Here is a 57,671-nt window from a genome sequence, read left to right as displayed (position 1 = left end):
TGAATTTTAGCATAAGTAACATAACAGTTGGTTAGACGCTCTGCGATAAAACCCCATATTCTATATTGATATGGATTATAAGATGAAATATCAATTTTCTTTTCTGCTTCAGATAAAACACCAAAAAGAAAGTCACAATATTCATGAAAATATTCTTGTTTCATAATTGCAATATTTCCAAAGAAACATTGTTTAGACGTAAGAGTATCTAATAATGCAAAATAAAACTGAGGATATTTTTCTTTAATAATCTCAATAACAACATCAAAATCTTTACTATAATGCTCTTTTGCATAGAAATCATACGCATTCATCACATGATGATTGGCTCCAACAGGATGAATATTCCAAATAGGTGCTGTAATAATATCATATTTAGAGCAAAGTTTTTTTACGTTTTCAGCGTTCCATCCACCATCATTGATCTCAGTTTTTGAGATTTTATTGATAATGTAAAAATTATTATCATCCTCTTTAAAATGTAAAAAACGTCGATAATGCATTAACCCATAATAATCAGCATCTAAGTTTTTCCATGCCCAGTATAAAGCAGTTAACTCACACCAAGATTTGTTTTTTGTAGAAATATTATCCCCTGTATCATCTCCAATACAGTAATCAAGAGTAATTTTGCTGACTGCTTTACCAACATGAATAGGAACAAAACATTCATTTTTGATATAAGGTGTTTGTTTATGATGACAAAGTAAGATTTTAACTGATGGTAAATTACGCATAAAGAAGAATACCTTATATTAATTTTATGAAGGATCGCAATTCAGGTATATGATAGTTCAACAAAGACTGCAATCTTTCGCTATACTGTTTTATTAAAAAACAACAATCATATTCTTTAACCGTGTTGAGCTATATAGAAAATAAAAACAAGTAGTTATAGTAATTTAAAAAATAACTCTCTAAATCATACATTAACTGAACTTTCTAAAAGATGATTAATCCTAAACAGACAATCAAAGAGATTATACATTTCCCTCGAATTATGCTGGCCTTATTATTTCTGGGATAGGCAATGAAATAACAATAATTAATGGCTTTTCCAGATTACACTCAAAAAAATACATTTACATAAATACAAAAAAAAATTAAAATTTGTATTTATTTGAATTGTTTTTTTAGTGAAATATAATTATAGTTGTTAAAGTGCAATTATTTCAAATTGCACTGATAATTTATTAAAGGATATATTATGAGACAATTATATAATAATGAATTTGAAATAGTATCTGGTGGCGGCGGTTATGATAACGGTGGAAATAATACGCAAAGTACAAAATTAGTTTGGGATCCATGTTCACCTAATTTTGCAGCGTCTGTAAATGCGGCTGTACATGAAGCATATCCAGGAATATCTTCATTACACTGGGACACTTCATCACCAACTTGGCAATCTGATCTATATACAGGAATAAGCACAGCATTTCCAAAAATTGAAATTGTTAATAATAATCAAGGTTATTAATAATCAATAAGTTGTTTTATTAAAATTACGATATAGTGTTCCTCCTATTCTCTAAAATGAGGGGAGGAACACATATATTTAACATGTTCTTCATTTCGGAGGTTAACTGAGTAAATCCTACTATTAAGTTATTTGTAGCACCGATTAGATCTGCATTTTCATAGAGCCGTCTTATCGCAAATTTAGATTATGAAGGATAATCTTCTATAAATAGAATATTTTAAGGCCATTTTAATAGATTAATGGTTATTCAAGCTGTGAACTGGTATTTAGACTATTGTCTTAGCTATCGAGATACCGAAAAATTGTTCTTAAAGCATGAAATAAATGTGAATCATAGCACGTTAAATCGTTGGATATTACGCCACCTCCCCCATTAGAGAAACACTTAAGAAGATATAAAAGACCTCATTGTGATGAGGTTAAGGTTGATGAAACCTACATCAATCAATAAAAGTATCTATACAGAGCCATTAATAAAAAAGGCACTGCGATAGATTTTACTGACCTCTAAGAGAAATATCAAAGCAGCTCAACGTTTTTTTAGAAAAGCCTTTAAAGAAAATAGTCTGCTCGCACCAACCCATATCGGAACAGATAAAGCACTACCTTTTCTAAAAATCATTCAAACCATGAAGAATGAGCATGTTTTTCCCAATAACTGCTTTCATGAAACAAAAAAAATTCATACTACAAAGTATAGAAAGCAATCTGATATTGAAGACAAGACCAAAGTTAGTCCTGACAGAAAAAATATTCAAGAAGGCTTAGATAGAGATGAATTACAATCAAATAATGTCTCTATTATAAATAAGGTAATAGAAATGCAACATATTGCTTTATTAAGCAATTAAGCAGAACAATATCAGATAATTATTGATGCTTTATCATATTATAAAACTCATAATTCAAGATTGTTCATATATATATATTTAATATATGATGAACGTTATTATCAAGTTAGGATAATCTATCATTCGATAATGATACAGAAAAGATAAAAAAACTTCAGTTTATTGAGGGACTTTACAATATTATTGAGAAAATAAATTCATTAAAAAATATTATTACTGAACTTGGTAAAGCTGGAATATTGATCCTTAAACAATTCAAGCATATGAAGACAAAAATCTAAATAAACCTTTACTTTCACTTCATGAAATAGAGTAAGCTTAACATTTTGATAAAGAAAAACGAATAAAGTGGTTTTGATAGATCACTTTATTCGTTTCTTTCTTCACAAACGAGTAAAAACTATATTTTTGCTTCTTCGAGAATATGCTTCACATCACCTTGCCAAACGGTTGCATAGCGTTGTAACCAATATTCAGCTTGAGTAGGGCCACCGTTAACAATTTCATAGAGAGGCTCAAGATAGACTTGTTCATCTTGTCCTGTAGCATTTTGAAGGTTACGTTTTTTTAAGCCTTCTGCTGCCAAAGCAAGAATACGTTTTGCAAAATGACGAAGATTTTCTTTACCTAGCAAAAGGGACAAACCACTTTTAATGACTTGAGGACGTAACTCAATATATTCTTGCCAAGAATATTCTTTAACCAGTTTTTCAGCAGCAATTAAAGTTGCTGAATCATAAAGTAAACCTGTCCAAAATGCAGACATAGCAAGCATCATTTCAGGAGAACCTGCATCAGCTCCACGCATTTCGATATATTGTTTTAAGCGAACATCTGGAAATGCTGTTGTAATGTGGTTTTTAAAATCACCCATAGTGATTTGTTCATTTTCAAATCCTTTAGGGGCTTTACCATTTAACCAAGCACGGAAAGACTCCCCAGCAACATCAACCATTTTTCCATCACGAATGACGAAATACATTGGCACATCAAGTAACCAGTCTACATATTGTTCAAAACCAAAATTTTGATCAAAGAAAGAAGGGGGTATACCGGCACGATTATTATCAGTATCCGTCCAAATATGTGCACGAGTAGATTGATATCCGCTAGGCTTCCCTTCGTAGAAAGGAGAATTGGCAAAAAGTGCAGTTGCCAAAGGTTGTAATGCCAAAGAGACACGCATTTTACGTGCCATATCTTCTTCAGAAGAGAAATCAAGATTGACTTGAACTGTACAAGTTCTGGTCATCATGTCTAATCCCAATGTACCTACTTTTGGCATATAGGCTTTCATGATTTTATAACGTTCTTTAGGCATCCAAGGCATTTGGTCACGCGTAGCAAATGGGTGAAAGCCAAGAGGTGCAAAGCCAATATTTAAAGGATCTGCTGCTTGATGCACATCATGGAAATGAGCTTCCATTTCTTGCTTTGCTGCGTGTAAATCGCTAACAGGTGCTCCAGATAATTCGAATTGTCCTGCTGGTTCCAAAGAAACCGCACCACGATCGGTATCAAATCCAATGATATTATCATGATCGTAAATACCTTCCCATTCAGGATGACGCTCTTGCATAGAGGTTAGAATAGCGTTGATCCCACTAGGTTCATAGGCAGGAGGTAGTAAATGACGAGGATCTTCTTTGTTAAGAATAAAACCGAATTTTTCATGTTCAGTACCAATCCGCCATTTTTGAGTGGGCTTACAGCCCTCAGCTAAATGTTCGGCTAACTGAGTGGTTGAGGTAATTGGTGTTTGATCTTGATCTAAAATACTGGACATTCACATCTATCTATTCTGGTCAAAAGGAGGAGGAAAGGAAACATGTTTTTATTAAGCGCGAACATGTTGTGAAAAAAGGCTGAGCCCTGCAACAATAGCTGTTTCTGCTTTTAAAATTAAGTTCCCCAATGATAAAGGTCGCACAAAATCATAAAGAAGTAAATTTTTTATTTCGCTAGAATCAAATCCGCCTTCTGGGCCGATTAAGATTCCGTCATCTCCACGACATTTTTCTGTGCTATTGGGTTCAATATGATATTCAGCACAACGCTCCACCGCGATCCATAAGGTTTTATCTTTTGGCCAAGAGGAACAAAAATCAAATAAAGAAACAATGGGTTTAATTTCAGGGATCGTTAATCGGTTACTTTGCTCGGCAGCTTCAATAGTAATGCTTCTAAAGCGTTCTTCTTTAATTTTTACGGTATTGGTGCGTAAAGTCTTTACAGGCTGAATGGTTTTTACACCCAACTCTGTTGCCATGCGAATGGCTAAATCAGTTGCATCTCGTTTTAATGGTGCAAAAACTAATGTTGGACCCAAAGGCGTTATAGATAAGCGAAGTTGCTTAGTCGTTTGTATGGTGCCTTTATTTTTTGCAATATGGCTAATTTCGCATTCCCACTCACCGTCTCGCTCATTAAAGAAAACAACTTTCTCTGAGGCCTTTAATCGTAGAACCGTTCCTAAATAATGTGCCGTTGAAGCAGGGATGGCATAATCTTTATTACTTGCCAATGCTTCAAACTCATGAGGGTCAAGGTAAATACGAGGAATAAAGGACATATAAACTCAATTGATTGGTGGGCTATAAAAAAGAATGAAAACAATTCTATATTACTATAAGAATATAAACTTGTATTCTTGTTTCTCTTATTCTTTTTATTTTATCAGGATATGTTGTGAATCAGCCTTCTTCACGTTCAGATATGAATTTGTCTTGGATCCGCTTTCTTCCTCAACCTTTGCAACCTTATGCGCTCTTATCGCGTATTGATCGTCCAATTGGGAGTTGGTTACTGTTTTTCCCAGGAATGTGGGGAATTTTATTACCTCATGATATTCCTGCAATGACACGAATTAAGCTCATTATTTTATTTGCGATTGGCAGTGTTGTTATGCGTAGTGCTGGCTGTGTTGTAAATGATATTTGGGATAGAGACTTTGATCGACAAGTTGCCCGTACTCAACAGCGTCCAATTGCGAATGGTACAATTTCGGTCAAGCAAGCGCTTTTCTTTCTATTTATTTTATTAATGATTGGGCTGGGTATTTTATTACAACTGAATCCTTTGTCTTGGGTTTTAGGAGCTTCCTCTTTGATTCTGGTGGCGTTGTATCCTGGGGCTAAAAGAGTGACATGGTGGCCTCAGTTGGTTCTGGGATTTACCTTTGGGTTTGGTGCGCCTTTGGGATATGCAGCAGCAACAGGGCATCTGTCTTGGACGCAAGCAGCTTTATATGCAGCAACAATTTTCTGGCAAATTGGATTTGATACAATTTATGGCTATCAAGATATCGAAGATGATCAACGTGTTGGCGTAAAATCAACGGCAAGATGGGCTGGTGAAGCAGGAAAACAGTTTGTAGCAATTAACTATGCGCTATGTATTTTCTTTTTAATCATTACTAGCTTTTTAAATCAGAATTCATTAATTGCGCTGCTGGCTTTATTATTTCCGATTGCACATTTTACCTGGCAAATAATGAAATTTGATTTACATGATCCTAAAATCTGCTTAACTTTATTTAAATCCAACAGAGACGCAGGGCTACTTATTGCCTTGGCTCTTCTTATAGGCAACCTCATTTAATGACTAATTTTTCTCAATTTGAAAATTTAATTACACATCATACAGCACTGGAAAAAACAGATTTTGTGCCTGAAATTATCCTGTATCAAGCCAGTGAGATCACACCGATTTGGCAAGTAACAGAGTCATGGTTGAACCATCAGAATATAGAGCCTCCGTTTTGGGCATTTGCTTGGCCGGGTGGAAAAGCAATAGCACGGTATATTTTGGATAACCCGAAACTAGTCAAAGATAAGAAAGTTTTAGATTTTGCAGCAGGATGTGGTATTGCAGCGATTGCCGCAGCAAAAAGCGGAGCTGCATATATTGAAGTTGCAGATATTGATCCATTGGCACAAAAATCTTGTGCGTTGAATGCGAAAGTAAATCACGTTTTACTTGATAAAAACTCTAATGATGTTGTTGGACAAGCTTGTGCTTGGGATATTATTTTTTGTGGGGATGTCTGTTATGAGGCCCCAATGACGCAGCATATTTGGCCATGGTTAAAAGAGTGTGCCAAGCAAGGAGCGACCGTATTTATTGCTGATCCAGGGCGGAGTTATCTGCCGAAGAAAGAACTGACCCCAGTTTGCACGTATGACATTCCCACGACATTGGAGTTGGAAGATTGCCAGTTACGTAAAACAGTTTTATATCAATTGGTTATTGCGTAGAAAACTATCCGACACATTAAATCAAATGATTAGTACCATTTGATTTAATGGTTAAAACTCTTGCATATAGCTGAGATAATAATAGTTAGAATCATATTTTTATATCATGATTGCAGAGATGCTATTTTTGATATGAACAATATTATGGAAACTATTGTGAACAACTCATTCCTGTTAAGAAAAAATGACTATCTTGGAGTGCAGCAGATTTATTTTTCTACTGATAAAAGACAATGTGTAGGCACCGAGCTATTAAAAAAGAAATATAATTTTCATATTATTTCTTTGGATAGTCCTCATCCAGTAGAGCATCCAAAAATTAGTTACAACGCAGGCTTGGCTTGAGGAATTTTTGCCGTAGGAACAACGTTAGATAGTCAAAATTGTGCTACTGGTATTATTGTGAGTGTATTGTGAATCTCGACTCAAGTATAATGGTTAAAAGCCCCAAGAGAAGTATTATGATAAAGCTGTTTAAGAATATAAAATTTGTATTGTATTTATTAGAAACAAAATACTCTAAAATAGCTCTATTAATTAATTAATTAATTTATATAGATAAAAAAGCCTCTGGATCATCATAAATCCAGAGGCTTTTTTTGTTTGTAATGCTTAATCTAAAATACTAGATCGAAATTGACCAATTTGCCCACGATGTCTTAACCAATGATCGGCGAGGACACAAGCCATCATTGCTTCCCCCACAGGCACAGCACGAATACCAACGCAAGGGTCATGTCTTCCTTTGGTAATAACGTCTGTGGCATGCCCTTCGGAATCAATGGAAGGTTGAGGGATTAAAATAGAGCTGGTTGGTTTCACAGCAAAGCGCACCGTAATAGGCTGCCCTGTTGAAATTCCACCTAGAATTCCGCCTGCATGATTGGATGAAAAAGAAAGCTCACCATCATTCAGATAAATAGGGTCTGCATTTTCTTCGCCTCGTAAAGTCGCGGCATTAAAGCCTTCACCAATCTCAACGCCTTTAACAGCATTAATACTCATCATGGCTTGGGCAATGTCAGAATCTAATTTGCCATAAATAGGGGCTCCTAATCCTGCGGGAACACCTTCAACAACGATTTCAATTACAGCACCAATCGAAGAACCATCTTTACGAATAGCCCCTAAATACTCTTGCCATTGAGGAACCATTTCAGCATCAGGGCAAAAGAACTCGTTATTTTTAACTTCATCCCAAGACCAACGATCACGATTGACTTTCAGGTCTCCAATTTGAACCAAAGCCCCACGGATTTTAATTTGATCCCCGAGAATTAATCGAGCAACCGCTCCAGCTGCAACACGCATCGCTGTTTCACGAGCTGAAGAGCGTCCACCACCACGATAATCACGGATGCCATATTTCAGGTCATAAGCAATATCTGCATGGCCAGGACGATAGGACTGCGCAATATTAGAATAGTCTTTAGAGCGTTGATTTGTATTTTCAATCAGTAAAGAAATTGGAGTTCCCGTTGTTTTTCCTTCGAAAACACCAGATAAAATGTTTACTTGATCGGGTTCGTTGCGAGTGGTTGTGAATTTAGACTGCCCCGGTCTGCGCAAATCCAACCAAGGTTGAATCATTTCCTCGGTCAAAGGAATTAGCGGGGGGCATCCGTCCACAACACACCCTATCGCGGGACCGTGGCTTTCCCCCCATGTCGTTACACGAAATAATGTGCCAAAACTATTACACGACATGGTTTAATGCTCTCTTTACTAGGGTTAATATCGAATTAGTCTTCTGATGCCAAAGCAATATCAGGCGCAGCAGGGTTTTTCATACCCACCATATGATATCCACAATCAACGTGATGAATTTCTCCTGTAACGCCACGAGAAAGATCAGAAAGGAAGTAAACACCAGCCCCGCCGACTTCATCAATGGTCACATTGCGTTGTAATGGAGAATTTAATTGATTCCATTTTAAGATATAACGGAAATCACCAATACCACTAGCAGCCAATGTTTTGATTGGACCAGCAGAAATTGCGTTCACACGAATATTATTAGGACCAAGGTCAGTCGCCATATATTTAACAGAAGTTTCCAAAGCGGCTTTGGCAATACCCATCACATTATAATGAGGCATAACGCGTTCTGCGCCTAAATAGGTCAAAGTTAATAAAGACCCACCATCATTCATGATTTTAGATGCTTCTCTAGCAACGGCTGTAAAAGAGAAACAAGAAATATCTAGTGCTGTTAAGAATGCTTCTCTTGGTGTATCAACATAACGTCCACGTAAATATTGTTTGTCTGCCCAACCAATAGCGTGCACAACGAAGTCTATTTTACCCCATTTGTCAGCAAGATTTTGAAAGGTTTTTTCAATATCTTTATCATCTCCGACATCACATTGAATCAGATAATCAGAACCTAAACTTTGAGCAAGAGGTCGAACTCTTTTTTCAAGAGCCTCTCCTTGATAAGCAAATGCGAGTTCAGCGCCTTGTAATGCACAAGCACGCGCAATTCCCCAAGCAATAGAGTGATTATTGGCCATTCCCATAATCAACCCACGTTTCCCTTGCATTAGCTTCCCTTCTAATGGAAGCACAGCATTTTCTTTTGACATGACAAATCCCTAGTTTTGGCTGTTAGATAAATACATTTATACTAATTATATTAAAAAAGAGAAAAAACCCCAATTATATTTTTCATACCTGATTTATAATAGAAAGAAAAGAGGGGGATTTCTGCTTAATTTTTGTTGTTTTTATGGAATTCACAAAAACGTTAAATAGTTATCTGTTTTGGAATATAAATACTCTTTGCTTGATTTTTTGATTTCTGTCATAATTTTAGTCATATACTATTGATAGTTTTTTAGAACGAAGCAATTTACAGTCACTCTTCTTTTTGTATTTTTTGTCTTCATCTTTTGCGCTTTTATAAGGAATATTTAATATGCTTAACGTAAAGAAAATTCTTGTTCCTGTTCAAGGAACAGCCTTAGTAGATACAACGTTAACAACAGCTTATCTGTTATCTCAAAGCTATGATGCGCATTTAGCTGTATTACATATTCGTCCAGACAAAAAAGATATTATTCCTTTGACAGGTGAAGGTTTGTCAGGAACGATGATCGAAGAGGTGATGAATATTGCAGAGCATGAAGGCTCAAAACGTTTAAAATTTGCTCGTAATATTTTTGATGAGTTTGTTGACCGTAATCATATCAAAATGATTAATCCTGAGGCAGGAAAAGCTGGAGAAGATGGAAAAACAGCCAGTTTTACTGTCGAAACAGGCAGAGAAAATGAAGTTGCGACTTATTGGTCACGCTTGTCAGATATTACAGTTGTTGCACATCCAGACTCAGGTGAGAATATTTCATCTTCTGAAATGCTCCATGCATTATTATTTGAAAGCGGACGTCCAGTTGTTATTGCACCAAAAGAAAAACCAGAAAGTGTTGGTAAGCGCATTTGTATTGCATGGAATGGTAGTGCAGAATCTGCAGCAGCATTACATAGTTCATTAAGATGGATGAATGGTGCTGAGAAAATAGCGATTTTATATAGTGATGATTATGAAAAACGCGGTTTAGATATTAAAGATGTTGCGGATTATATTCAATTTTATGGTGTTGATGTCGAGTTTTGTCAAATTAAAGGTGACAGAAGTACTGGAGAAAGCATGATTGGTGCATGTACTGATTTTAATGCTGATTTATTATGTATGGGGGCTTATTCTCATCCTCGTTGGAAACAAATTATTTTGGGTGGTGTTACCAGCTATATGTTAGACAATGCTAATTTAGCAGTATTAATGAACCGTTAATTTTAGATATTTAAATTTAAAATCATCTTATTTCTTATAGTGAAATGTCAATCGACCTTTCACTATATTTTTTTGTAGTATATGAATACTCATTAATTTATTTGTATATTACAAAGAGTGAGAGTATATAATATAATTATATTAACTTCTCAGAATCTATTAAGGACATCATATTGTGGCTTCTACGGATCAAAATGCACAGCAGGAAACTCTGTTTGTACTAACAGCAAATCGTTTTGCTGATGGACGCGTCGTATGGTTTACTGCTCAACGATATTGGAGTGTTTTATTAGAGGAAGCACAAAAGTTTTCTTCTAAAGAAGCGTTAGAAAATGCTCAAGAACAAGCACAGCAAGATGTGGCAGCACAATATATTATTGATCTACATTCCGTAGAGCTAGATTCAAATTTAATCCCAAATACAACACGTGAAAAAATAAGGGCTTTTGGTCCCAGCACGCATCCTGAATTTAATCCTAGATCTGTACAAGAAACAATGCCCAATGAATAATCATCTTAAAAATCCTAATCACTCTTTAGCCGTTGGTCGTTATAATTATGATGATATTGACCATCAGTTTTTAAAAGAACGTATTAATCAATTTCGCTCTCAAATTACACGTAGAATAAGTGGTGAATTATCTGAAGATGAATTTAAACCTTTACGTTTGATGAACGGGGTTTATTTACAATTACATTCATATATGCTGCGTGTAGCTATTCCTTACGGCATTTTGTCTTCGACGATGTTACGTGGATTGGCTTATATTTCTCAGTATTATGATCGTGGTTATGGACATTTTACAACACGTCAAAATATTCAGTTCCATTGGATTAAGTTAGAAGAAGTTCCTGATATTTTAACGCATCTTGCATCTGTTGAAATGCATGCGTTACAAACCAGTGGAAATTGTATTCGAAATATTACCAGTGATGAATTCGCTGGATTGGCACAAGATGAAATTATTGATCCTCGTGTTTATGCTGAACTGATGCGTCAATGGTCAACGGTTCATCCAGAGTTAACCTTCCTTCCTCGTAAATTTAAAATTGCAATTAGTGGTTCTTCGAATGATCGTGTTGCAGCTTGTTTTTATGATATCGGAATTTTGACACGCCTTAATAGCGATAACAAACCTGTTTTTGAAGTTTGGGTAGGTGGTGGCTTAGGACGTATCCCAGTCAAAGGTAAAATTATCCGTGAAGATTTACCACCAGAACATTTATTAGCCTATGTCGAAGCGATGATCCGTGTTTATAATTTACATGGTAACCGCAATAACCTTTATAAATCTCGTATTAAGATTTTGGTTGAGGGTTTAGGGATTGATGCGTATCGTGAGCAAGTTGAAAAAGAATTTGCCACAATGGATTTGGATCAATATCGTTTATCAGATAATTTGGTTGCACAAATTGAACAACGTTTTGGTCGTCCAAATTTAGAAAATCATCCAGGAGCTTCTGATATTTTAGAAACTCACCGTGCCAAAGATAAAGAATTCGATCGTTGGGTTCGACATAATACGCATCCTCACTTTCATTCCGACTATATTGCTGCGGTTGTTTCATTAAAAGAAGTTGGACAAACTCCAGGGGATGCTTCAACAGAGCAAATGAATGCACTTGCCGATTTTGCGGATGAGTTTGCTTTTGGTGAAATTCGAGTGACTCATTTACAAAATGTTGTATTGGGGCATGTGCAAAAAGATAAGCTTTATGAGTTATGGCAAGGGTTAACAAAACATCGATTGGCCACTGCTAATTTAGGGTTAGTTACAGATATCGTATGTTGTCCTGGTATGGATTATTGCGCATTAGCTAATGCTCGTTCTATCCCTGTTGCTAAACAAATTGCAGCATTGTTCGAGGATATTGAATTACAAGAAAAAATTGGCCCCGTTAATATTGGGATTGATGGTTGTATTAACTCTTGTGCACATCATCATATTATGAATATTGGTGTATTGGGTGTGGACAAAAAAGGTGAAGAATTTTACCAAATTAAATTGGGTGGCTCTTCTTATAAAGAGGGTGCTTCTATTGGATCAATCCTTGGTGCAGCGGTAAAGGCTGAGGAAGCTGTTAAAGCTATTCAAACACTAATTCACTTTTATTTAGAGCAACGCCAAGAAAACGAACATTTTATTGATACTTATCGTCGTCTTGGCACTGCACCGTTTAAGGAGATTGTCTATGCCGTTGCTTAAAAATGGAGAAATCATGCCAGATTCTTGGACGGTCATTGAAGGGGATGTGCCATCTCCTTTGCCTCCAGAGTCAGTGATCGTGCCTTTTGCGCATTTGTCTGAAATTGATATTAATACGATCTCTCATCCTTTGGGAGTGTTATTTCCTTGTGATCAGGATGTTGATGCACTGAAGCCTTATGTCGATCGGTTGGAATTAATTGTTCTTCAGTTTCCTGCGTTTAAAGATGGTAGAGCATTTTCTCAAGCACGGAAAATCCGCGAACAGTTAAAGTTTATGGGAGAGTTAAGAGCAACAGGGCATTTATTGTCTGATCAATATCAGTTCTTGATCCGTGTAGGTTTTACGACGGTTTCTGTGCCAGATACAGCAAATATACAAAACTGGCAAAAAGCAATGAATGATTTTACAGAAGCTTATCAACCTTCTGTTTTGGGTGAAAAACGACTTTCTGGGCTACGTTGGAAAGTTTAATCTGATTTAAAAGCGATATAGTTTTTTCTATATCGCTTTTTTTATGTTAAATAAAAGGTAGTCAATACCATTTTATTAGCAGTAATTTAAATCAATGAGTTCTGGTTTCTTTAAAGCAAATTTTATTCAAAACACCTTGGTTGGGATTTTGCGTGCTTATTTAAAATTGGCATTAAAAACGACACGGTGGCAGTTTGAAATTGATGCAGAGGCTTATCCTTTATTAACTTGTAAAGATGGCGAGCCAGCATTAGTGGTCTTATGGCATGAATATTTAACGCTGGGGCCTCGTTTATGGTGGTGGGGTTTATCCGAAAATCCTGATTTAAAATTTTATGTGTTAATTAGCCGTAATCGTGAAGGACGTTTAATTTCTAAGTTGATTAATCCGTGGCGAATTTGGACGGTGCAGGGTTCATCTAATAAGAACAGACAAGATAAAGGCGGAGCAGCAGCATTTCGTGAATTGTTGAATCATACTAAGGCTGGACATGTTATTGCGATTACGCCAGACGGGCCAAGAGGGCCACGACATCAATGTCATGAAGGTGTTTTAAAACTTGCGTTATTATCAAAAAGAAAGATTGTTCCTATGGGGGCATATTGTCGTTCGGTTCGATTAAATACATGGGATAAACTCCTTATTCCACTTCCGTTTGGTAAAGGTAAGATTCTATGTGGTAAACCTATCATGGTAACTCGGGAGAATTATGATACGGTTGCTACAGAAATGACGTCTATTTTAAATGATATTACTAGCAAAGCGCAAAAATAATGTCCTCTCATTATCATTCGCCTACTCCATTATTATTTGCTTGGAAAGTAATTGGCACGGCTTTACCTCCTTTGTTAAAACCTTATTTACGTTGTCGCTGTAAAAAGGGTAAAGAGATTCAAACACGACTACCTGAACGGATGGGGATTGCATCATTGCCTCGTCAATCAGGAAGTCTTGTTCATTTTCATGCTGCGAGTGTAGGAGAAGTGATTTCAATCTTTCCGATTATCACTGAATTATATAAAATAGACCCAGAGCAAAATTTTTTAATTACTACTGGAACGGTGGCTTCTTTTCATATTGTTCAACAGCATTTTGCTAACCATCCAGAAATATCAGATCATATTCAACATCAATTTGTTCCTTTAGATGTTCCCCATTGGGTTGATCGTTTTGTTTCTTATTGGCAGCCATCTTTAAGTGTTATTGTAGAGAGTGAGCTTTGGCCTAATCTTATCGATACATTTTATAAACATCACGTACCTATTGCATTAATGAATGGACGTTTATCAGATCGTTCTTTTACCACATGGTATCGTTTTCAAAAAACTGCACAGGCTTTGTTATCAAAGTTCGATTGGATTGCTGCAAGATCTCGTCATGATCAACATAATTTTGAAAGGCTAGGGGTAAACGCAACATATTGGGGAGATATTAAACAAATTGCTCCAGAGCTTTCCTATGATTCAAAAGCGCTACAACAGCTACAAGAATTATTTAAAGATAAACCAATTTGGTTAGCTGCTTCGACCCATCCAACCGAAGAAGTGACGATTGTAAAAGCGCATAATATTTTACGGGAAAAATGGCCAGAGTTAATCACAATTATTGTACCACGGCATCCAGAACGTCATATAGAAATTATAGAACAAGTTGGAACCATACCTCAACGGAGTTTAAATCAGTTTCCTGATGAAAGAGGATTGTGGTTATGCGATACATTGGGAGAGCTCGGTTTATTTTATCGACTATGTGATATTGTTTTTATCGGGAATAGTTTTGATAGTACGCCTAAAGGCGGTGGGCATAATCCTTTTGAACCCGCTAAGTTACAATGTGCAATGGCTACAGGAGATCAAATCCATAACTTCAAACAAGCTTATACATTGCTAAAGGAAGCAGTAACGGTTACGCCTGATGTAGAGTCTTTGACAGTTTGGGTTGATGAGATGTTGAGTGATCCTCAAAAACGAGAAGAATATGCACAAAAAGCATTACAAATTATGGATCAACAAAGTCAGCTCGCTCAGGATATTGCTTCTCATCTATATCATTTAAAAAGTTAACTCTTTATGAAAGCACCTTCTTTTTGGCAAACCTATCCGCCAACACTAATGGCAAAGGCATTGTCTCCTTTTTCTGTGATCACTCAATTGATTACCAAACATCGTTTATCAAAATCGAAGTGGAAAACATCTGTTCCTGTGATTTGTTGTGGGAATTTAACCGTTGGTGGAACAGGAAAAACAACAGTTGCTTTGGAGTTAGGAAAATATTTTCAGCAAGATTATAAAGTTGCTTTTTTAACCCGAGGATATAAACGTAAGAATCAGTCTCCAGAGCCGATATGTGTTGATCTATCTCGTCATACTGTGCATGACGTTGGGGATGAAGCATTATTATTAGCACAACTTGCCCCGACATGGGTGGCTTCTAATCGTGCAGCGTCTGCTAAAATGGCCATAAAAAACGGTGCAGAATTATTGATTATGGATGATGGTTTTCAAAATCCTACCTTATATCAAGACATGCCGATCTTAATTATTGATGGGATCACGGGGTTTGGCAATCATCAGGCACTTCCCGCGGGGCCATTGCGTGAATCTCTCCAACATGGATTGCAGCGTGCTAAAGCATGTATTTTGATTGGTGAGGATAAGGCGAATACGCAGCAATATCTTCCTAAAAATTTACCTATTTTTCATGCAAATTTGAAAATGGATGATCAAATCCAAGCATTTAAGGGGAAGTCAGTGATTGCCTTTGCTGGCCTTGGAAGGCCGAGTAAATTTTTTCAATCATTAGAAGATAATGATCTTCATTTAGTGCAAAAGATTGCTTTTCCAGACCATCATTTTTATCAGGAAAAAGAATTAAAAGAACTGTTATCTCTGCATCAATACTATCAAGTGCCTTTGGTGACCACCCCTAAAGATTATGTCAGACTTCCTCTATCTTTTAAGCAATATGTTATTCCTTTGGGGGTGCATCTTCAATGGCAAGATCAGATGGCTTTGTCAAAGGTTTATGCTCTTTTGGACTCCATTCTTGTCCAGGGCGTAAAGGGATAAAATTGTCCGCGGCAAGCAAGTGATCTCTTAAAACACCATATAAAGTATGGACAGGTTCATATGCTTCTTCACTGCTGAGCTGAAAAGTTCCCCAATGAATTCCAAGTGCCTGTTTGGCACCAGAATCAACAAAAATATCGACAGCTTCTTCGGGATCATTATGATGACTTTTTAAAATGGCTCTGGGGGCATAAGCACCAATATTAATAATGGCAACATCTAAAGATGGAAAGCGTTCTTTGATTTGTTTAAAAATCACACCATCACCATAGCTGGTATCGCCCGTAAAATAGGCGGTGTAATGTTCAGAAGAAATAACAAATCCACCCCATAAAGCATGATTGCGGTCATGAATACCGCGTGCCGACCAATGATAAGCAGGCCATAAGGTAATTTTTAAATTTTGTTTTAAAAATTGTTCTTCAAACCAGTCCATTGTGTGAATGATCATTTTATTTGAAATATGTTTTTTTAAAACAATATCATTGCCTAAAGGAGTAAAGAAAATAGGATTATATTTTTTAAAAATTCGTCGTAATGTCCTGATATCCATGTGGTCATAATGATTATGAGTAATTAATACTGCATCAATGGGGGGGAGATGTGAAAAAGGAACACCAGGGGGATTTACACGTTTTTTACCGATAAAAAAGACAGGGCCTATTCTGGGGGACCATACAGGATCAACAAGGATATTATAACCTTCGATTTGTAATAAGATACTTGCGTGACCAATCATCGTGACTTTGATGCCGTCCTCCCTTTCTTTTGGGTGTGCTTGTACAACATGAGGGGTAAGTCCAGTCCAAGCATTGGTCATCATATGGAAATACCATTTAATGCCATCAAAGCTATTTAAATATTTGACTTGCTCAGCTGTGCTGCGGTTGGAAAAAGTCTTTCCGTCAAAATGATCTGTGGTGGAGCCTTGATAATATTTTTGTTGCACAATATTTCCTTTAAACCCTTGCGCTTTTTTTATAAACATTCATACAATGTGATATGGATCACATTTATAAATTATACTTCATATGCCAATTTTACACTCAAAAAAAATAAAACCTTATCTTCAATCTTTTTTACAATATAACGAGTATATTTTGGCAAAAGGATGTCTTTCTTTATTACGTAGTCTATCGCCAGAACGTGCTTCGAATATTGGGGGATATATTTGCCGTCAAATTGGAACAAAGCTTCCTGTATCTAAAACTGCAAATAAGAATTTACAGTTAGTTATGCCTCATTTAACCACTCAAGAAAGACAAAAGATTATCGGAGGTGTTTGGGAAAACTTGGGCAGAACCGTTGCTGAGTTTCCCCATCTATCTCATTTAAAGCATAATACGCCTCATGGTCCAGGATGGGAAGTGGTTGGGGGTGAATATCTAACCGAGCAATCAAAAAAGACAGGTCCAGTTTTATTTGTTTCTGGTCACATTGGAAATTGGGAAATGTTACCTTTAGGGGTAGGAAAATATGGAACTCCTTTTTCTTCTTTTTTTAGAGCCGCCAGTAATCCGTATGTAAATGATTTAATTTTACAATTGCGGTATGAGGCAATGGGGCAAAAAATTCCAATGTTTGCGAAAGGTTCCAAAGGAGCAAGGCAAGCATTAAAGCATTTATTGCAAGGGCATCGATTAGGGGTGTTAAGCGATCAAAAAATGAACGACGGGATTGAGGTGCAATTTTTTGGTAAGCCTGCGATGACTTCTTCTGCAGTGGCTAGTCTGGCCTTAAAGTTAAAATGTCCGATTATTCCAGGATATGTACAACGCCTCGGCCCTGCACGATTACGAATTGTCGTAGAGCCTCCTATTGATTACTCTGAATTTTCTGAAAATAATTTGGAAAATATCCATCATTTAACGCAAGTCATTAATGATAAATTAGAGGGCTGGATTAAACAGAATCCAGATCAATGGTTGTGGTTACATAAACGTTGGCCAAAAGAATATTATAAGTAGTTTGTTAGTAAGTTAAGGTGTGTATCTGTATTAATTAAAAAATAATTGATAAGTTATTTTTTATATCTTTAATTAGTACTAGAACTTACAACTAATCGCTCGAATAATTTTGATTGATACTAGTTATAAGTTCATGTCTAGATGTTTAGTTTTTTACAAAATATGGACCAGCACTAAGAATAGATATTTTTAGTACATAAGCTTTATTTTGATCAGTGATATTATGTAGCGGTAATTCGGCTTTACCTTGTGTCCAACGACAAGAAATATCGTTTTCCACCGTATTCCAACCTGTTAATTTATGATCCATTAAATGTGTCTCAATCGATTGAACGCCGTCATTATTACATAAAAATATATCTCCGATTAAAACACCAAGATGACGACGATCATCAATGAAATTTCCCATTACGTCGGCCATACGTGCACTACGTGAAGTTAAAAATATACTACTGGTATTAGGTGGAATAAAAAATATAAGTTGATTGTCTATAGTCCGTGTCGCTTCTATTTTTACTCCTGATGATGTTGTTAAGCATAAGTTATGCTCATAAGTTAAAGACATAGTTTGACGTGTATCTGGAATATTTTTATCAATTGCTGTTTGTTCAATTGCTTTGTAAATAGGTTCAACAAAATTACGATCTACACATAAAGGAACAGCAGCATGATTTTCCCAAGATTTAATGGTTTTGTCAGTTAATAAGTTTGATTGATTTTGTGCATAAAAAGATTGATGACTATCCGTATTTAAATAACTTTCTGTTAGCATTCCATCTGCCATAATAATGGAATGTTTTTCTGTTTCTATATGATAGTAATCATATGATTTATATGATTGGTCATAGATAATAGAACGACCATTAACCAACATACGAGCAGGAATAAATTTGTTATCAAAAAATAAACAATGTTCTAACGTGACGCATAAATCTTTATATGGAACATTTGGAGATATGGCATCTTTTAAAATACGTATAGGATAATTACTTTGATCATTAATATAGTTATAATGTCTTATATACTGGCTATTCCCTTTACCAATCCAAATGATTTTTTGTGCTGAAACCATTTGATTGTTATAAACGTTGATGAAATCTCCAACTCTTAGATTTTCAATAGCAATATCACCTTCAGGTGTACGGATCATTGTGCCTGGAAGCATACATACATCGACGGCTCCGTCATAGGTAACACCATAATTATCACCTTCATCTGTATAAGCTGTTTTTACACTGCTAAATTTTGTTATATCATATCCCAAACCAATATTGATGGTAAAAGATGCTCCGTTGCTAGAAACAATTAAGTCACCAGTGCTTTCATTATAAGACCAAGTATCAACCCCAGCACCATTTCCAACGTCAATAATATCCCCTTTTCCAAAACCATTAATTTTAAGATTAACGATATAGTTATCCGCTTGTATTCCTAGATAGTTATTGCCACTAATCATATTAATTGTAACGTTTCTAACACCTTTACTTACTGCTAGGTCTGAGTTGGTCATATTAATAACCTGTCCACCACTGATCGAACCAATTGATGGATATTCATAATTCTCGTCATTACCATTTAAACGTACGTTGATTAAGTTTATTGTGCCTGTACCAGCGATATAACTTTCTTTATCACCGGACATCATGGTAATGTTTGTAAGATTAATTACACCATTATTAACAGTTGTATTTTTAAAGCCAATAAAATTGCTGGTATTATATGCTCCACTGCCAGTGACATTAACGATACCCGTTTGGTTAACTGTTGGTAAAGTATAGTTAGAAGTCGTGCCAACAGTGCCACTGCCAAAGCTAACGGCTGAAACAGCATAATTCATATCAATATTTAAGGTGCCATCAATAAACATAGATCCACTAGCAGTATTTGGATAATCTTCATTTAAAATTGCCCCGGTTGTAGACCCACTGGAAACGGTAATATTTGTGGTTTGACCATAAGCAGTTGTACCATCTACCCATCGGTTTGTTGCATCAATAACCAAGTCTTGAGAAGTTGTTGAAGGTTTATATTTTGTTCCTGCAACATAAGTAGGGGCTGGATCTGTATAGGTAATACCAGTCATTCCATTACCATAAGTAGTATCTACAACCGCAAATTTTGTTGGGTCATATCCTAAACCAATATTGAGAGTAAGAGATGTTCCATTACTACTAATGATTAAATAACCAGTTTCTTCATTATAGGAATATGTATCTTGCCCAGCACCATTGCCTAGATCAATGATATTTCCAGCACCAAATCCAGTGACGACAAGGCCTGAAACAATTGTACCAGCGTTAAGAGCAAGATAATTGCCTTCACCGATCATATTAATGGTAACGCCTTTTAAACTTTTACTAACGGCTAGGCTTGAATTGGTCATATTAACCACTTGCCCACCAGAAATACTACCTACCGCCGTTTTAGTATAATCATCGTTATTACCTACTAAATAGGTATTAACTAAATTTAATGTCCCAGTTCCATTAATAACACTATCTTTGTCATTAGAGTTCAAAGTAATGTTTGTAAGATTTATTACTCCATTATTGGTTGTAACATTTTGAAAATTAATATAATTATATTTGCTATAAGTAGAGTTCCCTGTGATGTTGACAATACCTGTGTTGTTAATGACCGGGGTACTATAACTTCCTGAAACACCATCTTTTCCATATCCAAAATATGCTGTGGCAATTTCTGCCTGCATCTTTATAGTTAATGTTCAACCAATAAACATGACACCGTCTGGAGTCGTTGTGCTTTCTTCGTTAGTAATTGCAGTAGCTGTTACTCCAGATGCGATTGTAATATATGTTGAATCCCCATAAATTGTAGTTCCTTTTACTTGAGAATTACTGTCACTAACGATGATATTATATTTCATATTTATTACTTACTTATATTAATGATATTTCTTCATATTTATTTCTTACTCGAAATAAGTGCGATGTTGAAATTAACATACATAAATAATATTTCGTGTCAAAGAATCATTTGTGGATTATAAATTTTACGTAATATTGTTGTATTAAATCACTGTTTTTATTAGTAAATTACAAATATTATATTGTTAATTTGATAAAATTTAATAAAAAACAATAATAAATGTTGTTTTTATATAGATAAGTATTAAAAAAAATTTATTGAATATAATTTCTATTTTATTTTGGATATAAAAATAGTTTTTATATTAATTTACGATTCGTTAGTAAAAAAGATTCAAATAGCGCTGTTGATTCCTATATAATATAATAGGCCAGACAATAAAATTGCTTATTATTTTAATTTAAATTAATAAAACTTGATGGATGGGTATGTTTAATGATCAAAATAGGTAGAGTATAATGGCAGAAGAGATTCAAAAAGATCCTCATCTTGCAGGAAAATTTATTAAAGACAAGTTAATACAAATTGCTAAAGAATCTGCACAAAAGGGCATTTCTGCAGATGAGTTTGAGGCACTAGTTATAACTTTGACAGACGAGCTTGATTTTACTGATATAATGAATGGTTGAAAGGAAGAGTTGCAATGAGTAAAGATCCTTATAAAATATTAGGTATTGCAAAGACTGCCAGCCAAGATGAAATTCGAAAAGCTTATCGTTCTTTAGCAAAGAAGCATCATCCAGATTTAAATCCTGGTGATAAAAAAGCAGAAGAACAGTTTAAGCTCGTTAGTGTTGCGCATGATTTGCTTTCAGATCCAGAAAAACGCGCTCGCTTTGATCGTGGTGAAATTGATATTCATGGTCAAGAACAGGGATTTGCCGGTGGTAGAAGATATCAACAGCATGGAGATGGTTCTCAAGGATTCCGTTATAGCCAGCAAGGTGGGCCTCAAGGTAATTTTTCTGAAGAAGATTTGCAAGATATCTTTGGTATGTTTGGTGGTGGCAGAGGGCCTTTTCAACAAGCAGGTGGTGGATTTCGTCCACAAAAAGGACAGGATCGTCGATATAATTTAGATGTTGATTTTCTTGATGCTGTGAATGGCACGAAATCTCGGGTTACGCTTCCTGGTGGGGGTGAATTGGATGTCACTATTCCTTCTGGGATAGAAGATGGCCAAGTGCTAAGATTGCGTGGCAAAGGGGATCCTGGATCTCATAATGCGCCTGCTGGAGATGCGTTAATTACTATTCATGTCCGTTCTCATGCACATTTTAAACGTGAAGGTAGAAATATCCGTTTAATCTGGCCAATGGATTTGAAAACGGCTATACTTGGTGGAAAAGTAACCGTTCCAACACCTAAAGGGGAGGTTGCTTTAAACGTTCCTGCACATTCTGATACAGGTAGTGTCTTAAGATTAAAAGGGCGTGGTTTACCAGAGCGTAATGGTAAAGATGCAGGCGATTTATACGTATCTTTACAAGTTAAAATTGGCAATGTTGATCCTGCATTAGAGGATTTCTTGCGCAATTCATCTACCAGTACCAATGAGCAAAAATAAATAAAAGGGAGAAGATCAGATGATGACGTTTGAAATGTTTTGTCTTAATCTTCCAGATGTGACTTCAACCGATATTCAATTCTGGATTGAAAATGAATGGTTAAAACCAGAAGAAAAAGATGGAACCTATTTTTTTCAAGAAATTGATGAAGCCAGAGTTCATTTGATTATAGAGTTACGTGATGATTTAGGAATTGCAGAAGATGCAATACCTGTTGTTCTAAATCTTTTAGATCAGCTTTATACGACACGTAGGCAAATGAAGTATCTATGTGAAGTCATTGCCACGAATCATTATCCTGATACGCGACAAAAACTTCGTCATATGATGAGCGAGGAAATAATCGAAGAATTATAATCCTAATGTGGTAGGACGATTTAGGGTCATTAGTAATTCAGTTCTAGAAGCTGGATCGTCCCTGAATATTCCTAGCATTTTAGAGGTGATCATAGAAACACCTGGATTATGAACGCCTCTGGTGGTCATACATTGATGACTTCCCTCAATAATCACAGCAACCCCTTTTGGTTCTAAGACTTCTTGGATGATATTTGCAATTTCAGAAGTCATGCGTTCTTGGATTTGTAAACGTTTAGCAAAAATTTCCACAATACGTGCTAATTTTGAAATCCCAACAACACGCGAATTTGGAAAATAAGCAACATGAGCAGTGCCAATAATGGGTACCATATGATGCTCACAATGACTTTCAAAGCGAATATCTTTTAATAAAACGATTTCCTTGTATCCCCCGACTTCATCAAAAGTGCGAGAGAGGACTTCTCTAGGATCTTCTTTATATCCAGCAAAAAACTCATCAAAAGAATTAACGACACGTTTAGGTGTATCAAGAAGTCCTTCACGTTCTGGATTGTCACCGGCCCAACGGATTAATGTACGAATAGCTTCCTCTGCGTCTTCGCGGCTAGGGGGTGAATTATCGGTTGGTTTCATGTTGCTTCATCTTTAATTAACAGAGTAAAAATCATATGGGTTGTCTAAAGTAAAAGAAGGAATATCAATATTCAGAATTTGTCCTGTATCATCTGTAATACGAAAATGCCCTTTGACAATATTTGAGGATGTATTCAAGGTTATACAAGAGGTATATTCGCATACTTCATTAGGGTTCACTTTTGCCACATCATCAATTACTAGTTTTGTATCGATCGTCGTTACTTGATTATTTTCTTTAATGATATTCCAGGTTTTATTCAGGATATATATAGGGGTTTTATTATGATTTTCGATACACACATGATAAGTCCAGCTATATATATTACGTCTGGGGTAAGAATATTCTTCTAACCAAGAAGGATAAATCGCAATATGGACATTATGAGACATTGTTTTAAAAACAAAAAAATCTTCATATAAGTCACGATATTGTTCTTTATCTTTTTTGGTAATTGAAGAGAACAGTAAAGGTGGAATTTGATAATCCATTAACGTGGCTATATTATTTTGCAGAGTTTGTTAGCGCCGCAACGGCATCTAAACCAATTTGTAAGTCCTCGATAATATCTTGAGCATCTTCTATACCCACTGAAAAACGAATACATCCATCTGTAATTCCCAAATGTAACCGTTCAGCTTCTCCAATTTTCATATGAGTTGTCGTTGCTGGGTGTGTTACAATACAACGGCTATCCCCAAGGTTATTAGAAATTAAAATGAGTTCCAGTGCATTCATGAAAGTAAATGCAGCTTTTTTCCCACCTTTGAGTTCAAATCCAATCATTGTGCTGGATGCGGACATTTGTTTTTGCCCTAACTCATAATGAGGATGTGATTTTAAACCAGGATATAAGACACGTGAAACGACATTAGATTTTTCAAGAAACTCTGCACAAGCTAAAGCATTTTGAGTCATTTTTTCTACACGTAAAGGCAAGGTTTCTAAACCTTTTAGGAATACCCATGCATTAAACGGAGAAAGTCCAATTCCTGTATTTCTAACGAAAGGTGTAATTTGATCTAAAATAACGTCTTTATTTCCTAAAACAGCACCACCTAAAACACGTCCTTGTCCATCAATATGCTTTGTACAAGAATATACAATCAAGTCTGCACCCCATTCTAAAGGATGTTGATAAAGAGGGGTTGCAAAGACGTTATCGACAATTAACTTTCCACCAGCTTTATGAGTAAAATCGGCAATGGCTTGGATATCTAAAATATCCAACATAGGATTGGATGGTGTTTCAATTAATACTGCTGCTGTTGGTTTGCTGAGTGCTTCTTCCCATTGTTTAAGGTCTGTACCATCAACGAAAATAGTTTCTACACCCATTTGAGGTAAAAGATTTTCGATAATCCAGTAACTAGATCCAAATAAAGCACGAGAAGCAACAACACGATCTCCAGCTTTAACGATAGGAACTAAACTAGCATAAACAGCACTCATTCCTGTAGAGGTAACGATACAAGCTTCTGCACCTTCCAGTTCTGATAGGCGATTTTGTAAAGCGGTTAAATTAGGATTATTAAAACGGCTATATTGATAACGATCTTCTTCACCTTTAAAGGTGCGTTCTGCTTGTTCAGCATTGTCATAAATAAAGCCAGAGGTTAAAAAGATAGCATCACTGGTTTCATTAAAAGAGGTTCTTTCTACTCCTCCGTGAACAAGTTGTGTAGCGGGGCGATATGTTTTAGAGCGTTTCATCAAAATATCCCTTATAAATATTTTATGTAAAATAGAGGAAAATATAATAAAGATAAAAATCTTTTGAGATGGTTATATTTGTTGTGATTGATTTTTACGGAGATGGCAAGAAAAAATATCAACCATATATTCAGCAAAAATAAAGATAATCTATCTTAAGGATTATTTCATTTAATGTATATAAAGGATTATTATTTTAGAATATATTTTATCTTAAATATATGATGTGATCTATACTGCGCTTGTTATGAAAACCACAGTATAGATCAAAAGAAAAATAGATTACTCTTCTTGTAGCAATGCTTGTTTTAAAGCAAATTGCCAACCTTTTAGTTTTTTATTTCTTTCTGGTTCTTTCATGTGAGAGATGAAGCTTGCGCCTTGTCGCCAATGATGAGCAACATCAGAAAGATTATTCCAAATACCACTGCCCATTCCTGCTAGATATGCAGCACCCATAGCGGTCGTTTCAATATAGGAAGGTCTTTCAACGGTAATATTCATAATACTGGCAAGGAATTGACAGAACCAATCATTGGCTGACATTCCACCGTCAACACGGGTTGTTAGAATATCATTGCCACTATCTTTTTTCATTGCTTCAGCAAGATCATTAGTTTGATAAGCAATTGATTCTAAAGCCGCTCTGGCCAGATGTGCAGCGGTTGCATTCAAGGTTAAACCAGAAATTATAGCTCTTGCGTCTGGTGCCCAATGAGGAGCCCCCAGCCCAACAAATGCAGGAACCATATAAACTTGATGATTATCGCTGACTTGAGTTGCCATATCATGTGTTTGTGAGGCATGAGTAATGATGCCTAATCCATCACGAAGCCATTTAATAGCTGCCCCAGCAACAAAGATAGAGCCTTCTAATGCATAGGTTGGTTTGCCATTTAAACGATAAGCGGTGGTGGTTAACATACGGTTTTTAGAGATGACCATTTGATCACCTGTATTTAACAACATAAAGCAGCCTGTGCCATAAGTTGCTTTGGTCATTCCAGGAGTAAAACAAGCTTGACCAATAAGAGCAGCTTGTTGATCCCCAGCCATCCCCATAATAGGAATAGAAGTTCCAAATAAATTGGGATCGGTTGTGCCAAATAAAGTACTATTATCTTTTACCTCAGGAAGAAGCTCTTCTGGAATATTAAAGAGTTTTAAGAGCTCAGGATCCCAAGATTGTGTTTTAATATTAAACAATAAAGTTCGGCTAGCATTGGTTGCATCTGTCGCATGCACTTTTCCGCCTGTTAGTCTCCACAAGAGAAAACTATCAATGGTTCCAAAAGCAAGTTCCCCACGTTGTGCAGCAATTCTTGCATCTGCAACATTATCCAGTAACCAAGCAAGTTTTGTCGCAGAAAAATAGGGATCTAGTAACAATCCAGTTTTTTCATGAACTGTTTTTTCAAGACCATCCGCTTTGAGTTTATGACAAACTGCAGAAGTGCGTCGATCTTGCCAAACAATCGCATTATAAAGTGGTTTTCCTGTTGCTTTATCCCATAAAACAACCGTTTCACGTTGGTTTGTAATCCCAATAGCAGCAATAGAAGATGGATCACTATCCAATTTTGCTTCGCTCATTGCTGTTCTAATCGTAAAAACAGTATCATTCCAAATATCTTCGGGGTTATGTTCAACCCATCCCAATTCTGGATAGTGTTGAGCGAACTCTCTACGACTTGTTGCAACAGCTTCGCCTTTTTGGTTGAAGATAATACAACGTGTAGAGGTTGTTCCTTGATCCAAGGCAATAATATATTGAGCTTTACTCATCAGTTTTATCCACTTAATTGTAAGAAATAATGACTTATATGGGTCTAGGTAAAAAAGGTCTGATTAGGAGTTGATAAGCCCCACCACCAATGACACCACCAATTAATGGGCCAAAAACAGGTCCCCACCAGTAATTAGGTAATCCTGGAAATGCTGATGGTCCCCAACCAGCTAAATAAATAAAAATACGAGGTCCCAAATCTCTAGCCGAATTAATCGCCCATCCTTCCAGATAGCCAGAAGAAGCTCCAATCGCAGCAACAACAAGACCAATCATAAAAGCACCGCTATTGGCTTGAGGAGCAACGGTGTTATAGCTTTCGGTAATGGCAAAGATACAGAATACTAGAAAAGCAGTTAAAAGGATCTCGTCACAAAAAGCATGAAAAGGGGTGATTGCTAATCCAGGAGAAGTTACAAAAACACCAGCGCCACCGCCTAATGCACGAGTAATTTGATGGACTTCGTTATAGTGATTAATGACAGGTGAGTATAAGCAATATACTAAAATTGCCCCACAAAAACCGCCAAATATTTGTGCGACACAATAGGCAGGAACTTTCTTCCAAGAAAAGCCCCTATATAATGCTAAGGCCAATGTTACAGCAGGGTTAGCATGCGTTCCGCTGATACTGCCTGTTGCATAAATTGCAAACGTAACAGAAAGCCCCCAAGCAATAGCGACCCCCCAATATCCACCTTGATATGGGCTGGGATCGTATAATACTAACATCGCAGCAGCTGAACAGCCAATAAAGATAATAATGGCAACCGCAATAGCTTCGGAGATTAATTCTCCAAGAAATTGTTTTGAAGGAGACATAGAATAAAACTTTCTAAAATAAAGGTAATGAACCTATTGAAGTTTTTCTGTTAAATAATTTTGTACTGCTTGGAATTCATCTTTAGAGAAATACAACCCTAATTTTGTTCTTCTCCATAGAATATCGTCTGCGGTGGTTGCCCATTCTTTTTCGATTAAATAATCGATTTCGCGCTGGGTTAATCCATGACCAAAATCAGTACCAAGATCTTCTTTGCTGGTTGCTTTGTTTAGAACTTCAAGGGCATCAGTTCCATAAGCATGCGCCATGCGTTGAGCGGTTAGGTCATCAAGGAAAGGAACGCTTTTACGGAAGTTGGTATAAAATAATTTAAAATCACCATTGGTAATATTGCCACCAGGAAGTGGTTCTGATGCTGTCCAAGCTTTACGGTTATATTGGAAGAATGGTGCAAGTTGCTCCATACTATGTTCAGCTAGACGACGATAAGTTGTGATTTTTCCACCAAAAATAGAAAGTAATGGTGCTTTTCCTGCGGTTTGATTAAGATCTAAATGATAATCTCTGGTAACAGCAGAGGCATTGCTGGAAGCATCATCATAAAGAGGTCTAACCCCAGAGTAATCCCAAATAACATCTTCTGGTGTGATATTTTTATTAAAATAATTATTGATTGATTCACAAAGATATTTGGTTTCATCTTGATCAATATTAGGTAACGCATCAGGGGATTGATCCCATGAAATGTCTGTTGTACCAATCAACGTAAATTCATCATGATAAGGAATGGCAAAAACGATACGTTTATCTGCATTTTGTAAAATGTAAGCTTGAGAGCCATCAAAGAGTTTTTTAACAACAATATGGCTGCCTTTAACCAAGCGAACATTCATAGAGCTTTGGATTTGAAGATCTTTTAGGATTTCTGCAACCCAAGGGCCAGCCGCATTGACAACTGCTTTCGCTTGAATAATAGATTCAGTTTTTGTTTTATTATCTTGGATAGTAGCTTCCCAAAGGTCGTCTTTACGTTCTGCTTTTAACAAAGTGGTTTGTGTTCGAATATCAGCCCCTTTATTACGAGCACCTTTGGCATTTAAAACCGTCAAACGACTATCATCAACAGCACAATCAGAATAGGTAAATCCTTTTTTGATATCGCTTCTGAGTGGTTGACCATAAGGTGATTTTTGTAGAGCAATTTGTTGTGCATTCGGAAGTTTTGGATGACATGCAAGATGATCATATAGGAACAGACCAGCTCTGATCATCCATGCAGGACGAACCGCATTGCGATGAGGAAGCACAAATTTCAAAGGATGAATAATATGCGGGGCAAGATTTAATAAGAGTTCACGTTCTTGAAGAGCTTCTCTAACCAAACGAAATTCATAATATTCGAGATAGCGTAAACCACCATGAATTAATTTAGTACTTGCAGATGAAGTATGTTGAGCCAGATCGTCTTTTTCAACAAGTAATATTTTTAATCCGCGACCCGCAGCGTCTCTGGCGATCCCTGTTCCATTGACCCCACCGCCAATAATCAGCAGGTCATAAGGTGTTTGAGCAGACATTATCGTAACTCCTAATTGTAAAGTATATTATTAAATAATCGTATAGAATTTATGAAAAATATTTTCATAAAAATTGAACTGTAATAATAATTATGCTATTGGACTGTAAAATAATAAATTTTTATTGAAAAAGATAGTAAAGAAAGTAGAAAAAATGTCTAATTATGTAAATAAAAATACAGATTTTGATAATGTTACAATTACAAATGACTATCCGTGTTTAACTGGAATTTGGTATTTGAAGTATGATTCATACACTGGTAATACTTATTATTATGATAGTGACACCTCTACAACACCATATACTGTTAATGGGGAGCCTTATACAGGCCCAGTGAACTTTGTCGGTAGTTTTGTTAGTGTAAATATTATGAAGAACGCAACAGCAGATGGTATAGTTGTTGTATCAAAAGGAACATCAGGATCAGGAATAGTTAATAACTATGGAACGTTAACTAATTCTACAATTTTTAATGCAACGGTTAATAATGGTCTAACCAACTCTCTTACTCTGTCACCTCAAACTGGAATATCTACAGGAAATTCTTATGTATCTTGTACAGTTAATATGAAAAAAGGAGTGGTTTCTACCGATGACACTATTTATAATATACCTCAAACAGATTCAACAAGTGGAAATTTAAATTTATCACAATTATCATCCGTTCCTTCTGCTTCCGATTCGTTTCAAACTTCAAATGGAAACGGTACAATGGTAGTGGGCACTACAAGTTCGATTAGTAATAATCAGAACAATAATTCTCAAAATATTACAATAAATAATCCAACTATTATTAATAATTCTGATACGGCATCTTCATCATCGCTTTTTGGTAAGGGATCATTTTTTGGAAATATAGATGCAAAAAAACCTTTGAATAGTAGAGTAAGCAATTCTAATCAAACTTTTGTTGCTGTAACAGCATACGCAGGAACTCCTGGCTCATATCAATATTGGACTGCATATCTTGGAGATGATGGAGTAACAACATATTATAAAACAACTGATGCCGCAGGTAATGATTTTGTAACGACAGGACCATTAAATTTACTAAATATACAACGGTTAACTATTGAATCTGGTGCAACTGTTGATAATTGTTTAATAGCTCAAACTGTTAACAATTATTTACCATCTACAACAGATGCAATAGGCCCATCAATTATTATTAAACAGGGGGGAACTCTTAAAAATTCAATTGTCAATATGGCAACCATTGATAATAGTGGTACTTCATATAATAATGCATATCTTCAAGCAACATATACGGGTAATTCAGGTTCTATCAGTGACCTCGATGGTATGTATCAATATCTTGGAGGCTATGTTGGAACCCTTACAATTCCAAAAGCAACAAATAAGCCATCTTGGAAGGTTGATGGTATGTCCCTTGGTAATAATCCTCCAACCTCTAGTATTACTTTAAATGATGGTTCTGTGTTTAACTCTTATGCTTCTGTCGTTAATTCTGCATCGAGCGCTTACCCATATCCATCTATTACAATTAATCAATCAGGAAATGTTTCAATTGTTAGTTCTGATACAGTAACATGTTTTTTGGTTGGAACAATGATTAATACGATCAATGGATTAGTTGCTGTTGAAAATCTAAGAATTGGTGATAAGGTTGTTACCTATCAAAATAATAGACAAGATGTTCAACCTATTATTTGGATTGGATATAATCATGTTAAAGTTAAAACATATTTGCCAGAAGATGTGGCTGGATATCCTGTACGTATTGTTAAAAATGCAATTTCTGAAGGTGTTCCCGCAAGTGATTTATTGATAACTCCGGAACATTCTATTTTCTTTGAGGGTGGGTTAATTCCTGCACGTATGTTGGTGAACAACTCAAGTATATTTTATGATCACAGCATCACAGAATATACATTCTATCACTTTGAATTAGAGGCACATTCTATTGTTGCTGCAGATAATGTTTTAACAGAAAGCTATCTAGATACAGGTAATCGTTCTTCGTTTATTTCTGATCATAATATTGTCAATATTGTGAATAAAAAGAAAGATTGGAATGTTGATGCTGTTGCACCTTTGGTAACGAATAGAGCATTTGTTGAACCTATATTCATGCAATTAATTGAAAGAGCTATTCAGTTAGGTTTTGAGAATCATAAACAAGATTTGCTTACAACTAATGATAGTGGTTTACATTTATTAACACAGTCTGGTGAAAGATTAGAGGCTACGTATCAAAATAATGGACGTTTTATTTTTAGTCTTCCAGAAGGTACGAATGAAGTAAGATTAATGTCTCGAACCAGTAAAGCTAGTAGAGTTATTGGACCTTTTGTTGATGATCGTCGTGATCTTGGTGTGTTGGTAGGTGAAATAACTTTATTAGAAAAGAATAGTCATACTTCTATTACAGAGCATCTGACTTCTGCTGAATTATCAGGTTGGGATGTAAAAGAGCAAACGGCTTGTCGTTGGACAAATGGAAACGCAGAGTTAAAGGTTAGAGCAACACCTGCTCAAAATACAGGAGTATTGGTGATTCAAGTGTTAGCAACGCTATCTTATGTTGTTGAGAATGCACAAAAAGTAGCTTAGCGTTCAAATAAATATTTATGATAAGTAATGATCGGTTTTAAGATAAGGAGCTGATCATACTTAAAGTATAGTTGTAAAAAAAGCCTTACATCAATGTTATGTAAGGCTTTTTATTTTATGTATAATATTACGTTATTTATTTTCACTAGGGCCGACGATTGGCGCCGTTTTTAAGGGAATATATAAAAGTAAATAGTTGGGGTCACGGAGATCTTTTCCATGATGAAACCCTGCTAGTCGTTCCCATTGTCCTGCAACAACATAAACACCATCATTTTGCACGGTAATTCCATCAGGCCAATCAATTCTTGGATCTCTTGCGATTAAATCCATATACCCATCAGGCCAACGTCGCCAAATGCTATTATGCTCCCCATTTGTTGTATAAATCCGCTCTTGAGGATCAATTGCCAAGCCATCAGCAAAGCCTTTTTCACCTAAATCTTTAACATTCTTTGCTAAGGTTTCTTCGCTTGCTTGGAAATCAGAAAGAACAGCGGTGGGAATAGAATATAAACGTCGACTGGTTAACGGCGCATAATAAAGTGTTTTGGAGTCATTGCTTAGGGTAATGCCATCCGCACCCCCAACGGGAAAAGAAGGGTGCTGCGGATCATAGAGCCTTGGTTTACCAGCTAAATAAGCAACAAAGCCTTTTTCAGGTTGGGTTGAGACATTATTTGCAAGCACTCGACGTTGCTTGCCTGTTGCAAGATCCACCACAACAAGGGCTGGTGACGTGCCAAAAGAGGAATCTGTAATATAAGCTGTCCCTTTTTCTCCATGAGTTAAATCAATACGAAGATCATTCAGATGGCTATCTTGTAGTAAAGTTGGCGCATGAATAGGGATCGAGGCAATGACTTTATGTGTATGAATATCAAAACCAACTACTTTTGCAGCGCCATCAGGAATACCCTTAATGCCAGCGCGCTTACCATCATCAATCACCCACAAATTATTTTTGCTGTCCAACGCAATTCCATGAACCGAAATCAAACGATCTTTCAAAGGAAGGTCAGAAGGAAGGCTCATTTGATTATTGGGAAAAGGAACTCTTTTTCCATCAATAATTTCTGCTAATGTTGCATCTTTATGATTTTGTGCATGTCGAGGGAAGCTAACAAATAATCGTTTATCAGGAGTGACTGCAACCCCAGAAGGGCCAGGATCAGTAAACTGATCTAAGACTTCGATGCTGCCTGCAGGGATAGCAGATGGATCCCCTGTATCTCCTAAAGGAGCGGCATAACATAAAGCACTACCTTGTAAAAACGTAAATAAAGTTGCTGTCAGAATGATTTTCTTCACGATGATCTTTCCTAGTAATAAAAGTGAGATCCAGCCGATTTAAAGACGTATTCTGACAGTGTAAATAGGCTTGTAAGAGAAGTAAACCTTATAATTTATTGATCTTGACGTAGAACACTGCCTGCAAGATATAAGCTACCGCAAATCAAAATTCGTATAGGGGCAGTATGGTTCTGTTTAAGAGTCAGTAAGGCTTCTTTGACTGTGCCACCTGAAATTGCATAATCGCCAGATGCTTTGATAATTTCAGAGATGGGCATCGCTAAATGTTGATCGGGTTCAACAACAGCTTGAATAGAGGTGCTGAGAGGAATAAGAGGCGCAAGATAATCGTGAACGTTCTTATTGTCTTTCATGCCGACAATAAGATGGAGAGGCTTGTCTTGCCATTTCTCTTGGATCATTTGAGCCAGTATTTTTCCAGCATCAGGGTTATGCCCACCATCTAACCAAATTTCACTTTCAGGTGTAATTAGATCTGTTAGTTTTCCATAAAGACGTTGCAATCTTGCTGGCCAGACGGCTTTGGCAATGCCTTGATAAGCGTTATCTGGAATAGAAAGTTTACTATTTCGTAGTGCTGCAATGGCTAGACCTGCATTACGGAATTGATGTTGTCCTAGAAGGCTAGGTAAAGGAAGCTCTAAAGTTCCTTTTGAATCTTTGTAAATCAGTTGGCTTGTTGTTGGCGTAACGCTCCATTCTTGATCTTTTATAAAACAAGGAGCATTCAAAGAATGTACTATTTCTTTGATTACAGTTAAAGCTTCTGGATTTTGTTGATCAACAATCACAGGTATATTTTGTTTAATAATCCCTGCTTTTTCCGTTGCAATTTTGGCAAGTGTATCGCCCAAGAACGCTTCGTGATCCATTGAGATTGATGTAATCACGCTGACCATTGGAGTAATGATATTGGTTGCATCAAAACGTCCACCCAATCCCACTTCAATAATAGCAAGATCAGCAGGGTGTCGAGCGAACAAAACAAAAGCTGCAGCAGTTAATACTTCAAAAACAGTAATAGGTTGTTGTTGATTGACGTGTTCAATTTCAATGAGTGTTGTAGATAGTTCATCTTCACTGACTAAATGTCCAGCAATCCGGAAACGTTCTGTCACGTCTACCAAGTGTGGTGAAGTGGAAACATGAACTTTTAATCCAGCTTCTTCCCCTATAGCTCTCAGAAAAGCACAAGTGCTGCCTTTTCCATTGGTTCCAGCAACGTGGATAATGGGTGGCATATGCTGTTCAGGATTACCTAAATCATTTAACAACCGCTTTAATCGATCTAAAGAAAGATCAATTAAAGCAGGATATAATTTATTCAGGCGCTCTAAGATTTCCCCAGAGCGTCCTGAAAATTCTGTTAAAATAGGAGAAGATTTAGAAGTCATAAAATTATGCTACTTTTTCAGAAGATTGGTTTTTATTAGATAATAATCCCAATATTTTTCCTAAGGTTGAGCGTAACTCTTTTCTATTTGCGACGATATCAACCATTCCATGCTCTAGTAAATATTCTGCACGTTGGAATCCTTCTGGCAATTTTTCATGCACAGTATTTTCGATAACGCGAGGGCCAGCAAAACCGATTAATGCATTAGGTTCCGCGATATGAATATCCCCAAGCATCGCAAAAGAAGCCGTAACCCCGCCTGTCGTAGGATCTGTAAAGACCACAATATAAGGGATTTGTGCTTCTTTAAGCATTTCCACAGCAATAACCGTACGTGGCATTTGCATTAAGCTTAACATACCCTCTTGCATTCTTGCCCCACCAGAGGAGGTAAACACAACTAAAGGTGTTTTTTGTAATAATGCCAACCGTGCAGCTGCAAGGAAACCTTCACCAAAAGCAGTTCCCATTGTGCCGGCCATAAATTCAAATGCCATTACAGCGACAACAGCTTTTTGCCCTTCGATGGTTCCATGTGCAACGGCAATAGATTCATCAAGTTGAGACTTGGTTTTATTGTCTTTTAAGCGATCTGTATATTTCTTTTTATCTTTGAATTGTAAAGGATCAACAGCTGCTTTGGGTAGTTCAAGGCGTGTATAAGAGTCTGAATCAAAGGTCCATTCAAAGCGTTGTACAACAGATGCGCGCATATGGTGACCGCAATGAGGACAAATATTTAGATTTTTTTCTAAATCTTTGATTAACAACATTTGCCCACAAGAACTACAGTTTTTCCATAAATTATCTGGGACTTCTTTTTTTAAGAAACCTTGAATTTTAGGACGGACATATTGGGTAAGCCAGCTCATGATAAACCTTTAATAAATATAACTCTTATTATTTCTTCACACTATGTGTGCCTTCAGCCAGGCGTTTAGTATGTTCGATAACTTTTGAAAGTGTATGTTCAGTTGCATGATTATCAGAATCTAAAGTAGATTCCAACGTTTTTAATATAGCAGAGGCAACCACGGCACCATCAGCAATCGTTACAGCATTAGCTGCTTGCTCTGGTGTTGATAATCCAAAACCAATTGCAATTGGTAAAGAAGATGCTTTGCGAACCAAAGGAATAGCTTGTTGTAAAGCTTCATTAGTTGCAGTTTTGGTTCCTGTAACCCCAGCAATACTGACATAATAGATGAAACCAGTGGCTTCTTTTAAAATATGCTGTAAACGTTCAAGAGGCGTTGTTGGTGCAATGAGATGAATAAGATCAATATGATATTGTTTTGTATAAGGTTTGATATTATCCATTTCTTCGTGAGGCATATCAACGATAATGAATCCATCCGCGCCAGCCTTGGAAGCATCTGCACAAAAACGTTCATAACCATAACATTCAATAGGATTAACATACCCCATCAGAATAATTGGTGTTTCCTGATTATTTTGGCGAAATTCAGTAACCATTTGTAAGGTTTTCTTCATATTCGCACCAGCTTTTAACGCACGATTAGCAGCAGCTTGTACTGTTGGGCCATCAGCCATAGGGTCACTGAAAGGCATTCCAATCTCAATAAGATCAGCCCCAGCTTCAGGCATTGCTTTTAAAATATCCAACGCTGTTTGGTAGTCTGGATCACCTGATTCTACATAAGGAATAAAAGCACCACGTTGTTGTTGTTTTAGCGTGGCAAAACATTTTTCAATACGGCTCATAATTCCACCTTTAAATATTTAGCGACACTATTAATGTCTTTGTCACCACGACCTGATAAATTAACAACAATGACTTTGTCTGAACTCATTGTTGGTGCTATTTTTAAAGCATGGGCAAGGGCATGCGAACTTTCAAGGGCAGGAATAATTCCTTCTTTGGTTGTGCATGTTTGGAATGCTTCTACGGCTTCATCATCATTAATCGCGACATATTGCACGCGTTTAATATCGTGTAACCAAGAATGCTCAGGGCCAACTCCAGGATAGTCAAGACCTGCACTGATGCTATAAGGTTCAATGATTTGGCCATCTTCGTCTTGCATCAAGTAAGTTCTGTTTCCGTGTAATACACCAGAAGAACCACGTTCGATAGAAGCTGCTGTTTCACCACTATCTAATCCCAAGCCACCAGCTTCAACGCCAATAAGCTCGATATTCGCATCATCAAGAAATGGATGGAAAATACCAATTGCATTTGATCCACCGCCAATGGCAGCAACGATCGTATCAGGAAGTTTACCTTCAGCTTCTAAAATCTGTTCTCTGGTTTCATCACCAATAATACATTGGAAATCACGCACCATAGTAGGATAAGGATGAGGGCCAGCAGCTGTTCCCATAAGGTAATAGCTGTCATGAACGTTACTGACCCAATCTCTCATTCCTTCATTCACAGCATCTTTTAGAGTACCGTTTCCAGCATGAACAGGGATTACTTTTGCCCCAAGAAGTTTCATACGAAATACATTGGGTTTTTGACGTTCAACGTCAACATATCCCATATAAATCACGCATTCTAAACCAAAAAGAGCACATACAGTCGCGGTCGCAACACCATGTTGCCCAGCACCAGTTTCAGCAACAATACGAGTTTTCCCCATACGGCGAGCTAATAAGATTTGCCCAAGCACATTATTGATTTTATGAGCGCCTGTATGATTTAAGTCTTCACGTTTAAGATAAATACGTGCACCTTGACCGATTTCTGTTAATCTTTTTGCAAACCACAGCGGGGTAGGCCTTCCGACATAATGTTTTAAATAATAATTTAATTCCTTTTGAAATTCAGGATCTTTCTGAATATCAGCATAAGCTTGTTGGAGTTCAAGCATTAAAGGGATTAAGGTTTCTGAAACAAAAATACCACCATAGTTACCAAAGCGACCATGTTCATCTGGTCCTTGACGCAAACTATTTAAAGGCAGGTCGGATGCTGGCCTCACGTTTTTCTCCTCAAAGATAATTTTGAAAATGAGTAAAATAAATTATAAACGCTAAGTATATCATTAATAAATATATTCGTCTAAATTATATCAATCGTTTTTATTAACAGCTAAATTATAATCAAATGATATTTTAAAAACAATTGACATCAAATGAAAATAAACGTAATATTTATGCCAATTTAGGTTTATATCTAAAGCCTCTCTCGTATGGAATTATGTATTTTTATTTTTACAAAACGTATAAAGTAAAGATCACTGTTCATTCAATCCAAATTTATATGGTGTTTGATCGATATTTCCTGTTTCATTCATAATTTTCTATAATTAGAGCCATCTATGCAACTCGCCGAACTTAAGGCTCAGTCTCCAGCAGAACTTCTTGCGTATGCAGAAAGTTTAGAGATTGAGAATGCATCTTCTCTACGTAAACAAGATATGATGTTTGCGATCCTCAAAAAGTTTGCTGAAAATAACCAAGCAATCTATGGAGAGGGCACATTAGAAATCCTCCCTGATGGTTTTGGATATTTACGCTCTCCAGAATCGAATTATCTGCCAGGTCCTGACGATATTTATGTATCACCTGCACAGTTAAGACGATTTAGTTTAAGAACTGGGGATACTATTTCTGGTGAAATTCGTGCACCTAAAGAAGGTGAGCGCTATTTCTCTTTGTTAAAAGTGGATAGTATTAATTACCAAGATCCAGAAGCTGTTCGTCATCGTATTAACTTTGATGATTTAACTCCATTATTTCCAAATGAACGATTAAAAATGGAAATTCCATCTTTGATGGAAGGAAAAAATCCAAATAAAGATTTTACGCATCGTGTAATTGATTTAGTAACCCCTATTGGTAAAGGGCAACGTGCATTAGTTGTGGCTCCACCAAGAACTGGTAAAACAGTGATGTTGCAAAATATTGCAACAGCTATTTCAACCAATCATCCAGAAGCAGTTTTAATCGTTCTATTGATTGATGAGCGCCCAGAAGAAGTAACAGATATGATCCGCTCTGTAAAAGGAGAGGTTGTTTCTTCTACATTTGATGAGCCAGCAAATCGTCACGTTCAAGTTGCTGAAATGGTATTGGAAAAAGCAAAACGTTTAGTTGAACATAAACGCGATGTTGTTATTTTATTAGATTCTATTACTCGTTTGGCTCGTGCTTATAATACTGTTGTGCCATCATCAGGTAAAGTATTAACGGGTGGTGTGGATGCAAATGCGTTGCAACGTCCAAAGCGTTTCTTTGGTGCGGCTCGTAATATTGAAGAAGGTGGTTCTTTAACTATTATTGCAACAGCATTGGTCGATACGGGTAGTCGTATGGATGAAGTGATCTTTGAAGAGTTTAAAGGCACAGGAAACGCTGAGTTAATTCTTGATCGTAAATTAGCTGATAAACGAACATTCCCAGCAATTGATATTACACGTAGTGGTACTCGTAAAGAGGAACTATTGGTTGATCGTGCTAGCCTTTCAAAAATATGGGTATTACGTCGTATTCTGGCGCCAATGGGAACCATGGATGCAATGGATTTCTTGTTAGATAAATTAAAATATAGTAAAAATAATCAAGATTTTTTTGATGCAATGAATACTTAAATTTTAACAAAGCCAGTGTTTTATTAAACACTGGCTTTTTTTATAAAACTTTTTGGGGTTATTTAGTAAAGATAACGTCAGACATTATTGTATTTCATAAAAATCAATACTTTAAAAACGTATATCCATGATATCTCTGCTTCTTCAGAGAAAAAACAAGTATATTGATAATAAATACTATTTGAATCAAACAATCTAATAATAAATTTTATTATGATATAGTATATTTTAACTTAAAAAATATAAAATAAAACCAATAATTTAATTGATTTATCTGGTGGAGCCAAGGGCCACCAACATAGTGTTTCACACAGTCTCATTCTGTATAATTTATACTATATAAATCAATAAGTTAAAACGCCTCATTGTCTCTTGACGTTTCTGTTTAACCTATATAATCTCATGACATAAGATGGGTTTTATGGTGGGTTATTAGATGAGTCGTATTCCAGCTGGTCAATTAACTATTCGTAAGATTGAAACGCTTAGTGATGGCGTTCATGGCGACGGTGGGAACCTCTATTTAACCATTAAAGAGCAAGCACGTCACTGGACAGTGCGTTATTTCAGTCCAACCACCCATAAACGCCGTGAGATTGGTATTGGATCAGCCTATATCCTTACATTAGCCAAAGCACGTCAAGTTGCCATTGATATAAGAAGGCAAGTTGCAGAAGGCATTGATCCTTTGGAACTCAAAGCCAAAGCAAAGAAACAAAAACAAATTCCCAATTTTGCAGAACTAGCCGAACGCTATATCACAGAACAACAAGCAGGCTGGAAAGATCCCAGATCCGCACCAATCTGGAGAAGCTCTTTATCACGCATTGCTTATCCTGTGATTGGCAGTAAAATCATATCATCTATTGATACAGATGATATTCTGGCTGTATTAAGACCCATTTGGACGACAAAGACAGAAACAGCCGATCGTGTTCGTGGTCGAATAGAACGTATTTTAGATTATGCAACAACGCATCATTATCGTGAGGGAGATAATCCAGCACGCTGGAAAGGCCATTTATCCAATATTCTCCCTAAACCCTCCTCAGTGACCAAAGTCCAGCATCATGCAGCGATTGAATGGCAAAAAATCCAACCTGTCATTGCTAACTTGCAAAAGTCTGATGGAGTCAGTGCGCTGGCTGTGCAGTTCTTATGTTTATGTGCATCTCGTTCCAGTGAAGTGCGTTTTGCACGGTGGGAGGAGATTGATTTAGATCAAGCCATCTGGACAATACCAGATCATCGTATGAAGACAGGAAAAGAGCATCGCGTGCCTTTATCAACTCCAGCCATAGCGATTTTAAAGAAGGTTAAAGCTTTAAAAAAAGATCATCATAGTTTTATCTTTCCCAGTATTAAGACAGGGAAAGCTTTATCTGACGTAGCACTCTCCAAAGCTTTACATTTGGCTGCCAATACCAAAGAAGTAACCATTCATGGATTAAGATCGACTTTTCGGGATTGGTGTGGAGAAGCCACCAGCTGGCCAAGAGATGTGGCAGAAATGGCGTTGGCACATACTATTGCCAATAAAGTAGAAGCTGCCTATCGTCGTGGCGATCTATTTGCCAAAAGACGCGACATGATGCAACAATGGGCTGACTATTGTTATTAGAGAAAACAATAAATTAATTATATAATCATTTCTTCAGAAATGCTTAATTTTATAAAATGGGAAAATAATGAGATTATTTAAATATATTTTGTTTCTGACGATCAGTATTTTCTGTTTTAATGAAAAAGTTTATGCTGGCAAAATAGTTAGTGAACATAGTGTTCAAACTATCCAACAACAGGCTAAACGAGGAAATGCACAAGCGCAATACCAACTTGGAAACATATATTTCGATGATAAAAAAGAATATCATAAAGGGGTAGATTGGTATACAAAATCAGCGAATCAAGGAAATATTGAAGCTCAGTATCGTCTTGGAAAAATATATTGTGAAGGTGGTTTGATTTCTGCTGATACCTCAAAAGGGTTGGAATGGCTTGCTAAAGCAGCAAATAATGGCAGTGTAAATGCACAATATGAACTTGGATCTTTATATGCAAGCGGAGGAAAAGATTTTCCTGCAAATAATGAAAAAGCTTTGATATGGCTTAACAAAGCTGCGAATAATGGTAGTAATCAAGCACAATTTGAACTTGGATATATATATCATGAAGGAAATAATGGTGTTTCTAAAGATGAAGGTAAAGCACTAAAACTATATATTCAAGCTGCCGATAATGGCAATGACAATGCCCAATCTACACTTGAAGATATCTATTTTCATTATTCTTTACCTACTAACTATAAAGAAATTTTGAATTGGTTTATTAAAGCCGCAAACGATGATAATAGCGATGCACAATATGATCTTTGGAATATATATTTTAACGGTAGAGGTTTACCAAAAGATAATCAAAAAGCCATAGGATGGCTCATAAAATCAGCTAGTAATGGTAATAATATTGCGCAATATGACCTTGGAAAATTATATCTTGATGGCAATTTCTTACCTAAAAATAATCAAAAAGCTATAAAATGGTTTTTAGAATCCGCAACGAATAAAGCTTATAATAATGATGAGGCTCAATATCAACTCGGAATGTTATATCTTAAAGGAAAAGGGGTTCCTAAAGATACTCAAAAAGCACTGGGGTTATTCATAAAAGCGGTAACGAATAACTGGGGGAATAAAGGGGCATTAGAACAACTTACCAAGGCTGCCAATAATGGCAGTGTAAAAGCACAATATGCACTTGGAAAAATATACGCTGACAATAAAGATATTCCCCAACAAGATCAAAAAACCATAGAATATTTAACGAAAGCTGCGAGTAATGGGTGTATAAAAGCTCAAGTTATGCTCGGAGAAATATACTATGGTGATACCAATATTCCCGAGGATACAGATAAAGCTTTTAAATGGTTTACTAAAGCAGCAAACCAAGGAAATGCCGAAGCACAACGTCAACTAAGTAGTATATATTTATATAACTATCATAATTCACAACAAGGTTTGAAATGGTTAATAAAAGCAGCTAGCAATAAAAAGCAAGCTAACTATCAATATAACATTGAAGATGCAAAACTCATGTTAGCAAAAGAATATTATAATGGGCAGGCTGAAGGTGTTTCCAAAGATTACATAAAGGCCTTAAAGTGGTTTATTGATTCTGATAAACACGGAAACTCTTCTGCCAGTTATTATGCTGGTTTAATTTATTACAATGGTGGTTATGGAGTTTCTAAAAGTTATAAAAAAGCTTTAAAGTGGCTCTTTAAATCTAGCAGTTTTGGAGAGATTAGACCTGAGAAATACCTTGGCTTAATTTACTACAATGGTGGTTATGGGGTTGCTAAAGATTATAAAAAAGCTTCAGAGCATTTAGTTAAATCAAATAATTTCTTTGATTATGATGATTCATATTATCTTGGTTTGATTTATTACAATGGTGGTTACGGGATTGCTCAGGATTATAAAAAAGCCTTAAATTATCTCGTTAAAGCTGCAAATAAAAGAAATGATAATGCTATAAAGTTTTTAAAACAAATATGTTCTAAACAACAAAAAGAAGTTTGTGATGTTTATAATAAATAAAACATATAAAAAGATAATATAATAGTAGCTTAATAAATTGAGTATATTTTTAAAAGGAAACCGAGATGTCAAAGAAGACACGTCAAAAGTTTCTTAGACGTATATACAGATATTCATATCAAAAGGGCGCAGCATGGCCTTTTTATTTTGAATTACAGATTCATAATCCAAAGGGAAACCCAAAAACCGATATATGGGAGATTATTCATGAGGATTTTGAAGAACCTGTCATTACAGTCGATGAAGTGAATCGATGGTTTACCAAGTCTTTTTTTGAACTTACGTTAAATGAAACAGAATTATTTACAAAAAAGTTGAACATTTTACGCGTTACAAAACCTATTTATACAATGCCTGTATATGAACCTATGCGTCAAGTTATCCATCTTTATCAAAAATTATGGGATAGCTTACCCGATACAATCAATTTTTTAGATGAAAAAGCTAACATTTTTAATGATAATATAGAGCAAGTGAAAGATGTTGTATTTTTATCTACTCATTGTAAAGCTATTCTACAGTTAATTAACTCTTTAAAACAAAATTCTTATCTTATTGATGAACCATCATTAAAATATCAATCAGCAGCTAATTTTTGGCATGTTGATACGGTTTTTATTGCTCAAGAAATACTACATTTTGCAGAAGCTAGAAATTTAACATTTAGTATTAAACAAGTAAATTCTAAATTTATTCAGCTGATCCATTATATTTTAAAAAGAGTTGGAATACGTTCTGTCACTCAATCTGCCGTTGTGCAAGCATTAAACCGTTTTAAATCAGAAAAAGAATATAAAAGAATGATTAAATATTCACCTGATTAATTGTCATTCATTTAATTTTTATTAACAAGATAGTGTAACTCATCATCACTCATCTCTTGTATTTTCTTCATTTGATGGATATTGGCATTTACTTCATTTAATCGTGCATGCAGATAAGGTGCAGCCCCTTTGGCAGCTTCTAACGCCAATTTATAATCCTTATTCTCATAGGCTTGGTTCATAATCTTTAGAATGATTTCTAATGGGCTTTGAAACGCTTCTTTTTGCATGATCCCTTGAACAGTTGATAAAGAGACTTTGTGAGTTGATCCTTTTTTACGTCCTGATCCCTCTCTATATCCTCCACGCATCTTTATTCTTTCCTCTTTTATATTGATTAATTTGATTCTTTTTCAAAATTTTTAAGTCACAAATTCTGATTATAAGAAGCGATTCGTTAAAATATAGAATTTATAAATTTGCTGATGATTAAAATATTATGTTTTAATCATTTTCTAAAAATAATAATAAATATCAATATCTTATTATAAAATATTTTCCTAAAAAGTACAAGATTTTAAAAGCCCAGTACATTTTTTTTAAAGATTGTACTGGGGGCAAAGGCTAATTTTTATGATCTTTAGTTATCTCCATTTAACATATATAACTTGGAGATTGTCGATTATGACACAACCAATCATATACCACCCGATGTCTTTACTGAGCATCAAAGATACCTGTGCTTACTTAAGCACCTCACGGGCAAATCTGTATCGCTTATTACAGGCTGGCAAGTTAGAGGCTATTAAGATGGGACGCAATACCCGCATCCCTTATGCCTCTATTGAAGCCTATATTCATAGTTTACCCAAACTTCATGATCATTCCTCAACTCAGCGTAAAGGCGTGTAATGATGAGTGTTTATGTCAAAACAAATAGCTTCAGAGCTACCCCTTATAAATCTTTGATTAACTATAAAGAGATCAAAGAGAAAGCGCTTGCTCATAGTCATCTATTATTAAAAACATGGCTTCCCAATGGTGTTATCAAAGCGCATGAATATATTGCCTTAAATCCCACAAGGCATGATCAGCATTTAGGATCTTTTCGGATCAATATGCGTTCAGGACAATGGGCAGATTTTGCAACCTCTGATCGCGGTGGGGATTTAATTGCACTCTTGGCTTATTTGGATCATTCCACTCAAAGCCAAGCTACACATAAAATCTCATCTCTTCTTGGATTGGAGGCTCATCATGTTAGATAAGGTCAATTTACCCTCAATTTGTGCAGAGCAAGAGCTCATCTGGGAACCGATCATTCCAGCATCACACGAACCCAAGAAACCATCATTTGCGTCAAAGATGTGGATTTATCGTGATGCAAACAACAAGCCATTAATGGCAAGATTACGTATAGAGAAAAAGGACGGCAAAAAAGACTTCTTACCCATGACTTATGGTCATCGTGTCTGGATTGATAAACATGGAAATAAACAGGATCAAACCAAGTGGTATTTTAAAGAACCCAATTTATTATTGCCCTTATATGGTCTCGATCTTCTTACACAACGTCCGACTGATCCCTTCCTTATCGTTGAAGGAGAAAAGACCGCGGATACCGCACGGATTTTATTCCCTGAATATATCGTGATGACCTCACAAGGAGGCAGTCACGGAGCCAATCGCAATGAGTGGTCAGTCTTAAAAGATAAATCAATCATCATATGGCCAGATCATGACCAAGCAGGAGAAGACTATGCAAGCGATCTTATTGAGATTTTATATGAAATTGGCATTCAATCCCTTTGTAAGATTGTTTTACCAACAAATTTACCCAATGGATGGGATCTGGCTGATCCTGTTCCTCAGGATTGTTTAGAGAATAATCAAACAGAACACGATTATTTAACGCATTTACTGAATAATGCTCAGACGATCGAAAAACCCATCAAGATCATGATGCCCTCTGGTTATAAATTCTATGAAGATGGATTATATTATACTAATCCTTATAAAGACGATGCTTTACCGATTAAGATCTGTGACCCTTTTACGATCTTAGGAGCCACAGAGGATGAGCATGGGTCTAATTGTGGGTTATATATTGCTTGGACAAACCAGAACTCTGGCACAGAACATACTTATTCTATTCCAAGAAGTTTAATCCATTCGAATGGCAATGAAATTGCTGCCACCTTAGAAGGTAAAGGATTGGCATGCCTCATTGCTGGACGCAGGTTGTTATTGAACTTTATCAGCCAAGTGAAGATCAATATCCTGTTACGGAGCACGAATAAAACAGGCTGGCATCATTTAAACAACCAAGCTTTGTTTATGATGCCGAATGGGAATGTTATAGGTTCATCATCACAAACAAATCATAGCTTAATCCTACAAACAGGGAATATTCATCAAGGGCAACTCTTTACCCAATCTGGCAGCTTATCAGACTGGCAAGAACATATTGGTAACTATCTTATTGGTAATTCAAGATTGATCTTTTTTGCCTGTGCATCTTTGGCAGGGAGTTTATTGGAGATGACTCATATTGCTGGGGGTGGATTGCATCTTATTGGTAAAAGCCAATCAGGCAAAAGCACAGCGTTATTTGTTGCAGCATCCATCTGGGGGAAAGGTGCCAGAGATGGACAAGTCAGGAGTTGGCGACATACAGGCAATGGATTGGAAGGGATTGCCAATGAGACCTCTGATTTATGTTTGATCTTGGATGAGTTTGGAGAGGCCTCAGCCAAAGAAATTGGCGATATTATCTATATGCTGGCGAATGGGATTGGTAAAGGCAGAGCCAATCAATTAGGCAATGCACGTTCTGTAAAAACATGGCGATCCATCTTCTTATCCTCTGGAGAGGTCACGTTAGATCAAAAGATGAGTGAAGATCAACGATCCAGTAAAATGGGACAGAAAGTCAGATTTATGGAAATCCCCGCCGATGCAGGGAAAGATATGGGGTTATTTGAGAATATCCATGCGTTTAAAGAGGCTGGGTTATTTGCCTCTTACCTACAAACACAATCAGCCAAATTCTATGGTTCGGTTGGATTGGCTTTTATTGAATCTTTATGTAAAGCACGTCAACACAATGAAGAACACTTCAAACAAGAATTAAGCCAAGCTATAGAACAACGCACGCAAGAGCTCTTATCAAATCATACAACCAGTAAAGAGGGTGCAATCAGAACCATTGCCCAGCGTTGTGCTTTGATTGAACAAGCGGGATTACTGGCGGTTCAATATCAAATATTCTCATTTGATAAAGTCATCATTACCCAGAGTATAGAACAATGTTTCAAAGACTGGATCAGCCATAATCCCAATATGCAAGAACATGAAGAAAAACAAATGATCTTGCATATCAAACACTATCTTGAAACGCATGGAGCCAATCGTTTTATTGATATTACTTTTGCCGACACCGATCGAACACCCCACCGCGTTGGATATAAAAAGAAAAATGCAAATGGTGTGTTCGATTATTTGATCTTGTCTGAGGCTTGGAAGAAAGAGGTTTGTAAAGGCTTTGATCCATTGCAAATGGCTAGAATATTAAGAGATCATCTCTTTCTCGATGTGCCTCAACCTGATCGAATGAAACAAAAAGTCACCATTCCATCAATGGGCGATATTCGCTGTTACATCGTTAAAGGCGAGATCCTGAATTATGAATAAAAAATAAAACCCATTAAATTATAGCGGGATTAACGGGAAAAGCGGGAGAATGGCAGAAACTCAACGCCTCCCGCCAATCCCGAACCAAAAAACTGAGCGGGATAAAACGGGATGATACAATATCATTATATATCAATAGGTTACCATACAAATCCCGCTTTTCCCGCTCGCCCGTTTTTAAAATAGTAATTGTAAATTTAAAAATAAGATTATTTTTTTAAATCCTCGATAATTTCTCTCATTATTATTTGATCTTCTTCATTAGTTTTTTGCATTGGGAAGTCCAACCATTCACAAAATTTATGTGATAGATAATCTTGTGGAGTCAAGGACAGGACGTTATTATGTATTTGTGATAAACTTTTTTTTATTTTATCCAAATATTTTTCATCACGATAAAATACTAAATCACCACCAACGCATAATTGTATCATATTTAACTCATTTTTATGCGAATTTAATTTTGGAACTATGATATCGTGCATTTTAACAGGGTAAAATATAGCATATTTATTATATGATAGGGGTAAAGTCATAACCAGAGGAGATAAACAGATTTCATCCTCAGCATTACCTTTTACAAAGATTCTAGGTAACAATATTACAGGCTGATCAGATGTAATAAAACTTTCCTCATCATCTGTTATACATATCACAGACATCGCATAACCATTATTAAGAAACATATTCAAAAAATAGTTCGTTGTGTTGTAAATATTTGATTTTATATACATATCTAAAATATATTTCTTTTTTTCGTCCTCACTTTTTTCTGATTTTGTACATTCATTTTTAATTTCTTTAAAATATTGTATATAGTCTTGTTGTTGCTTTACAAACAACTCAACATTAGAGTAATAAAATCTAAACTTTTCGAATTCAATATACTTTTTGTATTTTTGCTTTAAAGTAATATTCACTATTTCAAATGTTTTTTTTACAGGATCTGATATATCAAGATGCTCAATGTTAGCAGTAATAAGGCAAGTTGCTATCATTTTTTTTGCTTCATTAATAATATTAAACAAATCTCTATATAATTCTAAATCTTGTTCTAATTTATTGACTAAATCTGAATATGATAAAGTTGTATATAAAATATCGTCGTCATTAATAGCTAAAGTAGTAAATCGACTAATGATATGTTTATTTCTAGCATATAAATTAGCGGCAAATTTTAACCCTTTATTATATAAATCTCCACATACAGCTTGACCATCATTTTCGTTCAAATATTTCTCTAACTCCTCTAAATATATTGAATAGGTTGTTTCGTATTGGTCAAATTGAGCATCAATAACAAAGCCTGTCTCATCATATCTTGTTCCATAAAAATAATGTTTTTGGCATGTAGTAGAGATTGGAACTTTGCAATCTTTCTTTTCTTTTCTATTGTATTGATTTATTTTCTTAGAATTATTACTCTCACAAAACTGCCTTAAATAAATTTGGGGTACAAAATGTTGTTTTTTATTCTCAGCAGGCTGTTCTTTGTCGGACATTTGAATTATTCTTTTTCGTTTATAATAATTTACATTGGTTTTAAAATAACTCTCAATGTCCTTTTCGTATAATCAAGAATACGATATTAATGCTTTACAGTGCACACATTATTCAACAGAGCCACCCATGACCTCTTCATTACAAACCCTTTTATCCCAATTCCGTAAGCAAACGAAGACAGAACGTGACAAAGGAACCAGTTTTGAAAATCTGATGGTGCAATATTTTAAAACGGAACCTGTTTATAAAAGCCAATATAAAGACGTTCTTTCTTATGCAAATTGGGTAGACCAATATGGAAATGCATTAAATATTGCTAATAAAAAAGATGCTGGTATTGATTTGGTTGGGGTGACGTTAGATGGAGAATATCATGCGATTCAATGTAAAAATTATAATCCAGATGAAACCATCAGCAAAAATGAAATAGATAGCTTCTTTACAGCATCGGGTAAGAAATATTTTACGCACCGTATTATTGTATCCACAACAGATAAATGGACTAAAAATGCTGAGGAAGCATTAGAAAACCAAAATCCGCCCGTTTCTAAAATTGATTTACATTATTTGGAACAAAGCGTGATTGATTGGTCGAAATATCAAGATCATACAAAAACGATTTTAAAACCACAAAAAACATTAAGAGATCATCAGCAAACTGCCCTTGATGCGGTACAACATGGATTAAAGACTGCTGACCGTGGTAAACTCATAATGGCGTGCGGCACGGGTAAGACCTTTACCTCATTAAAAATTGCTGAGGCAATGGCTGGCAAGGGCAAGATGGTTTTATTCCTCGTTCCCAGCCTGTCTTTACTCAGTCAGAGTCTTACCGAATGGACGCAAGAAAGTGCGATTGAGATAAACAGCTTTGCGGTTTGTTCAGACAGTGATGTGGGCAAAAAACATGCCAAAGAGGATGATAGCGTTATTGTGGGGATCAGTGATCTTCAATTTCCAGCCACTACAAATGCCACAAGCTTAAAAAGAGAAATTGCCATAGCACGGCAACAACGCCCAGATGCAATGACGGTTGTCTTTTCGACCTATCATTCTATTGCGGTGTTACATGATGCTCAACAGGGAGAGCATGCCTTATCTGCTTTTGATCTGATCATCTGTGACGAAGCCCACCGCACCACGGGGGCAACTTATGAGGATGAAGAAGAATCAGCTTTTGTTCGAGTTCATGATAATGGATTTATCAAAGGGAACAAACGGCTTTACATGACGGCAACCCCACGTATTTATGCCGAAGATAGTAAGAAAAAGGCCAAAGATGATAATATCGTTGTTTATTCAATGGATGATGTACCAACCTATGGACAGGAACTATATGTCATTACCTTTTCCCAAGCGGTGGCACGGGATTTATTGGTGGATTACAAAGTGATTGTCTTGGCTGTTGAAGAAAGTCATATCAACAGACGATTGCAAAACCTACTAACAGATAATAACAACTCGTTAAAAGTCGATGATGCGGCCAAGATTGTCGGTTGTTGGAAGGCTTTATCTAAACAAGGTTTATTCGAAAAAGATCATAATTTAGCCAATCCAATGCAAAGAGCTGTTGCTTTTTGTCAGGTGATTGAAAGCACTTACAAAGGTAAAATCCATAAAGTCAGTTCTAAACTGATTGCAGAGATGTTCGGCAGCGTGGTTGAACAATATCAAGCCTATGAAACCAAAGAGCTCTTAAAAGAAACCCCTGATGCACCAATTGATCCTGCTTTAACTATGATTTGTGAGGCAGAACATGTGGATGGTGGCATGAATGCCAGTGAAAAAGAACAAAAATTGGATTGGTTAAAAGCGGAAACACCAGAAAATACATGCCGTATTTTATCCAATGTTCGATGCTTGTCCGAGGGGGTGGATGTCCCAGCCCTTGATGCGGTATTATTTTTAACGCCTCGTTCCTCGCAAGTCGATGTGGTGCAATCGGTTGGACGGGTGATGCGTAAAGCCCCAAATAAACAATTAGGCTATGTGATCTTACCTGTGGTTATTCCCGCTGGCATAGAGGCTGATAAAGCACTTGATAATAATCAGACCTATCGTGTGGTATGGCAAGTTTTAAATGCGCTGCGTTCGCATGATGATCGTTTTGATGCGATGATTAACAAGTTAGAATTTAATGGCACAGCCCCATCCAAAATGGAAGTGATTGCTGTTGCGGATAAAATTGCCAATAAAAGACAAAAGCAAACAAAAACCCAAAAGATGGCAGGACAAGCCCGTGGAGGCAGTGCGATTGGCAATGCTGCCCCACCGCCTATTCAAGAGACAATGACCTTTGAAGTTGGTGAGATCGAACGCGCTTTATATGCAAAAATTGTCAAGAAATGTGGTAATCGCCATCATTGGGAGGATTGGGCTAATGATATTTCCAAGATTGCCCAAACGCATATTGATCGGATTAAGTTGGTATTGGAAAACCCAGAAAATGCTCAAGCCATTACGATCTTTAATGAATTTGCCAGTGAATTACGCGATGATTTAAATAACAGCATCAGCAATGATGAAATTATTGAAATGCTGGCACAACATTTAATTACCAAACCTGTTTTTGATGCGTTATTTGAACATTATGAATTTACGCAACATAATCCGATTTCCAAAGCCATGCAAAAAGTTCTGGATCAATTCGAAGAGCAACGATTGGAAAAAGAACGCAATACGTTAAATTCCTTTTATGAATCGGTTCAAATGAGAGCCAGTGGTATTCATAATGCCGAGGGAAAACAAAGGATTATTGTTGAACTTTATGATAAATTCTTTCGGAATGCGTTCCCAAGAATGACAGAGCGGTTGGGCATTGTTTATACACCGATTGAGGTTGTGGATTTTATTATTCACAGTATAGAACATGTTTTAAAATCTGAATTTAACAGCAGCCTTGCCGAACCCAATGTGCATATCCTTGATCCATTTACAGGCACGGGCACGTTTATAACACGCTTGTTGCATAGTGGGATTATCCCGATGGATAAGTTGACCCATAAATATACCAAAGAAATTCATGCGAACGAGATCGTTTTACTGGCCTATTATATTGCGGCGATTAATATAGAGGCGACCTATCATGGAATTATGACCCAACAAATTGATGGTCATGAACACCGTAGAGACGAAGAACAAGAGGTTGAAAAAGCCTATACGCCCTTTGCAGGGATTTGTTTAACCGATACGTTTGAAATGACCGAGGACACACAAAAAGACATTGAACATGATGTGTTATTACGGGAAAATAATACACGGCGTTCCCGTCAACAAAACCTTGATATTCGGGTAATTATGGGCAACCCGCCATATTCCGCAGGACAAGAATCCGCCAATGATAATAATGCGAACGTAGCCTATCCTTTGCTGGACGGGCGTATTCGGGAAACCTATGCCAAATATTCAACCGCAACGAATAAAAATGCATTATATGACAGCTATATTCGTGCCATTCGTTGGGCATCAGATCGCATCAAAGATTGTGGGGTGATTGGCTTTGTTACCAATGCCAGCTTTGTTGATAGTAATACCAGCGATGGATTAAGAAAATGTCTTACCGAAGAATTTAGTAATCTTTATATTTTTCATTTACGAGGATTAAGAGGATTAAGAACAAGTGGTGAAAGAGCTAAGAGAGAAGGTGGACAGATTTTTGGCATGGGAAGTGGTGCAGCCATTGCGATTTCTATTTTGGTTAAAAATCCTAAACAAAGTCAAAAGGGAAAGATTTATTTTTATGATATTGGTGATTATTTAACCCGCATGCAAAAGCTGGAAACTATTCAAGAATTCATCAATATAGAGGGTATTACCCAACAACAAGGCTGGAAAACAATTCTTCCCGATGTATTTAGTGATTGGATCAATCAACGCGATCCAAATTTTAATCTTTATATTTCTATGGGTGATAAAAAAGATAAACAAGCAAGCACAATCTTTGAAAATTATTCTCGTGGTGTAGCAACAAGCCGAGATGCATGGGTTTATAATGCTTCTTTGCAACAACTAACCCATCAGATTCAACATTCCATTAAGTTTTATAATAATGAAATTGATCGTTATCTTGCCCAACTACAATCTGCCAAAATAACCAAAGTAGAAGATTTTGTTATCTTTGATTCTACAAAATTCTCATGGGGTGTGGATAATAAACAAGATTTAGAAAAAGAAAAAAAATATCAATTCATTGAAGAATCCCTTTATCAAGCTTTATATCGTCCTTTTACGAAGTCATATTTATATTTTTATAAATATTTAAATGAACGACAATATCAAATGCCTCGTATTTTCCCAACGGCACAAACGGATAATCGGGTGATTAGTGTAACAGGTCTAGGAGCAACTAAAGATTTTTCTTGCATAATGACTAACATTGTTCCTGATGTTCAATTGCAAGCAAATGGACAATGCTTTCCTTTATATCTCTATGATACAACGGATCAAAATGACTTATTGGGAAACAGCACCCCACAACGAAGAGACGGGATTACCAACGAAGCCTTGGCACATTTCCAAGCTGCCTATCCTAATGAAGATTTTACCAAAGAGGATATTTTTTATTACATCTATGGATTACTCCATTCCGAGGAGTATCGTGCGCGGTATAATGATAATTTGACCAAACAATTGCCTCGTATTCCATGCGTTAAATCCTTTGCTGATTTTATGGCCTTTTCTAAAGCAGGGCGTGATTTGGCGGAACTTCATTTAAACTATGAAACGATCGATTGTGATACAACTGTACAAATTGACGGCCTGACCATCACGCCACAAGGCATCAAAGGCGGTAAAGATGCCGATTTTTATGTCTCATCCATGAAATTTATCAAAAAAGACGTTAAAACCACCGTGATTTATAACAACCATTACACGATTAAAAATATTCCAGAGGAAGCCTATGACTATATCGTCAACGGCAAACCAGCCCTTGAATGGATCATGGAACGTCAAAGCGTCACCACAGACAAAAAAACAGGCATTACCAATGACGCCAATGATTGGGCTGTTGATACCATGCATAACCCCAAATATCCCTTGGAACTCTTCCTGCGTATCATCACCGTCAGTTTAAAAACCAACGAAATTGTCAGAAATCTGCCAAAACTAGAACTCTAACCCCACAAATACAAAACGCTGTCCATAAAACGACAGCGTTTACCACTCAACAAGAATCTATTTAAAACATAAGATGGGTTTTATGATGGGGAAATCTGTTTTTAATTAAAAAACATACAATAAAATCAATGATTTGATTAATTTATTTGGTGGAGCCAAGGGGAATCGAACCCCTGACCTTCTGAATGCCATTCAGACGCTCTCCCAACTGAGCTATGGCCCCTTTATCAAAGGGATATACCCAGTAAACTATAAAAAATCAATAGTTAATCATAAGTTATCTAGAAAAAGTTATCTTATAATTAAGAAATGTAATTTTTTTAATATTCATTGTTTATCATTTTTTTTGTTAGATTTTGCCTTTGTACCTCATTTATACAATCGATTCTTTCATTTTTATCGGAAAGTATAACTTGTATTTGACCCTGTGGTACATTGAGGTACATGGGGATTGTACATCGATCAAAAGACAAGGGTACCGAGTACTGGGGATTGTACTCTCTTTTTTAAATTCAGTGAGTTGTACACAGGGGTAGGGTGATAATATCTGGATAACTCTATTTTGTTAAATAAAATCAATCTTTTAAAAACTGTACACTGTGTGATAAAAATGGGGTACAAATTTTGAAAGATGGGTACCACAGTACTAACAGGGAACAATAAACAAACACTATAAATTTTAAATTTTCTTTTTATTTTAAAGGGAATGTAAAAAGTAGAAACTTTTGATAAGCTCTAGAAATAGAAAAAAACAAAACCAAGAATTGAATGGAAAATTTCTTTAATGTTGTCGACAAATAAAAAATTATTAACGGTATTAAATGGTCAATTTGTATGGCCTCCTCCTGTTTGGTTAATGCGTCAAGCAGGAAGATATTTACCAGAATTTCGGCTTTTAAGACAACAAGCAGATTTTTTAACCCGTTGTTTAACCCCTGATATTGCTGTAGAAATTACTTTACAGCCTATTAGAAGATTTGCCTTTGATGGGGCAATCTTATTTTCAGATATTTTAATTTTACCTTGGGCTTTGGGACAAGATTTGCAATTTATTGAAGGTAGAGGACCAGTTTTACCACCTATACAATCAGAGCAAGATCTACAAAAGTTAAATCCTGAACAAGTCATCGAAAAAACAGAGCCTGTTTTAGAGGCTATTCGGCGGTTAAATAAAGTTGTTAATGGATCAGATACAATTGGAACCGCAGTAGCTCAATCGGTAACATTAATTGGGTTTACAGGATCTCCTTTTACGGTTGCTTGTTATATGGTCGAAGGTGGAGGTTCTAAAGATTTCGCTACTGTGTTTAAGATGATGTATGAAAATCCATCTTTGTTTGGAAAAATTATTGATTTGCTTGTGCAAACAACAGCAGATTATCTTTGTCGTCAAATTGAAGCTGGTGCAGAAGCTGTTAAACTATTTGATAGCTGGGGTGGATTACTTCCTGTAATGTTATTTGAAAAATATGTCATTCAACCAACACGTCAAATTGTTGATATTGTAAAAAATAAATATCCACATATTCCTATTATTGGTTTTCCACGCCTCGCTGGGACAAAACTACAATCTTATATTGATGGAACGGGCTTACAAACAGTTGGTATTGATCAAACTGCTGATATTTCTATGTTAAATCAAATAGTTAATTCAAAAATTGGATTTCAAGGAAATATTGATCCTTTGTGTTTATTACATAATCCGAGTATGATGAAACAAGAAATTCATAATTTATGTATTGAATTAAAAAATAGACCGCATATTCTTAATTTAGGGCACGGTGTTCTTCCTACTACTCCTGTTGAACATGTATACGAATTGGTGAATACCGTTCGTAATTTAAAATAGAAGGATTTTAGAATGAGAGAAGAGATTAAAAAAGCTATCTCACAAGCACCTAAAGGCGTTCATGCCGATGGAAAATTAAAATTAGTAATTTTTGACTGTGATGGTGTTTTGGTTGAAAGTGAACATCTTGTTGGTGAAGTTCTAGGGAAAGAAGCCAGAGCACATGGTTGGAATATTACTGGCCCAGAAGCTAGAGAATTATTCAGTGGTGTTCAGTTAGTTGATATTGAAAAAGAAATTGAAAAAAAGATTACAACGCCTTTACCTCGTCATTGGCGCCAGCGTGCACATGATTTGATTGTAGAGGCAATGCATCATGATATTCACCCAATTCCTGGGGTAGAAACAATTTTACAAACGTTAAAGGATTTAAATATTCCTTATCGTATTGGTTCAAACTCTTCTTTGGAAGAAATGAATATCAAATTTAATACCTCAAAATTAACCCATTGGTTTGAAGCAGATCGTACACACTCAGGTTGTGATATGGAACGTCCAAAACCTTTTCCTGATTTATATTTATATGCTGCAGAGCAAGAAGGGGTTAATCCAGAAGATTGTATTGTGGTAGAAGATTCTGATACAGGATTAAAAGCGGCTTATGATGCAGGAATGGTTTGTATTTTATTAAGAGATCTGAAAAAGCCAGCTCCAGATTATCGTGGGTTAATTCGTGTTGAAACATTAGATGAAGCAACAAAGATTATTCAAGACGTTGTTCAAAGTCAGAAAAAATAAAGGTTTATGATGATTGCTGTTCTTGCGCCTTACTATTTATGGATAAAAGCCTTTCATATTATTGCAATGATTGCATGGATGGCTGGGCAATTTTATTTACCAAGATTGTTTGTTTATCATTGCCAGGCTAAAGTTGGATCTGAGGAAAGTGAACGCTTTAAGGTAATGGAGCGTAAGCTACAGCGTATGATTATTAATCCTGCAATGGTTTGTACAGCGATTTTTGGGATTTTATTGGCACTTATACCAGGAATAGTTGATTTTCACTCTGTGTGGTGGCCTGTTAAGATTATTTCTGTTTTGCTTTTATTTGGTTTTCATGGAGCTTGTTCTCGTTGGCGTAAACGGTTTTTCAAAGATCAAAATAAGCATTCTGAGAAATTCTATCGTTATATGAATGAAATTCCAACAATATTAATGATTATTATTGTGATTATGGTGGTGGTAAAACCATTTTAAAAGATCTGTTGTTGGAATAAAAAATAGAGTGTAAAATTATTTTACACTCTATGCTGTTATTTATTTTTTAGGACATACAACCCAATTATAAGATACTTTTGTTGTTTGCATAAAGCTTTGTGCAAGTTGTGTGCTTTCTGTTCTGCAAATTCCATTCTGTTTCATTAAATTAATTAAATTTTCTTCTTGCTTACAAGCGTTTTGCTGATTTTGATCCTTCTTTTTATCTTTATCTTGTTTATTACAGATATCATGAAAATAACTTTGTTGACGGTAAAGAGGATAAAGATCAAAGGGAATTGTATCAGGAATAGATATCGTTGTATAAATATCTAATTTTTGTGAAAATGGTTGTGGTAGTGTAATATAATGATCTTTAGCAAAATTTTCTATGGTCTCCATTGCCTTTTTAATTCCATTTAATGGGATATTAATCGTTTTGTCATTATTCGTATAAAGAGTAATATTTTTATTGTCTTTTAAACTATTAATGATTGTTAAAGCAGGCATGGGTTCTAAAGTGGTAGTGTAAGTTTGGCTTTGTTTTACTCTTGTTATTTCAGTGGTAAAGTCACCTACATCGAGTTCGATTGTTTGTGGTAATTGTTTTTGAGTATTATCAAAAATGACATTGATAATAAGAGAATATCCATAAGGTTTAAGTTCTATAGTGACAGGAGATGATCCTTTAATACTAGTTAAAGATACAGTATTATAATATTCTGATAAAAGCC

The 57,671-nt window shown here is 36.0% G+C and carries 49 protein-coding genes and 1 tRNA gene (2 of these 50 only partly in view); 28 read left to right on the top strand and 22 right to left on the bottom strand.

What is annotated here, in order from left to right; translation table 11 throughout:
* Positions 1 to 737, bottom strand: the start of a protein-coding gene (locus tag CIN_RS08215) for a DUF4422 domain-containing protein (protein WP_008854616.1). The gene continues 1,090 nt to the left of window position 1, outside the view; the window shows 737 of its 1,827 coding nt (coding positions 1-737); its start codon is at positions 735 to 737; the stop codon falls past the left edge of the window.
* Positions 738 to 1,207: 470 nt separating this feature from the next.
* Between CIN_RS08215 and CIN_RS08210 the strand changes: the two genes are divergently transcribed.
* Entirely contained in the window at positions 1,208 to 1,480 is a 273-nt protein-coding gene (locus CIN_RS08210) for a hypothetical protein (protein ID WP_008854615.1), read from the top strand.
* Between the two features lie 497 nt (positions 1,481 to 1,977).
* Positions 1,978 to 2,334 carry a DDE-type integrase/transposase/recombinase gene (locus CIN_RS12220; protein ID WP_083813375.1) on the top strand — a complete coding sequence of 119 codons (357 nt, stop codon included), beginning with the start codon at positions 1,978 to 1,980 and terminating at the stop codon, positions 2,332 to 2,334.
* 400 nt (positions 2,335 to 2,734) lie between these two features.
* Here CIN_RS12220 and CIN_RS08200 read toward each other — a convergent pair whose 3' ends face one another.
* Positions 2,735 to 4,120, bottom strand: coding sequence for a glutamate--cysteine ligase (locus CIN_RS08200; protein ID WP_008854614.1), 1,386 nt, complete (start codon positions 4,118 to 4,120; stop codon positions 2,735 to 2,737).
* A 51-nt stretch (positions 4,121 to 4,171) separates the two neighbouring features.
* Positions 4,172 to 4,906, bottom strand: a complete 735-nt coding sequence (locus CIN_RS08195; protein WP_008854613.1) for an RsmE family RNA methyltransferase — start codon at positions 4,904 to 4,906, stop codon at positions 4,172 to 4,174.
* Positions 4,907 to 5,049: 143 nt separating this feature from the next.
* On the opposite strand from CIN_RS08195, the gene ubiA reads away from it, so the two are divergent.
* The 3 genes from ubiA (at position 5,050) to CIN_RS08180 (ending at position 6,935) form a co-directional block, all read left to right on the top strand.
* Positions 5,050 to 5,934: a 4-hydroxybenzoate octaprenyltransferase gene (ubiA, locus tag CIN_RS08190; protein ID WP_370684133.1), complete on the top strand. Its 885-nt coding sequence runs from the start codon at positions 5,050 to 5,052 to the stop codon at positions 5,932 to 5,934.
* Positions 5,934 to 6,590 (top strand): class I SAM-dependent methyltransferase, encoded by a 657-nt coding sequence (locus tag CIN_RS08185; protein ID WP_008854611.1) that lies wholly within the window; start codon positions 5,934 to 5,936, stop codon positions 6,588 to 6,590. The genes ubiA and CIN_RS08185 overlap by 1 nt, the downstream gene beginning before the upstream one ends.
* Positions 6,591 to 6,746: 156 nt before the next feature.
* Complete coding sequence (locus CIN_RS08180) at positions 6,747 to 6,935, top strand: hypothetical protein (protein WP_139016989.1); 189 nt, start codon at positions 6,747 to 6,749, stop codon at positions 6,933 to 6,935.
* A gap of 267 nt (positions 6,936 to 7,202) precedes the next feature.
* On the opposite strand, the gene aroC is transcribed toward CIN_RS08180, so the two are convergent.
* Together aroC and fabI are read right to left on the bottom strand one after the other, a co-directional pair.
* Complete coding sequence (gene aroC / locus CIN_RS08175) at positions 7,203 to 8,297, bottom strand: chorismate synthase (protein WP_040364216.1); 1,095 nt, start codon at positions 8,295 to 8,297, stop codon at positions 7,203 to 7,205.
* A gap of 35 nt (positions 8,298 to 8,332) precedes the next feature.
* Positions 8,333 to 9,175: an enoyl-ACP reductase FabI gene (gene fabI, locus CIN_RS08170; protein ID WP_008854608.1), complete on the bottom strand. Its 843-nt coding sequence runs from the start codon at positions 9,173 to 9,175 to the stop codon at positions 8,333 to 8,335.
* A gap of 332 nt (positions 9,176 to 9,507) precedes the next feature.
* On the opposite strand from fabI, the gene CIN_RS08165 reads away from it, so the two are divergent.
* The 7 genes from CIN_RS08165 to lpxK all read left to right on the top strand — a co-directional run bounded on the left by CIN_RS08165 (position 9,508) and on the right by lpxK (position 16,134).
* Positions 9,508 to 10,383 carry a universal stress protein gene (locus CIN_RS08165; protein ID WP_008854607.1) on the top strand — a complete coding sequence of 292 codons (876 nt, stop codon included), beginning with the start codon at positions 9,508 to 9,510 and terminating at the stop codon, positions 10,381 to 10,383.
* 175 nt (positions 10,384 to 10,558) lie between these two features.
* Positions 10,559 to 10,894: a DUF2849 domain-containing protein gene (locus tag CIN_RS08160; protein ID WP_008854606.1), complete on the top strand. Its 336-nt coding sequence runs from the start codon at positions 10,559 to 10,561 to the stop codon at positions 10,892 to 10,894.
* Positions 10,887 to 12,590: a nitrite/sulfite reductase gene (locus CIN_RS08155; RefSeq protein WP_008854605.1), complete on the top strand. Its 1,704-nt coding sequence runs from the start codon at positions 10,887 to 10,889 to the stop codon at positions 12,588 to 12,590. The genes CIN_RS08160 and CIN_RS08155 overlap by 8 nt, the downstream gene beginning before the upstream one ends.
* Positions 12,577 to 13,065 (top strand): DUF934 domain-containing protein, encoded by a 489-nt coding sequence (locus CIN_RS08150; protein ID WP_040364215.1) that lies wholly within the window; start codon positions 12,577 to 12,579, stop codon positions 13,063 to 13,065. The genes CIN_RS08155 and CIN_RS08150 overlap by 14 nt, the downstream gene beginning before the upstream one ends.
* A 94-nt stretch (positions 13,066 to 13,159) precedes the next feature.
* Complete coding sequence (locus CIN_RS08145; protein WP_008854603.1) at positions 13,160 to 13,840, top strand: lysophospholipid acyltransferase family protein; 681 nt, start codon at positions 13,160 to 13,162, stop codon at positions 13,838 to 13,840.
* A complete protein-coding gene (locus tag CIN_RS08140) occupies positions 13,840 to 15,129 on the top strand; it encodes a 3-deoxy-D-manno-octulosonic acid transferase (protein WP_008854602.1) in 1,290 nt (429 codons plus the stop codon). Before CIN_RS08145 ends, CIN_RS08140 begins: the two co-directional genes overlap by 1 nt.
* Before the next feature lie 6 nt (positions 15,130 to 15,135).
* Positions 15,136 to 16,134: a tetraacyldisaccharide 4'-kinase gene (lpxK, locus tag CIN_RS11725; RefSeq protein ID WP_008854601.1), complete on the top strand. Its 999-nt coding sequence runs from the start codon at positions 15,136 to 15,138 to the stop codon at positions 16,132 to 16,134.
* Here the strand turns inward: lpxK and CIN_RS08130 are convergent.
* Positions 16,034 to 17,083 (bottom strand): MBL fold metallo-hydrolase, encoded by a 1,050-nt coding sequence (locus CIN_RS08130; RefSeq protein ID WP_170314048.1) that lies wholly within the window; start codon positions 17,081 to 17,083, stop codon positions 16,034 to 16,036. The two genes, lpxK and CIN_RS08130, sit on opposite strands and share 101 nt — an antisense overlap.
* Before the next feature lie 82 nt (positions 17,084 to 17,165).
* On the opposite strand from CIN_RS08130, the gene CIN_RS08125 reads away from it, so the two are divergent.
* Positions 17,166 to 18,101, top strand: coding sequence for a lysophospholipid acyltransferase family protein (locus CIN_RS08125; protein WP_008854600.1), 936 nt, complete (start codon positions 17,166 to 17,168; stop codon positions 18,099 to 18,101).
* Positions 18,102 to 18,246: 145 nt separating this feature from the next.
* On the opposite strand, the gene CIN_RS11535 is transcribed toward CIN_RS08125, so the two are convergent.
* The gene (locus CIN_RS11535) at positions 18,247 to 20,811 is read right to left on the bottom strand and encodes a Hint domain-containing protein (protein ID WP_008854599.1); all 2,565 of its coding nucleotides are present in this window, start codon (positions 20,809 to 20,811) and stop codon (positions 18,247 to 18,249) included.
* 637 nt (positions 20,812 to 21,448) lie between these two features.
* Between CIN_RS11535 and CIN_RS11935 the strand changes: the two genes are divergently transcribed.
* From CIN_RS11935 to CIN_RS08110, 3 genes are read left to right on the top strand one after another with little or no spacing between them, the layout of a single operon-like run.
* Complete coding sequence (locus tag CIN_RS11935) at positions 21,449 to 21,619, top strand: hypothetical protein (protein ID WP_008854597.1); 171 nt, start codon at positions 21,449 to 21,451, stop codon at positions 21,617 to 21,619.
* Positions 21,620 to 21,633: 14 nt separating this feature from the next.
* A complete protein-coding gene (locus CIN_RS08115; protein WP_040364213.1) occupies positions 21,634 to 22,557 on the top strand; it encodes a DnaJ C-terminal domain-containing protein in 924 nt (307 codons plus the stop codon).
* A 19-nt stretch (positions 22,558 to 22,576) separates the two neighbouring features.
* Positions 22,577 to 22,915: a chaperone modulator CbpM gene (locus CIN_RS08110; protein ID WP_008854595.1), complete on the top strand. Its 339-nt coding sequence runs from the start codon at positions 22,577 to 22,579 to the stop codon at positions 22,913 to 22,915.
* On the opposite strand, the gene folE is transcribed toward CIN_RS08110, so the two are convergent.
* The 6 genes from folE to glpD all read right to left on the bottom strand — a co-directional run bounded on the left by folE (position 22,910) and on the right by glpD (position 29,373).
* A complete protein-coding gene (gene folE / locus CIN_RS08105; RefSeq protein ID WP_008854594.1) occupies positions 22,910 to 23,512 on the bottom strand; it encodes a GTP cyclohydrolase I FolE in 603 nt (200 codons plus the stop codon). The two genes, CIN_RS08110 and folE, sit on opposite strands and share 6 nt — an antisense overlap.
* Before the next feature lie 12 nt (positions 23,513 to 23,524).
* Positions 23,525 to 24,004: an ApaG domain-containing protein gene (locus tag CIN_RS08100; RefSeq protein ID WP_008854593.1), complete on the bottom strand. Its 480-nt coding sequence runs from the start codon at positions 24,002 to 24,004 to the stop codon at positions 23,525 to 23,527.
* A gap of 13 nt (positions 24,005 to 24,017) precedes the next feature.
* Positions 24,018 to 25,226 carry an O-succinylhomoserine sulfhydrylase gene (gene metZ, locus CIN_RS08095; RefSeq protein ID WP_008854592.1) on the bottom strand — a complete coding sequence of 403 codons (1,209 nt, stop codon included), beginning with the start codon at positions 25,224 to 25,226 and terminating at the stop codon, positions 24,018 to 24,020.
* Positions 25,227 to 25,508: 282 nt separating this feature from the next.
* Complete coding sequence (gene glpK, locus CIN_RS08090; RefSeq protein ID WP_008854591.1) at positions 25,509 to 27,011, bottom strand: glycerol kinase GlpK; 1,503 nt, start codon at positions 27,009 to 27,011, stop codon at positions 25,509 to 25,511.
* Positions 27,012 to 27,045: 34 nt separating this feature from the next.
* The gene (locus CIN_RS08085; protein ID WP_008854590.1) at positions 27,046 to 27,834 is read right to left on the bottom strand and encodes an MIP/aquaporin family protein; all 789 of its coding nucleotides are present in this window, start codon (positions 27,832 to 27,834) and stop codon (positions 27,046 to 27,048) included.
* Positions 27,835 to 27,867: 33 nt separating this feature from the next.
* A complete protein-coding gene (gene glpD / locus CIN_RS08080; RefSeq protein WP_008854589.1) occupies positions 27,868 to 29,373 on the bottom strand; it encodes a glycerol-3-phosphate dehydrogenase in 1,506 nt (501 codons plus the stop codon).
* Positions 29,374 to 29,527: 154 nt separating this feature from the next.
* Between glpD and CIN_RS11530 the strand changes: the two genes are divergently transcribed.
* Complete coding sequence (locus tag CIN_RS11530; RefSeq protein WP_050798399.1) at positions 29,528 to 31,948, top strand: Hint domain-containing protein; 2,421 nt, start codon at positions 29,528 to 29,530, stop codon at positions 31,946 to 31,948.
* Positions 31,949 to 32,080: 132 nt separating this feature from the next.
* On the opposite strand, the gene CIN_RS08070 is transcribed toward CIN_RS11530, so the two are convergent.
* From CIN_RS08070 to trpB, 5 genes are all read right to left on the bottom strand, one after another.
* A complete protein-coding gene (locus CIN_RS08070; RefSeq protein ID WP_008854587.1) occupies positions 32,081 to 33,259 on the bottom strand; it encodes an L-dopachrome tautomerase-related protein in 1,179 nt (392 codons plus the stop codon).
* A 95-nt stretch (positions 33,260 to 33,354) separates the two neighbouring features.
* The gene (locus CIN_RS08065) at positions 33,355 to 34,656 is read right to left on the bottom strand and encodes a bifunctional folylpolyglutamate synthase/dihydrofolate synthase (protein ID WP_008854586.1); all 1,302 of its coding nucleotides are present in this window, start codon (positions 34,654 to 34,656) and stop codon (positions 33,355 to 33,357) included.
* A gap of 4 nt (positions 34,657 to 34,660) precedes the next feature.
* Positions 34,661 to 35,530, bottom strand: a complete 870-nt coding sequence (accD, locus tag CIN_RS08060) for an acetyl-CoA carboxylase, carboxyltransferase subunit beta (protein WP_008854585.1) — start codon at positions 35,528 to 35,530, stop codon at positions 34,661 to 34,663.
* A gap of 28 nt (positions 35,531 to 35,558) precedes the next feature.
* The gene (trpA, locus tag CIN_RS08055) at positions 35,559 to 36,383 is read right to left on the bottom strand and encodes a tryptophan synthase subunit alpha (RefSeq protein ID WP_008854584.1); all 825 of its coding nucleotides are present in this window, start codon (positions 36,381 to 36,383) and stop codon (positions 35,559 to 35,561) included.
* Complete coding sequence (trpB, locus tag CIN_RS08050; RefSeq protein ID WP_040364212.1) at positions 36,380 to 37,606, bottom strand: tryptophan synthase subunit beta; 1,227 nt, start codon at positions 37,604 to 37,606, stop codon at positions 36,380 to 36,382. Before trpB ends, trpA begins: the two co-directional genes overlap by 4 nt.
* A gap of 339 nt (positions 37,607 to 37,945) precedes the next feature.
* Between trpB and rho the strand changes: the two genes are divergently transcribed.
* From rho to CIN_RS08030, 4 genes are all read left to right on the top strand, one after another.
* The gene (gene rho, locus CIN_RS08045; protein WP_008854582.1) at positions 37,946 to 39,217 is read left to right on the top strand and encodes a transcription termination factor Rho; all 1,272 of its coding nucleotides are present in this window, start codon (positions 37,946 to 37,948) and stop codon (positions 39,215 to 39,217) included.
* Positions 39,218 to 39,653: 436 nt separating this feature from the next.
* Positions 39,654 to 40,838: a tyrosine-type recombinase/integrase gene (locus CIN_RS08040; RefSeq protein WP_008854581.1), complete on the top strand. Its 1,185-nt coding sequence runs from the start codon at positions 39,654 to 39,656 to the stop codon at positions 40,836 to 40,838.
* Positions 40,839 to 40,905: 67 nt separating this feature from the next.
* Positions 40,906 to 42,813 (top strand): tetratricopeptide repeat protein, encoded by a 1,908-nt coding sequence (locus CIN_RS08035; RefSeq protein WP_008854580.1) that lies wholly within the window; start codon positions 40,906 to 40,908, stop codon positions 42,811 to 42,813.
* Positions 42,814 to 42,878: 65 nt separating this feature from the next.
* Positions 42,879 to 43,637 carry a hypothetical protein gene (locus CIN_RS08030; protein WP_040364211.1) on the top strand — a complete coding sequence of 253 codons (759 nt, stop codon included), beginning with the start codon at positions 42,879 to 42,881 and terminating at the stop codon, positions 43,635 to 43,637.
* Positions 43,638 to 43,648: 11 nt separating this feature from the next.
* On the opposite strand, the gene CIN_RS08025 is transcribed toward CIN_RS08030, so the two are convergent.
* Entirely contained in the window at positions 43,649 to 43,948 is a 300-nt protein-coding gene (locus tag CIN_RS08025) for a hypothetical protein (protein ID WP_008854578.1), read from the bottom strand.
* Positions 43,949 to 44,288: 340 nt separating this feature from the next.
* Here CIN_RS08025 and CIN_RS08020 point away from each other — a divergent pair, with 340 nt between their 5' ends.
* Genes CIN_RS08020 through CIN_RS08010 form a run of 3 tightly spaced genes read left to right on the top strand, consistent with a single transcriptional unit; the run spans position 44,289 to position 47,270 of the window.
* Positions 44,289 to 44,489 (top strand): helix-turn-helix domain-containing protein, encoded by a 201-nt coding sequence (locus CIN_RS08020; RefSeq protein WP_008854577.1) that lies wholly within the window; start codon positions 44,289 to 44,291, stop codon positions 44,487 to 44,489.
* Positions 44,489 to 44,845, top strand: coding sequence for a hypothetical protein (locus CIN_RS08015; RefSeq protein ID WP_008854576.1), 357 nt, complete (start codon positions 44,489 to 44,491; stop codon positions 44,843 to 44,845). Before CIN_RS08020 ends, CIN_RS08015 begins: the two co-directional genes overlap by 1 nt.
* Positions 44,835 to 47,270, top strand: a complete 2,436-nt coding sequence (locus CIN_RS08010; RefSeq protein WP_050798397.1) for a DUF927 domain-containing protein — start codon at positions 44,835 to 44,837, stop codon at positions 47,268 to 47,270. Before CIN_RS08015 ends, CIN_RS08010 begins: the two co-directional genes overlap by 11 nt.
* Positions 47,271 to 47,479: 209 nt before the next feature.
* On the opposite strand, the gene CIN_RS08005 is transcribed toward CIN_RS08010, so the two are convergent.
* On the bottom strand, positions 47,480 to 48,772 hold the full coding sequence (locus CIN_RS08005) for a DUF4238 domain-containing protein (RefSeq protein ID WP_008854574.1): 1,293 nt from the start codon (positions 48,770 to 48,772) through the stop codon (positions 47,480 to 47,482).
* Between the two features lie 127 nt (positions 48,773 to 48,899).
* Between CIN_RS08005 and CIN_RS08000 the strand changes: the two genes are divergently transcribed.
* Entirely contained in the window at positions 48,900 to 53,891 is a 4,992-nt protein-coding gene (locus tag CIN_RS08000; RefSeq protein WP_008854573.1) for a DEAD/DEAH box helicase, read from the top strand.
* Between the two features lie 147 nt (positions 53,892 to 54,038).
* Here CIN_RS08000 and CIN_RS07995 read toward each other — a convergent pair.
* Positions 54,039 to 54,114, bottom strand: a tRNA-Ala gene (locus CIN_RS07995).
* A gap of 561 nt (positions 54,115 to 54,675) precedes the next feature.
* On the opposite strand from CIN_RS07995, the gene hemE reads away from it, so the two are divergent.
* The 3 genes from hemE to hemJ are packed head-to-tail and all read left to right on the top strand — an operon-like array spanning position 54,676 to position 56,937.
* Positions 54,676 to 55,740, top strand: a complete 1,065-nt coding sequence (hemE, locus tag CIN_RS07990) for a uroporphyrinogen decarboxylase (protein ID WP_008854572.1) — start codon at positions 54,676 to 54,678, stop codon at positions 55,738 to 55,740.
* A 12-nt stretch (positions 55,741 to 55,752) separates the two neighbouring features.
* Positions 55,753 to 56,478, top strand: a complete 726-nt coding sequence (locus CIN_RS07985) for an HAD family hydrolase (protein WP_008854571.1) — start codon at positions 55,753 to 55,755, stop codon at positions 56,476 to 56,478.
* A gap of 6 nt (positions 56,479 to 56,484) precedes the next feature.
* Entirely contained in the window at positions 56,485 to 56,937 is a 453-nt protein-coding gene (gene hemJ, locus CIN_RS07980; protein ID WP_008854570.1) for a protoporphyrinogen oxidase HemJ, read from the top strand.
* Between the two features lie 60 nt (positions 56,938 to 56,997).
* Here the strand turns inward: hemJ and CIN_RS07975 are convergent, their stop codons facing one another.
* A protein-coding gene (locus tag CIN_RS07975; RefSeq protein WP_008854569.1) for a hypothetical protein crosses the window boundary here: on the bottom strand, positions 56,998 to 57,671 show its 3' portion. 115 nt of this gene lie beyond the right edge of the window; the window shows 674 of its 789 coding nt (coding positions 116-789); the start codon falls outside the window, past its right edge; the stop codon is at positions 56,998 to 57,000.

Source organism: Commensalibacter intestini A911, from assembly GCF_000231445.1.
GTDB lineage: Bacteria > Pseudomonadota > Alphaproteobacteria > Acetobacterales > Acetobacteraceae > Commensalibacter > Commensalibacter intestini.
Note: the sequence above shows the minus strand (reverse complement) of the source record. Positions and strands in the feature narration are given on the sequence as shown.

Bases quoted from the DNA above. Each gene is read 5' to 3' on its own strand.
- CIN_RS08210 (WP_008854615.1), top strand. From the start codon at position 1,208: ATGAGACAATTATATAATAATGAATTTGAAATAGTATCTGGTGGCGGC.
- CIN_RS08200 (WP_008854614.1), bottom strand. From the start codon at position 4,120: ATGTCCAGTATTTTAGATCAAGATCAAACACCAATTACCTCAACCACT.
- CIN_RS08195 (WP_008854613.1), bottom strand. From the start codon at position 4,906: ATGTCCTTTATTCCTCGTATTTACCTTGACCCTCATGAGTTTGAAGCA.
- ubiA (WP_370684133.1), top strand. From the start codon at position 5,050: ATGAATTTGTCTTGGATCCGCTTTCTTCCTCAACCTTTGCAACCTTAT.
- CIN_RS08185 (WP_008854611.1), top strand. From the start codon at position 5,934: ATGACTAATTTTTCTCAATTTGAAAATTTAATTACACATCATACAGCA.
- aroC (WP_040364216.1), bottom strand. From the start codon at position 8,297: ATGTCGTGTAATAGTTTTGGCACATTATTTCGTGTAACGACATGGGGG.
- fabI (WP_008854608.1), bottom strand. From the start codon at position 9,175: ATGTCAAAAGAAAATGCTGTGCTTCCATTAGAAGGGAAGCTAATGCAA.
- CIN_RS08165 (WP_008854607.1), top strand. From the start codon at position 9,508: ATGCTTAACGTAAAGAAAATTCTTGTTCCTGTTCAAGGAACAGCCTTA.
- CIN_RS08155 (WP_008854605.1), top strand. From the start codon at position 10,887: ATGAATAATCATCTTAAAAATCCTAATCACTCTTTAGCCGTTGGTCGT.
- CIN_RS08150 (WP_040364215.1), top strand. From the start codon at position 12,577: ATGCCGTTGCTTAAAAATGGAGAAATCATGCCAGATTCTTGGACGGTC.
- CIN_RS08145 (WP_008854603.1), top strand. From the start codon at position 13,160: ATGAGTTCTGGTTTCTTTAAAGCAAATTTTATTCAAAACACCTTGGTT.
- CIN_RS08140 (WP_008854602.1), top strand. From the start codon at position 13,840: ATGTCCTCTCATTATCATTCGCCTACTCCATTATTATTTGCTTGGAAA.
- lpxK (WP_008854601.1), top strand. From the start codon at position 15,136: ATGAAAGCACCTTCTTTTTGGCAAACCTATCCGCCAACACTAATGGCA.
- CIN_RS08125 (WP_008854600.1), top strand. From the start codon at position 17,166: ATGCCAATTTTACACTCAAAAAAAATAAAACCTTATCTTCAATCTTTT.
- CIN_RS11535 (WP_008854599.1), bottom strand. From the start codon at position 20,811: ATGCAGGCAGAAATTGCCACAGCATATTTTGGATATGGAAAAGATGGT.
- CIN_RS11935 (WP_008854597.1), top strand. From the start codon at position 21,449: ATGGCAGAAGAGATTCAAAAAGATCCTCATCTTGCAGGAAAATTTATT.
- CIN_RS08115 (WP_040364213.1), top strand. From the start codon at position 21,634: ATGAGTAAAGATCCTTATAAAATATTAGGTATTGCAAAGACTGCCAGC.
- CIN_RS08110 (WP_008854595.1), top strand. From the start codon at position 22,577: ATGATGACGTTTGAAATGTTTTGTCTTAATCTTCCAGATGTGACTTCA.
- folE (WP_008854594.1), bottom strand. From the start codon at position 23,512: ATGAAACCAACCGATAATTCACCCCCTAGCCGCGAAGACGCAGAGGAA.
- CIN_RS08100 (WP_008854593.1), bottom strand. From the start codon at position 24,004: ATGGATTATCAAATTCCACCTTTACTGTTCTCTTCAATTACCAAAAAA.
- metZ (WP_008854592.1), bottom strand. From the start codon at position 25,226: ATGAAACGCTCTAAAACATATCGCCCCGCTACACAACTTGTTCACGGA.
- glpK (WP_008854591.1), bottom strand. From the start codon at position 27,011: ATGAGTAAAGCTCAATATATTATTGCCTTGGATCAAGGAACAACCTCT.
- CIN_RS08085 (WP_008854590.1), bottom strand. From the start codon at position 27,834: ATGTCTCCTTCAAAACAATTTCTTGGAGAATTAATCTCCGAAGCTATT.
- glpD (WP_008854589.1), bottom strand. From the start codon at position 29,373: ATGTCTGCTCAAACACCTTATGACCTGCTGATTATTGGCGGTGGGGTC.
- CIN_RS11530 (WP_050798399.1), top strand. From the start codon at position 29,528: ATGTCTAATTATGTAAATAAAAATACAGATTTTGATAATGTTACAATT.
- CIN_RS08065 (WP_008854586.1), bottom strand. From the start codon at position 34,656: ATGACTTCTAAATCTTCTCCTATTTTAACAGAATTTTCAGGACGCTCT.
- accD (WP_008854585.1), bottom strand. From the start codon at position 35,530: ATGAGCTGGCTTACCCAATATGTCCGTCCTAAAATTCAAGGTTTCTTA.
- trpA (WP_008854584.1), bottom strand. From the start codon at position 36,383: ATGAGCCGTATTGAAAAATGTTTTGCCACGCTAAAACAACAACAACGT.
- rho (WP_008854582.1), top strand. From the start codon at position 37,946: ATGCAACTCGCCGAACTTAAGGCTCAGTCTCCAGCAGAACTTCTTGCG.
- CIN_RS08040 (WP_008854581.1), top strand. From the start codon at position 39,654: ATGAGTCGTATTCCAGCTGGTCAATTAACTATTCGTAAGATTGAAACG.
- CIN_RS08035 (WP_008854580.1), top strand. From the start codon at position 40,906: ATGAGATTATTTAAATATATTTTGTTTCTGACGATCAGTATTTTCTGT.
- CIN_RS08030 (WP_040364211.1), top strand. From the start codon at position 42,879: ATGTCAAAGAAGACACGTCAAAAGTTTCTTAGACGTATATACAGATAT.
- CIN_RS08025 (WP_008854578.1), bottom strand. From the start codon at position 43,948: ATGCGTGGAGGATATAGAGAGGGATCAGGACGTAAAAAAGGATCAACT.
- CIN_RS08020 (WP_008854577.1), top strand. From the start codon at position 44,289: ATGTCTTTACTGAGCATCAAAGATACCTGTGCTTACTTAAGCACCTCA.
- CIN_RS08015 (WP_008854576.1), top strand. From the start codon at position 44,489: ATGATGAGTGTTTATGTCAAAACAAATAGCTTCAGAGCTACCCCTTAT.
- CIN_RS08010 (WP_050798397.1), top strand. From the start codon at position 44,835: ATGTTAGATAAGGTCAATTTACCCTCAATTTGTGCAGAGCAAGAGCTC.
- CIN_RS08005 (WP_008854574.1), bottom strand. From the start codon at position 48,772: ATGTCCGACAAAGAACAGCCTGCTGAGAATAAAAAACAACATTTTGTA.
- CIN_RS08000 (WP_008854573.1), top strand. From the start codon at position 48,900: ATGACCTCTTCATTACAAACCCTTTTATCCCAATTCCGTAAGCAAACG.
- hemE (WP_008854572.1), top strand. From the start codon at position 54,676: ATGTTGTCGACAAATAAAAAATTATTAACGGTATTAAATGGTCAATTT.
- CIN_RS07985 (WP_008854571.1), top strand. From the start codon at position 55,753: ATGAGAGAAGAGATTAAAAAAGCTATCTCACAAGCACCTAAAGGCGTT.
- hemJ (WP_008854570.1), top strand. From the start codon at position 56,485: ATGATGATTGCTGTTCTTGCGCCTTACTATTTATGGATAAAAGCCTTT.